The 53585-nt window shown below is 63.0% G+C and carries 62 protein-coding genes, 2 tRNA genes and 1 pseudogene (1 of these 65 running past the window's edge); 27 read left to right on the top strand and 38 right to left on the bottom strand.

Features of this window, described 5'->3' with window-relative positions; genetic code table 11:
- Window positions 1–1111, bottom strand: the 5' portion of a protein-coding gene (locus tag ACFSQT_RS00325) for an MFS transporter (RefSeq protein WP_379016459.1). The gene continues 77 nt to the left of window position 1, outside the view; 1111 of the gene's 1188 nt are visible here — the first part of the coding sequence; its start codon is at window positions 1109–1111; the stop codon falls past the left edge of the window.
- A gap of 125 nt (window positions 1112–1236) precedes the next feature.
- Here ACFSQT_RS00325 and ACFSQT_RS00320 point away from each other — a divergent pair, with 125 nt between their 5' ends.
- The 3 genes from ACFSQT_RS00320 to groL all read left to right on the top strand — a co-directional run bounded on the left by ACFSQT_RS00320 (window position 1237) and on the right by groL (window position 4163).
- Window positions 1237–1863 carry a TetR/AcrR family transcriptional regulator gene (locus ACFSQT_RS00320; protein WP_379016458.1) on the top strand — a complete coding sequence of 209 codons (627 nt, stop codon included), beginning with the start codon at window positions 1237–1239 and terminating at the stop codon, window positions 1861–1863.
- A gap of 285 nt (window positions 1864–2148) precedes the next feature.
- A complete protein-coding gene (gene groES / locus ACFSQT_RS00315) occupies window positions 2149–2445 on the top strand; it encodes a co-chaperone GroES (protein ID WP_006203049.1) in 297 nt (98 codons plus the stop codon).
- 62 nt (window positions 2446–2507) lie between these two features.
- Window positions 2508–4163, top strand: a complete 1656-nt coding sequence (gene groL / locus ACFSQT_RS00310) for a chaperonin GroEL (protein ID WP_095086076.1) — start codon at window positions 2508–2510, stop codon at window positions 4161–4163.
- A gap of 89 nt (window positions 4164–4252) precedes the next feature.
- Here groL and ACFSQT_RS00305 read toward each other — a convergent pair whose 3' ends face one another.
- Complete coding sequence (locus ACFSQT_RS00305) at window positions 4253–4861, bottom strand: TetR/AcrR family transcriptional regulator (RefSeq protein ID WP_379016457.1); 609 nt, start codon at window positions 4859–4861, stop codon at window positions 4253–4255.
- A gap of 99 nt (window positions 4862–4960) precedes the next feature.
- Between ACFSQT_RS00305 and ACFSQT_RS00300 the strand changes: the two genes are divergently transcribed.
- Genes ACFSQT_RS00300 through ACFSQT_RS00290 form a run of 3 tightly spaced genes read left to right on the top strand, consistent with a single transcriptional unit; the run spans window position 4961 to window position 6858 of the window.
- A complete protein-coding gene (locus ACFSQT_RS00300) occupies window positions 4961–5971 on the top strand; it encodes a zinc-dependent alcohol dehydrogenase family protein (protein WP_379016456.1) in 1011 nt (336 codons plus the stop codon).
- 35 nt (window positions 5972–6006) lie between these two features.
- Window positions 6007–6456 (top strand): OsmC family protein, encoded by a 450-nt coding sequence (locus ACFSQT_RS00295; protein ID WP_379016454.1) that lies wholly within the window; start codon window positions 6007–6009, stop codon window positions 6454–6456.
- Window positions 6457–6471: 15 nt separating this feature from the next.
- The gene (locus ACFSQT_RS00290; protein WP_379016453.1) at window positions 6472–6858 is read left to right on the top strand and encodes a nuclear transport factor 2 family protein; all 387 of its coding nucleotides are present in this window, start codon (window positions 6472–6474) and stop codon (window positions 6856–6858) included.
- A gap of 20 nt (window positions 6859–6878) precedes the next feature.
- On the opposite strand, the gene ACFSQT_RS00285 is transcribed toward ACFSQT_RS00290, so the two are convergent.
- The 9 genes from ACFSQT_RS00285 to ACFSQT_RS00245 all read right to left on the bottom strand — a co-directional run bounded on the left by ACFSQT_RS00285 (window position 6879) and on the right by ACFSQT_RS00245 (window position 11609).
- Entirely contained in the window at window positions 6879–7490 is a 612-nt protein-coding gene (locus ACFSQT_RS00285) for a LysE family translocator (protein ID WP_352598974.1), read from the bottom strand.
- Between the two features lie 108 nt (window positions 7491–7598).
- Window positions 7599–7979 (bottom strand): YkgJ family cysteine cluster protein, encoded by a 381-nt coding sequence (locus ACFSQT_RS00280; RefSeq protein ID WP_379016452.1) that lies wholly within the window; start codon window positions 7977–7979, stop codon window positions 7599–7601.
- Between the two features lie 4 nt (window positions 7980–7983).
- Window positions 7984–8139, bottom strand: coding sequence for a hypothetical protein (locus tag ACFSQT_RS00275; RefSeq protein WP_379016451.1), 156 nt, complete (start codon window positions 8137–8139; stop codon window positions 7984–7986).
- A 1-nt stretch (window position 8140) separates the two neighbouring features.
- Window positions 8141–8548, bottom strand: coding sequence for a hypothetical protein (locus ACFSQT_RS00270; RefSeq protein ID WP_379016450.1), 408 nt, complete (start codon window positions 8546–8548; stop codon window positions 8141–8143).
- The gene (locus ACFSQT_RS00265; RefSeq protein WP_379016449.1) at window positions 8548–8775 is read right to left on the bottom strand and encodes a hypothetical protein; all 228 of its coding nucleotides are present in this window, start codon (window positions 8773–8775) and stop codon (window positions 8548–8550) included. Before ACFSQT_RS00265 ends, ACFSQT_RS00270 begins: the two co-directional genes overlap by 1 nt.
- Before the next feature lie 354 nt (window positions 8776–9129).
- Window positions 9130–9339, bottom strand: a complete 210-nt coding sequence (locus ACFSQT_RS00260; protein ID WP_010915421.1) for a cold-shock protein — start codon at window positions 9337–9339, stop codon at window positions 9130–9132.
- Window positions 9340–9730: 391 nt separating this feature from the next.
- A complete protein-coding gene (locus ACFSQT_RS00255; RefSeq protein WP_379016448.1) occupies window positions 9731–10510 on the bottom strand; it encodes an SRPBCC domain-containing protein in 780 nt (259 codons plus the stop codon).
- Complete coding sequence (locus tag ACFSQT_RS00250) at window positions 10510–10830, bottom strand: ArsR/SmtB family transcription factor (protein WP_379016446.1); 321 nt, start codon at window positions 10828–10830, stop codon at window positions 10510–10512. Before ACFSQT_RS00250 ends, ACFSQT_RS00255 begins: the two co-directional genes overlap by 1 nt.
- 119 nt (window positions 10831–10949) lie before the next feature.
- Window positions 10950–11609, bottom strand: a complete 660-nt coding sequence (locus tag ACFSQT_RS00245; protein ID WP_379016445.1) for a glutathione S-transferase family protein — start codon at window positions 11607–11609, stop codon at window positions 10950–10952.
- 195 nt (window positions 11610–11804) lie between these two features.
- On the opposite strand from ACFSQT_RS00245, the gene ACFSQT_RS00240 reads away from it, so the two are divergent.
- Window positions 11805–11984, top strand: coding sequence for a CsbD family protein (locus ACFSQT_RS00240; RefSeq protein ID WP_379016444.1), 180 nt, complete (start codon window positions 11805–11807; stop codon window positions 11982–11984).
- 54 nt (window positions 11985–12038) lie between these two features.
- Here ACFSQT_RS00240 and ACFSQT_RS00235 read toward each other — a convergent pair whose 3' ends face one another.
- Together ACFSQT_RS00235 and ACFSQT_RS00230 are read right to left on the bottom strand one after the other, a co-directional pair.
- A complete protein-coding gene (locus ACFSQT_RS00235; RefSeq protein ID WP_379016443.1) occupies window positions 12039–13172 on the bottom strand; it encodes a metallophosphoesterase in 1134 nt (377 codons plus the stop codon).
- A gap of 102 nt (window positions 13173–13274) precedes the next feature.
- Entirely contained in the window at window positions 13275–13883 is a 609-nt protein-coding gene (locus ACFSQT_RS00230) for a TetR/AcrR family transcriptional regulator (RefSeq protein WP_379016441.1), read from the bottom strand.
- A gap of 95 nt (window positions 13884–13978) precedes the next feature.
- Between ACFSQT_RS00230 and ACFSQT_RS00225 the strand changes: the two genes are divergently transcribed.
- A complete protein-coding gene (locus tag ACFSQT_RS00225) occupies window positions 13979–14788 on the top strand; it encodes an NIPSNAP family protein (RefSeq protein ID WP_379016440.1) in 810 nt (269 codons plus the stop codon).
- On the opposite strand, the gene ACFSQT_RS00220 is transcribed toward ACFSQT_RS00225, so the two are convergent.
- Together ACFSQT_RS00220 and choX are read right to left on the bottom strand one after the other, a co-directional pair.
- Window positions 14785–15618 (bottom strand): alpha/beta fold hydrolase, encoded by an 834-nt coding sequence (locus tag ACFSQT_RS00220; RefSeq protein ID WP_379016439.1) that lies wholly within the window; start codon window positions 15616–15618, stop codon window positions 14785–14787. The two genes, ACFSQT_RS00225 and ACFSQT_RS00220, sit on opposite strands and share 4 nt — an antisense overlap.
- A pseudogene (choX, locus tag ACFSQT_RS00215) lies at window positions 15615–16552 on the bottom strand (choline ABC transporter substrate-binding protein). Before choX ends, ACFSQT_RS00220 begins: the two are co-directional and overlap by 4 nt.
- A gap of 78 nt (window positions 16553–16630) precedes the next feature.
- Between choX and betI the strand changes: the two are divergent.
- Together betI and ACFSQT_RS00205 are read left to right on the top strand one after the other, a co-directional pair.
- A complete protein-coding gene (betI, locus tag ACFSQT_RS00210; protein WP_379016437.1) occupies window positions 16631–17269 on the top strand; it encodes a choline-binding transcriptional repressor BetI in 639 nt (212 codons plus the stop codon).
- Between the two features lie 114 nt (window positions 17270–17383).
- Window positions 17384–18142, top strand: coding sequence for an SDR family NAD(P)-dependent oxidoreductase (locus ACFSQT_RS00205; protein WP_379016435.1), 759 nt, complete (start codon window positions 17384–17386; stop codon window positions 18140–18142).
- Window positions 18143–18153: 11 nt separating this feature from the next.
- Here ACFSQT_RS00205 and ACFSQT_RS00200 read toward each other — a convergent pair whose 3' ends face one another.
- Window positions 18154–19119, bottom strand: coding sequence for a LysR family transcriptional regulator (locus ACFSQT_RS00200; protein WP_379016434.1), 966 nt, complete (start codon window positions 19117–19119; stop codon window positions 18154–18156).
- Window positions 19120–19229: 110 nt separating this feature from the next.
- On the opposite strand from ACFSQT_RS00200, the gene ACFSQT_RS00195 reads away from it, so the two are divergent.
- The 4 genes from ACFSQT_RS00195 (at window position 19230) to ACFSQT_RS00180 (ending at window position 22518) form a co-directional block, all read left to right on the top strand.
- A complete protein-coding gene (locus ACFSQT_RS00195; RefSeq protein WP_379016432.1) occupies window positions 19230–19724 on the top strand; it encodes a cupin domain-containing protein in 495 nt (164 codons plus the stop codon).
- A 226-nt stretch (window positions 19725–19950) separates the two neighbouring features.
- Window positions 19951–21348: a class II fumarate hydratase gene (fumC, locus tag ACFSQT_RS00190; protein ID WP_379016431.1), complete on the top strand. Its 1398-nt coding sequence runs from the start codon at window positions 19951–19953 to the stop codon at window positions 21346–21348.
- 181 nt (window positions 21349–21529) lie between these two features.
- The gene (locus ACFSQT_RS00185) at window positions 21530–21949 is read left to right on the top strand and encodes a DoxX family protein (protein ID WP_379016429.1); all 420 of its coding nucleotides are present in this window, start codon (window positions 21530–21532) and stop codon (window positions 21947–21949) included.
- Between the two features lie 161 nt (window positions 21950–22110).
- Entirely contained in the window at window positions 22111–22518 is a 408-nt protein-coding gene (locus ACFSQT_RS00180; protein WP_379016428.1) for a DoxX family protein, read from the top strand.
- A 32-nt stretch (window positions 22519–22550) separates the two neighbouring features.
- Here ACFSQT_RS00180 and ACFSQT_RS00175 read toward each other — a convergent pair whose 3' ends face one another.
- The 4 genes from ACFSQT_RS00175 to ACFSQT_RS00160 all read right to left on the bottom strand — a co-directional run bounded on the left by ACFSQT_RS00175 (window position 22551) and on the right by ACFSQT_RS00160 (window position 27972).
- The gene (locus ACFSQT_RS00175) at window positions 22551–22988 is read right to left on the bottom strand and encodes a VOC family protein (protein ID WP_379016427.1); all 438 of its coding nucleotides are present in this window, start codon (window positions 22986–22988) and stop codon (window positions 22551–22553) included.
- Between the two features lie 93 nt (window positions 22989–23081).
- The gene (locus tag ACFSQT_RS00170) at window positions 23082–24155 is read right to left on the bottom strand and encodes a serine hydrolase domain-containing protein (RefSeq protein WP_379016426.1); all 1074 of its coding nucleotides are present in this window, start codon (window positions 24153–24155) and stop codon (window positions 23082–23084) included.
- 80 nt (window positions 24156–24235) lie between these two features.
- Window positions 24236–25771 (bottom strand): exopolyphosphatase, encoded by a 1536-nt coding sequence (gene ppx, locus ACFSQT_RS00165; protein WP_379016424.1) that lies wholly within the window; start codon window positions 25769–25771, stop codon window positions 24236–24238.
- Window positions 25771–27972, bottom strand: coding sequence for an RNA degradosome polyphosphate kinase (locus ACFSQT_RS00160; protein WP_379016422.1), 2202 nt, complete (start codon window positions 27970–27972; stop codon window positions 25771–25773). Before ACFSQT_RS00160 ends, ppx begins: the two co-directional genes overlap by 1 nt.
- A 234-nt stretch (window positions 27973–28206) precedes the next feature.
- On the opposite strand from ACFSQT_RS00160, the gene ACFSQT_RS00155 reads away from it, so the two are divergent.
- Together ACFSQT_RS00155 and ACFSQT_RS00150 are read left to right on the top strand one after the other, a co-directional pair.
- Window positions 28207–28452, top strand: coding sequence for a zinc-finger domain-containing protein (locus ACFSQT_RS00155; protein WP_378979043.1), 246 nt, complete (start codon window positions 28207–28209; stop codon window positions 28450–28452).
- 19 nt (window positions 28453–28471) lie between these two features.
- Window positions 28472–29713 (top strand): FAD-dependent monooxygenase, encoded by a 1242-nt coding sequence (locus ACFSQT_RS00150; RefSeq protein ID WP_379016421.1) that lies wholly within the window; start codon window positions 28472–28474, stop codon window positions 29711–29713.
- 54 nt (window positions 29714–29767) lie between these two features.
- On the opposite strand, the gene ACFSQT_RS00145 is transcribed toward ACFSQT_RS00150, so the two are convergent.
- The 5 genes from ACFSQT_RS00145 to ACFSQT_RS00125 all read right to left on the bottom strand — a co-directional run bounded on the left by ACFSQT_RS00145 (window position 29768) and on the right by ACFSQT_RS00125 (window position 34822).
- Window positions 29768–30436, bottom strand: a complete 669-nt coding sequence (locus ACFSQT_RS00145; protein ID WP_379016420.1) for a TIGR02117 family protein — start codon at window positions 30434–30436, stop codon at window positions 29768–29770.
- A gap of 115 nt (window positions 30437–30551) precedes the next feature.
- Window positions 30552–31301, bottom strand: a complete 750-nt coding sequence (locus ACFSQT_RS00140) for an amino acid ABC transporter ATP-binding protein (protein ID WP_031252160.1) — start codon at window positions 31299–31301, stop codon at window positions 30552–30554.
- Between the two features lie 78 nt (window positions 31302–31379).
- Window positions 31380–32537 carry an amino acid ABC transporter permease gene (locus ACFSQT_RS00135; protein WP_379016419.1) on the bottom strand — a complete coding sequence of 386 codons (1158 nt, stop codon included), beginning with the start codon at window positions 32535–32537 and terminating at the stop codon, window positions 31380–31382.
- 4 nt (window positions 32538–32541) lie between these two features.
- Window positions 32542–33729, bottom strand: coding sequence for an amino acid ABC transporter permease (locus ACFSQT_RS00130; RefSeq protein WP_379016418.1), 1188 nt, complete (start codon window positions 33727–33729; stop codon window positions 32542–32544).
- A 64-nt stretch (window positions 33730–33793) separates the two neighbouring features.
- Window positions 33794–34822: an amino acid ABC transporter substrate-binding protein gene (locus tag ACFSQT_RS00125; protein WP_379016417.1), complete on the bottom strand. Its 1029-nt coding sequence runs from the start codon at window positions 34820–34822 to the stop codon at window positions 33794–33796.
- On the opposite strand from ACFSQT_RS00125, the gene ACFSQT_RS00120 reads away from it, so the two are divergent.
- Window positions 34821–35249 carry a hypothetical protein gene (locus ACFSQT_RS00120; RefSeq protein WP_379016416.1) on the top strand — a complete coding sequence of 143 codons (429 nt, stop codon included), beginning with the start codon at window positions 34821–34823 and terminating at the stop codon, window positions 35247–35249. The two genes, ACFSQT_RS00125 and ACFSQT_RS00120, sit on opposite strands and share 2 nt — an antisense overlap.
- Here ACFSQT_RS00120 and ACFSQT_RS00115 read toward each other — a convergent pair.
- Both ACFSQT_RS00115 and ACFSQT_RS00110 read right to left on the bottom strand, forming a co-directional pair.
- The gene (locus tag ACFSQT_RS00115; RefSeq protein ID WP_379016415.1) at window positions 35237–36097 is read right to left on the bottom strand and encodes a DUF2182 domain-containing protein; all 861 of its coding nucleotides are present in this window, start codon (window positions 36095–36097) and stop codon (window positions 35237–35239) included. The two genes, ACFSQT_RS00120 and ACFSQT_RS00115, sit on opposite strands and share 13 nt — an antisense overlap.
- Window positions 36098–36106: 9 nt before the next feature.
- The gene (locus tag ACFSQT_RS00110; RefSeq protein ID WP_379016414.1) at window positions 36107–36742 is read right to left on the bottom strand and encodes a DUF1326 domain-containing protein; all 636 of its coding nucleotides are present in this window, start codon (window positions 36740–36742) and stop codon (window positions 36107–36109) included.
- A 347-nt stretch (window positions 36743–37089) separates the two neighbouring features.
- On the opposite strand from ACFSQT_RS00110, the gene ACFSQT_RS00105 reads away from it, so the two are divergent.
- The 5 genes from ACFSQT_RS00105 (at window position 37090) to ACFSQT_RS00085 (ending at window position 41340) form a co-directional block, all read left to right on the top strand.
- On the top strand, window positions 37090–38274 hold the full coding sequence (locus ACFSQT_RS00105) for a cystathionine beta-lyase (protein WP_379016413.1): 1185 nt from the start codon (window positions 37090–37092) through the stop codon (window positions 38272–38274).
- Between the two features lie 256 nt (window positions 38275–38530).
- Window positions 38531–39619 carry an HPP family protein gene (locus ACFSQT_RS00100; protein WP_379016412.1) on the top strand — a complete coding sequence of 363 codons (1089 nt, stop codon included), beginning with the start codon at window positions 38531–38533 and terminating at the stop codon, window positions 39617–39619.
- 95 nt (window positions 39620–39714) lie between these two features.
- A complete protein-coding gene (locus tag ACFSQT_RS00095) occupies window positions 39715–40389 on the top strand; it encodes an RNA polymerase sigma factor (RefSeq protein WP_379016410.1) in 675 nt (224 codons plus the stop codon).
- A 106-nt stretch (window positions 40390–40495) separates the two neighbouring features.
- Window positions 40496–41020, top strand: a complete 525-nt coding sequence (locus ACFSQT_RS00090; protein ID WP_379016409.1) for a DUF4142 domain-containing protein — start codon at window positions 40496–40498, stop codon at window positions 41018–41020.
- An 11-nt stretch (window positions 41021–41031) separates the two neighbouring features.
- On the top strand, window positions 41032–41340 hold the full coding sequence (locus tag ACFSQT_RS00085; protein WP_379016408.1) for a cupredoxin domain-containing protein: 309 nt from the start codon (window positions 41032–41034) through the stop codon (window positions 41338–41340).
- Here the strand turns inward: ACFSQT_RS00085 and ACFSQT_RS00080 are convergent.
- On the bottom strand, window positions 41286–42176 hold the full coding sequence (locus ACFSQT_RS00080; RefSeq protein ID WP_379016407.1) for a crotonase/enoyl-CoA hydratase family protein: 891 nt from the start codon (window positions 42174–42176) through the stop codon (window positions 41286–41288). The genes ACFSQT_RS00085 and ACFSQT_RS00080 overlap by 55 nt on opposite strands.
- 87 nt (window positions 42177–42263) lie before the next feature.
- Between ACFSQT_RS00080 and ACFSQT_RS00075 the strand changes: the two genes are divergently transcribed.
- Entirely contained in the window at window positions 42264–42851 is a 588-nt protein-coding gene (locus tag ACFSQT_RS00075; protein ID WP_379016406.1) for a TetR/AcrR family transcriptional regulator, read from the top strand.
- Here the strand turns inward: ACFSQT_RS00075 and ACFSQT_RS00070 are convergent.
- The 6 genes from ACFSQT_RS00070 to ACFSQT_RS00045 form a co-directional block, all read right to left on the bottom strand.
- Window positions 42848–44074 carry an anion transporter gene (locus ACFSQT_RS00070; RefSeq protein ID WP_379016404.1) on the bottom strand — a complete coding sequence of 409 codons (1227 nt, stop codon included), beginning with the start codon at window positions 44072–44074 and terminating at the stop codon, window positions 42848–42850. The genes ACFSQT_RS00075 and ACFSQT_RS00070 overlap by 4 nt on opposite strands.
- 159 nt (window positions 44075–44233) lie before the next feature.
- On the bottom strand, window positions 44234–45358 hold the full coding sequence (locus tag ACFSQT_RS00065) for a glycosyltransferase family 4 protein (protein ID WP_379016402.1): 1125 nt from the start codon (window positions 45356–45358) through the stop codon (window positions 44234–44236).
- Between the two features lie 159 nt (window positions 45359–45517).
- On the bottom strand, window positions 45518–46306 hold the full coding sequence (locus tag ACFSQT_RS00060) for a GGDEF domain-containing protein (RefSeq protein ID WP_379016400.1): 789 nt from the start codon (window positions 46304–46306) through the stop codon (window positions 45518–45520).
- Window positions 46307–46496: 190 nt separating this feature from the next.
- Window positions 46497–46721, bottom strand: a complete 225-nt coding sequence (locus tag ACFSQT_RS00055) for a hypothetical protein (RefSeq protein WP_379016399.1) — start codon at window positions 46719–46721, stop codon at window positions 46497–46499.
- Between the two features lie 275 nt (window positions 46722–46996).
- A tRNA-Arg gene (locus ACFSQT_RS00050) sits at window positions 46997–47073 on the bottom strand.
- 48 nt (window positions 47074–47121) lie between these two features.
- Window positions 47122–47427, bottom strand: a complete 306-nt coding sequence (locus ACFSQT_RS00045; protein ID WP_379016397.1) for an ETC complex I subunit — start codon at window positions 47425–47427, stop codon at window positions 47122–47124.
- Window positions 47428–47551: 124 nt separating this feature from the next.
- Here ACFSQT_RS00045 and ACFSQT_RS00040 point away from each other — a divergent pair.
- A tRNA-Pro gene (locus ACFSQT_RS00040) sits at window positions 47552–47628 on the top strand.
- 95 nt (window positions 47629–47723) lie between these two features.
- Here the strand turns inward: ACFSQT_RS00040 and hdaA are convergent.
- From hdaA to ACFSQT_RS00025, 3 genes are read right to left on the bottom strand one after another with little or no spacing between them, the layout of a single operon-like run.
- Window positions 47724–48428, bottom strand: a complete 705-nt coding sequence (hdaA, locus tag ACFSQT_RS00035) for a DnaA regulatory inactivator HdaA (protein WP_379016395.1) — start codon at window positions 48426–48428, stop codon at window positions 47724–47726.
- Between the two features lie 47 nt (window positions 48429–48475).
- On the bottom strand, window positions 48476–49663 hold the full coding sequence (locus ACFSQT_RS00030) for an AI-2E family transporter (RefSeq protein ID WP_379016394.1): 1188 nt from the start codon (window positions 49661–49663) through the stop codon (window positions 48476–48478).
- On the bottom strand, window positions 49635–50192 hold the full coding sequence (locus tag ACFSQT_RS00025; protein ID WP_379016393.1) for a CDP-alcohol phosphatidyltransferase family protein: 558 nt from the start codon (window positions 50190–50192) through the stop codon (window positions 49635–49637). Before ACFSQT_RS00025 ends, ACFSQT_RS00030 begins: the two co-directional genes overlap by 29 nt.
- A 214-nt stretch (window positions 50193–50406) precedes the next feature.
- On the opposite strand from ACFSQT_RS00025, the gene purM reads away from it, so the two are divergent.
- The 3 genes from purM (at window position 50407) to ACFSQT_RS00010 (ending at window position 53121) form a co-directional block, all read left to right on the top strand.
- Window positions 50407–51501: a phosphoribosylformylglycinamidine cyclo-ligase gene (gene purM / locus ACFSQT_RS00020; protein ID WP_379016391.1), complete on the top strand. Its 1095-nt coding sequence runs from the start codon at window positions 50407–50409 to the stop codon at window positions 51499–51501.
- Window positions 51498–52211 carry a phosphoribosylglycinamide formyltransferase gene (gene purN / locus ACFSQT_RS00015; protein WP_379016389.1) on the top strand — a complete coding sequence of 238 codons (714 nt, stop codon included), beginning with the start codon at window positions 51498–51500 and terminating at the stop codon, window positions 52209–52211. Before purM ends, purN begins: the two co-directional genes overlap by 4 nt.
- Before the next feature lie 400 nt (window positions 52212–52611).
- On the top strand, window positions 52612–53121 hold the full coding sequence (locus ACFSQT_RS00010) for a SixA phosphatase family protein (RefSeq protein WP_379016388.1): 510 nt from the start codon (window positions 52612–52614) through the stop codon (window positions 53119–53121).
- Window positions 53122–53174: 53 nt separating this feature from the next.
- Here the strand turns inward: ACFSQT_RS00010 and ACFSQT_RS00005 are convergent, their stop codons facing one another.
- Complete coding sequence (locus ACFSQT_RS00005) at window positions 53175–53414, bottom strand: DUF680 domain-containing protein (RefSeq protein WP_379016387.1); 240 nt, start codon at window positions 53412–53414, stop codon at window positions 53175–53177.
- Window positions 53415–53585 lie beyond the last annotated feature (171 nt).

Genomic DNA, 53585 nt, shown 5'->3' with positions numbered 1-53585 from the left:
CGGCAAATTCCGGCACCGGGCGAAAATCCTTGCCGTCGATGAGCAGCGACGCCGCGATCGGCCCGATCGCCAGGCCAAAAAGCTGCGCGGCCGGCACCAGCAGCACGGCGGTGCGCGTCTCGTCGGCGGTGATCGCCAACCGGATCTGGTAGGGCACGATGAACAAGAGAATGAAGCCCATGACCAAGGCGGCGACCCAGAATGTCGCAAGACTCGGTCCGCTGGCGAGAACCAGGGAGCTGACGAGCGCGACGGCGCCGATCGCCGCGATGGCAGTGCGGTAGTCGATGCGCGCCTCGAACACGGTCGCCGTCATCGCGCCCAGGACCTGCACCGCGAGGCTGGCCGAGACGATCAGGCCGACGGTGCGGCCATCGATGCCGAATTGTGCGCCAAGCGGCTCCAGAAAGGCCCAGACCGCACCGAAGAACATGAAGTAGCAGAAGACCGACAGCAGCGCGGTGGTCGAAGGAACCGTCAGCACATTGGCCAGATCCTCTTCCTTCGGCAGGTCGGCATAGTCACCGGGGACGATGAAGGCGACCGCCAGCGACGCGATGCAAACAACGGCAAGAACGATGAAGCCGCCTGCCGATCCGGCCGCCGGGATGACATAGAGCGCCAGCAGCAGCGCAAGCGCGCACTGCGCCAGGGTCTGCATGGTGACGAAATAGCCGCCGATGCGCTCGGCGCGGCGGGAGCGAGCGATGAGTTCGGTGGCGACCGCCACAAGGCCGCCCTCCGCGAGGCCGGCCAGGGCGCGCGCGGCAATCAGCGTGTTGGCACTTGCCGTGTAGGCCGTCCATACATTCGCCAGCGCCAGCAGGAGCAGGAGGACCGCACTTTTCCAGCGCATGTTGTGGGCCGAAAGCAGCATCGCCACGATTGCCGAACCGATGGCAATGGCGATCATCTCGGCGGTGGCGACCAGCGCCAGTTCATCGCCGCTGACATGACCCTCGGTGTAAAGGGCGCCGAGCAGCACCGGCTGCAGGCCAAGGATGAGCAGACCGACCGAACCGATCCATAGGGCCGACGCGAGCTGTCCGCCGGTCGGATTGCCGACCAGCCAGTCGCCATTGCCAGTGTGCCCGGCATTTGTCGAAGTCAAAGGCGCCTCCCAACGTCCTTGCCGCGCGGCAAAAAAACTGACAACCTGTCAGCATTTCAGAAACTGATACTTGATCATATTTTTTGTCAACCGGAGTTTGGGAAACTCCTGCGAAAGATCGGTGCATGACGGAAGCAAGGCGAACAGCCACCGAACCCAGGCGCAAGCCCAAGCAGGAGCGCAGCCGCGAGCGCATCGACGCCATCCTGTCGACCACCATGCGGCTGATCGGTGAGAAGGGCATCGACGCCGTCACCATGAAAGAGGTCGGCATGCTGGCGGGCGGACCAATCGCCACCGTCTATCACTACTTCCCCAACAAGTCGGCGATCCTGGCGATGCTCTATGAGCGCTTCTCCGAGGTCAGCCGGGCCCGACTGACAGCGATCATCACCGACGTCCGCGAGGCCAAGGATGTGATCGTGGCTGCCGACCGGCTGCTTGACGACTATCACAGCCGCGTCGCCGGCGATCCGGCCATCCAGGATCTGCAGAACGCCATCCAGGCCGACAAGGCGCTCAAGAATCTCGACATCGCCGAGACCCGGCATCAAGCCAAAATGTTCTGCGACCATGTCATCGCCCTGCTCGAACCCGAGAAGCGCGAGCAGTTCGAACGCATCGTTCTGCTGATCTTCCAGCTAGCCGGTGGTGTGGTGCGCCTGGCGCTTGCCGAGGGCGAAGCGGAAAGTCGGCAAACCATCGAGGATTACCGGTCGATCATCCACACCCAACTGCGGCTCTTTCTCTAAGCTCCGCTCGCTTCGCCATCGCGTCGTCTGCTTGGGTTTCATTGTTTGCCGCAGGTTCTTGCCGCAAAACCGGGGAACACTTTTTTGCGGAACCTGTTCAGCGGTCGCGGCGACACTGCCCCATGCGAATTTCACGCGTTTGCGCAGCGTGTCGCGCCTTGACTCTGGCAGACCAGCGGCCTATTTCAGCGCCACGTTAGCACTCGCCATTGGTGAGTGCTAACCATATGTCCGGCGCCGCCGGACGGAGGAACTGTTCTCACCGTTCTCATCGAGGAAGAAAAAATGGCAAAGTCGAAGTTCCGCCCGCTTCATGACCGCGTGGTCGTTCGCCGGGTCGAATCCGAATCCAAGACCGCCGGCGGGATCATCATCCCCGATACGGCAAAGGAAAAGCCGCAGGAAGGCGAGATCATCGCTGTCGGTTCCGGCGCTCGTGACGAAGCCGGCAAGCTCGTCCCGCTGGACGTCAAGGCCGGCGACCGCATCCTGTTCGGCAAGTGGTCGGGCACCGAAGTCAAGCTCAATGGCGAAGACCTTCTGATCATGAAGGAATCCGACATCATGGGCATCATCGGCTGATATCAGCACCTTCCGTCAACTGAATTCCCGGGCTCAATCCAGGCCCCTGCCAGGAGTTAAAAATGGCTGCCAAAGACGTAAAATTCTCCCGTGATGCTCGTGAGCGCATGCTGCGCGGCGTCAACATCCTCGCCGACGCGGTGAAGGTCACTCTCGGCCCCAAGGGCCGCAACGTCGTCATCGACAAGTCGTTCGGCGCCCCGCGCATCACCAAGGACGGCGTCACCGTCGCCAAGGAAATCGAGCTTGAGGACAAGTTCGAAAACATGGGCGCGCAGATGGTCCGCGAAGTTGCTTCGAAGACCAACGATATCGCCGGCGACGGCACCACGACTGCGACCGTTCTGGCGCAGTCGATCGTCCAGGAAGGCCACAAGTCGGTTGCCGCCGGCATGAACCCGATGGACCTGAAGCGCGGCATCGATCTGGCCGTGACCGAAGTCGTCGCGGCGCTCGGCAAGGCTGCCAAGAAGATCAAGACCTCCGAGGAAGTTGCCCAGGTCGGCACGATCTCGGCTAATGGCGACGAGTCGGTCGGCAAGATGATCGCGGAAGCGATGCAGAAGGTCGGCAACGAGGGCGTCATCACGGTTGAGGAAGCCAAGACCGCCGAGACCGAACTCGAAGTCGTCGAAGGCATGCAGTTCGACCGCGGCTACCTCAGCCCCTACTTCGTCACCAACGCCGACAAGATGGTTGCCGAGCTCGAGGACGTCTACATCCTTCTGCACGAGAAGAAGCTCTCCAACCTTCAGGCCATGCTGCCGGTTCTCGAAGCCGTCGTGCAGACCTCGAAGCCGCTGCTCATCATCTCGGAAGACGTCGAAGGCGAGGCTCTGGCCACGCTGGTCGTCAACAAGCTGCGTGGCGGCCTGAAGATCGCCGCCGTCAAAGCGCCGGGCTTCGGTGATCGCCGCAAGGCCATGCTGGAAGACATCGCCATCCTCACCGGTGGCCAGGTCATCTCGGAAGACCTCGGCATCAAGCTCGAGAACGTCGGCCTCAACATGCTCGGCCGCGCCAAGAAGGTGTCGATCTCCAAGGAGAACACCACCATCGTCGACGGCGCCGGCAAGAAGGCCGAGATCCAGGGCCGCGTCGCCCAGATCAAGCAGCAGATCGAAGAGACCACCTCGGACTATGACAAGGAGAAGCTGCAGGAACGTCTCGCCAAGCTCGCGGGCGGCGTTGCGGTGATCCGCGTCGGCGGTGCGACGGAAGTCGAAGTCAAGGAAAAGAAGGACCGCGTCGATGACGCCCTCAACGCGACCCGCGCGGCCGTGGAAGAAGGCATCGTTGCAGGCGGCGGCGTTGCCCTGCTGCGTGCTTCGGCCAACATCAAGGCCACCGGCGCCAATGCCGACCAGGCTGCTGGCATCAACATCGTTCGTCGTGCGCTGCAGGCTCCGGCCCGCCAGATCGCGGCCAACGCCGGTGCGGAAGCATCGATCGTTGCCGGCAAGATCCTCGAGAACAAGGGCGCGACGTTCGGCTACAACGCCCAGACCGGCGAATATGGCGACATGATCGCCATGGGTATCGTCGACCCGGTCAAGGTCGTGCGCACGGCTCTCCAGGATGCGGCCTCGGTCGCCGGCCTGCTGGTCACCACCGAAGCCATGATCGCGGAGGCTCCGAAGAAGGAGTCGGCTGGCGGCGGCATGCCTGGCGGCATGGGCGGCGGCGGCATGGGCGGAATGGGTGGAATGGATTTCTGATCCAGCCAATCTGGCTAAGCTTACGGAAAGGGCGCCGAAAGGCGCCCTTTTTGTTTGCGTGGAACGTTGCCCCCCGCGTTCGATCGGCCTCAGACGGCAGCATCCGTGCGTTGCCGTGCCTCCGCAACCAGCACCGCGCCTTCAATCAGTGCCGCGACCTCGTCGGCGACCGCCTGTAACGGAGCGCGGTCGCGAGTGGCGCGCGCGATCACCATCAGCCCTTCAAGCGACGATTCGACCAGCAGCGCCAGAGCATGTGCACGGCGCTCGGGCACCCCCGCCCTGGCGAAAGCCTGTTGCAGGAGGCCGATCCATTGCTCGAAGGCCGACCGGCACAATTCGGCCAGTTCCGGCACATCGGCCGGTGAATCCAGCACCACGGGTGCGATCGGGCAGCCGAGCGTGAACTGGTTCTCCTCGAGCATATGTCCGACCGCCTGGTAGATATGGTGGACGGCCACCGCCGGATCCCGCTCGGCGGCCAGTACCTCGCCCAGCCTTTGCGTCACCTTGTCGACGCTGTCACGCGTCACCTCGACGACCAGCTGGTCCTTGCCGCCGGGAAAATGGAAGTAGAGCGAGCCGCGCGGCGCGCCGCTGGCGTTCAATATGTCGTTGAGCGAGGTGCCATGATAGCCGCGCTGCCTGAGCAGCAGCGCCGTCGTCTCGAGTATGCGGGTGCGGGTGTCGTTGGCCATGTCAACCTCTGTCAGCAGCAATCATTATAGGCCTTGCATCAAATATGACAATCGGTCTACATAATATGTAGATCAGTCTACATACCTGAGGAAGCCGACATGCACAGCTACCGCCTTGAAGGGTCCGGCGGGACCGAATGCCTGGTGATGCGCGACGAGGCGCAACCGGAGCCGAACCCGCATGAGATCGTCGTGCGCGTTCGTGCCACCTCGCTCAACCGGCGCGACACGATGATCCTCAACGGCACCTATCCGCTGACGCCGCGCCAGGGCATCGTTCCCCTGAGCGACGGGGCTGGTGAGATTGTCGCCATCGGCGATGCCGTCACCCGCTTTGCCGTTGGCGATCGCGTGACCGGCAGCTATTTCGCCCGCTGGATCGACGGCCGCATCAACGCCGGGCTCATCGACCAGCTCGGCTGCACGCTGGACGGAATGCTGGCCGAATATGCCGTTCTCGACGAACAATGGGCGGTGCGCTTGCCAGATCATCTAGACTGGCATGAGGCGGCAACGCTGACCTGCGCCGGCCTGACTGCCTGGAATGCGGTGACGGGCGCCGGAATTCCGAAGCCTGGCCAATGGGTTCTGGTCATCGGTTCGGGTGGCGTCTCGCTGTTTGCGCTGCAGTTCGCCAAGCTGCTCGGTTGCCGCGTCGTTGCCGTCACCTCACGTGGCGAGAAGGCCGACAGGCTGCGCGCGCTGGGCGCCGACCTTGTGATCTCGACATCGGAGATGCCCGAATGGGGTGCGCCTGTCCGCGACCAGACCGGCGGCATCGACCTCGTTGTCGAAACCGGTGGCCCGGCGACTTTCGCGCAGTCGCTGATCGCCAGCACTCTGTACGGGCACATCGTGCTGCTGACGCTGCAGGACCAGCAGGGCAGGTCAATCGAGATGCCTGCTGCGCTCTACCAGCGCAGCCTCGCCACCATCAGCCGCCTTTTCGTCGGCAGCCGGACCAACCTCGAAGCCATGCTGCGCGCTGTCTCACAGCACCGGCTGCGGCCCGTTATCGACAAGGTCTTTGCCTTCACCGAAGCCGGCGCTGCGTACCGCTATTTCCAGCAGGGCGACGTCTTCGGGAAAGTGGTCGTCGACGGCGCCTGACCTGCCGATTTCTCACAATCAATGGAGAGCAGACAATGACAATTCGTCAAGCTTCGGCCGAGTGGCAAGGCACGCTAAGGGAAGGTTCAGGCCGGCTACGGCTCGGCAGCGGCGTGTTCGAAAGCGCCTATTGCTTCCCGTCGCGTTTTGAAAACGGTCCGGGCACGAACCCGGAGGAACTGATTGCGGCGGCACATGCCGGCTGCTTCTCGATGGCTTTGAGCGCCATACTGGGCAGAGCCAATCACATCCCGGCAAACATCAGCACCACCGCCAAGGTGCATCTCGGCGCAAGCGCTGCCGGGCCGACGATCACCCGCATCGAAATTGAGACGCACGCCGAGATCCCGGGCCTTGCCCCGGCTGAATTCCAGGACCTTGCAGAAACGGCGAAAGCGACATGCCCTGTCTCGCGCGCCCTGGCCGGCGTCGCAACCATCACGCTCAAAGCCGAGCTCGTCGCGACCGCCGCCGCGCAACAATGAAATCAGGAGGATGAGATGAAACAGGACAGCATCGTGACCCTTCATCCAGACGAACACTCCAGGCAGACAGCCGAAATCATGCAGCGCTTCAACGACGTGTTCCAGTTGCACGATCCGTCGGCACTCCCCGGCCTGGTCGCCGAGCACTGCGTGATCGAAAACACCGTCCCGGCACCGGACGGCGCCCGTCATGCCGGCCGGGAAGCATGCGTCCAGCTGTGGTCGGCGATCGCCACCCAGGCCGGCACGCGTTTCGACCTCGAGGAGACATTCGTCGCGGGCGAACGCGCAACCATCCGTTGGCGCTACTGGCTCGCCGACGGCAACTCCATCCGCGGCGTCAATCTCATGCGCGTCGAGGACGGGCTGATCGTCGAAGCGATGGGATACGTCAAGGGATAGTCGGCCTTGGCCGCTCGCCGCTAACGGTCTGCCAACGCCAGTTTTGCGCCGAGCATGACGAAGGCGCCGGCGAAGGTCCGGCGCATCCAGGTCAGCACCATCGGCCGCGACACGACATGGCTGCGGATCGAGGCGGCGAAGATGCCGTAGCCGACGAAAACCACGAAGGTCAAAAGCATGAAGACGGAGCTGAGCTCCAGCATCTTCGACAGCGCATTGGGTTCGGTGGTGCTGACGAATTGCGGCAGGAAGGCGAAGAAGAAGATCGACAGTTTCGGATTGAGCACGTTGACGAGGATGCCGGTGGCAATCACCTTGCGGGCAGAGCGCGGCGTCACATCCTGCTCGACGCTCAGGCCACCCTTCTCCTTCAGCGTGTTCCAGGCCATGTAGAGCAGATAGGCGACGCCGAGATATTTCAGGGTCTCGAAGGCAACCGCGCTGGTGTGCAGCAGCGCCGCAAGGCCGGTGATGGCCGCCGCCATATGCGGAATGATGCCCAGCGTACAGCCGAAGGCGGCGATAATCGAGGCGCGTGCGCCGCGCGAAAGGCCGGCGCTCAGCGTGTAAAGAACGCCGGTGCCGGGCGAAGCCACGACGATCAGCGACGTCAACAGAAATTCGATGCTCACGATGGTTTCCTCCGGCGCGCCCTACCCTGCGACGAAGGTATCGGGCTGTGGGTCGGCGCACAAGCGGCGGCGACTGGCGCAATCTCCCCTCGTGGGGGAGATCGGCGGTTACACCGGCAATCCGTGCGCCCGGCGCGCCATCAGGCAATCGTCGTCGCCAGGCATGCAGGCGCGGCAGACGTCCGGGCGGACTTCATAGATGCCGCAAGCGGTCGACTTGCCGATCTCGCCGCTGAGGGCCGAGCAGCGCACGCCTTCGCAGCGCATGCCGGACAGATTGGCCGCTACATATTTTGCCGGGATGCGATCGAGCTGCGCGTCATCCTCGGTGGAAAAGCGCGGCCACTCCGCCGAATAGGAACAGCAGGCACCGCAGCTCTGGCAGTCGAAGACAGGAGCGGTGCCGTGTTGCGACGACGAAAGGCTTGCATCGGCCACCAGCGCGAGCAGCCCCGGCGCGGCAGGGTTGTGATCGGCGTCTTGCGGCAAGGCGCTATTTCTTCTTGCCTGTCTTGCCCTTTGGCGCATCGACCGGCGACTTGAACAGATCGGTCGCAGCTTCGTCGGCTTTCGGCGCGGCCGGCTTGCCCGGTTTTGCAGCGGCAGCTGGCGTTGCAGGCTGGTCCTTGGCGGAGAATTTTATGGCCATTTCAGTCCTCGTCGGCGAAGCGCGATGATGGTGCGCGCGGATTGCGCAAGCGGCCGATCAGCGCCGAAACCGCCGTGATGTTCATTTCCTCGGGCGACCAGTTCTTCACCGCCTCGATGTGGTGGGGCGCCAGTTCGCGATGCGTGCTGCCGCTGTAGGCGGCATCCTGATGGGTCATCCGCTCATGGGTCCTGGCGTCTTCGCGCACATATTCGATCAGGTAGTTCGGGCATTCGGCGCGACCGCGCACACCGAGCCGCACCTGGGCATCGCCATGGGCGCGTTTGCAGCGCTCCAGCTTTTCCAGCACCCGGCGCACATATTCGACCGGCTTGTCGAGACCATCGACCACGTCGACGATCGTCGAGTCGGCGGCGATCAGTTTCGGAGGCACGCGCTTGGTGGCCATCAGCGTCTTCCGGCTCGTTTCGGCAAAGCGGCGAGCGCCGCAGCCGCGGCCATCTCATCGGCCTCCTTCTCCAGGCGCTGTTCGCGCAGTCGGGCGGTCTTGGCTTCCCGCGCCTCGCTGACGGCATCGCGCTCGGACATGATGCGGTTGAGCGACATCGACTGGGTCTGCGTCTTGCTGAACAGGGACACGGCCTGATCAGGAACTGTCTTCGAATTGGCGGTCAAAATCTTTCTCCTGTCAGGAGCCTGGTGCCGATAGGGCGAGACCTGGTCTTCGGTCAGGACCACGCACAAAGCAATACGGCAGCGGATTCAAATTGCTGGAGCGTCCCATAGCACGTTCGGGCCGACGCGCAGTGCACTTTCGGCGGCAAGACGCGCAAAATGAAAAAGGCCAGGCACCGCCTGACCTTCCATGAGAGCGCCGCGCATCCAGTGACATCCGGAAGTATGCGCAGGCAACGCCCTTCTCATACGCATGACATGCCGTGGAAACTCAGGTCTCCGCGGCCATGCGCCCGAATTCGCCACTCACCGGTGCCAGTACATCCGTGGTCACCGGGAGGGCTGAATTCTGTTTTAGGCCGCCTTCAACTGGTCGGCGGACATCTTGCCCGACTTGTTGTCGCGGACCATCTCGTAGCCGAGCTTCTGGCCCTCGACGATGTCGCGCATGCCGGCGCGTTCTACGGCCGAGATGTGGACAAAAACGTCGGCCGAGCCGTCGTCAGGCTGAATAAAACCAAAACCCTTGGTGGCGTTGAACCATTTAACTGTGCCGGTGCTCATGACGAACCCTTTCCATGGCAAATATTCGTTAATCGCGGTGCGAATGCACAACGATTTTTGTCTCGATTTTTGATGGGGAAGTTCGTCAAAGGCGCGCGTGCGTGCGCGGATAACAAAAGTCGGTCAAACAAATATCGACGAGAGGATTGTAGGCTTCTTGCGCCGCCTTGTCAATTCTTGGTCTAATCCGCCCTTGGCTCTCGCGCAAACCGAAGGCTCTGAACCGAACGCCCTTCAAAAAATTTGGACATGCCGGGGAACCATTTCGGAAGATGCGCATTTCATGGTTGTCGTTAGCAGTTCACGAGAGCAATCGAAGGAAAGGCTGACGGCAAAGACGCCCCCCGCACGATAAAAGGTGCGAGGGGCGTTTTCTTTTGGCACCCGAACCTCACATCACGGCGGTCATCATCGGCAGGATCTCGTATCGAAAGCCCAACCCGGATCGAACCGTCGGGTCCGCCTCGGTCAGCGCCCGGACGGCGGCCTCATCGTCGGCACGCACGATACCCAGGCCCCAGGGACCGGCAGGATCCGCGACCGGCCCAAACAGGATGACACCCCCCTCGCCCAACTTGCCACGCAGATAGTCCGAATGCTGCTTCATCAGTGTTTTTTCTGCTTCGGTCAGGGTGAAGGCAAAGTCGGGCCGCGGCGGGATCAGCCGGCAGTGGAACACGCGTTGAGGCTTGCTGCCGGCTTCATCGGTGAGGAAAGCGGCCAGCCAACCGAGCACGCGCTCCCAGCCGGAGCCGTGATCGCGGCATGCGCCTTGGCGGGCGCCAAACCCCTCATGGCGTAAGGTCAGCCGCGTTCCGGCATCGACCGCCTCGAGCATGTAGGTCACGGTGGTGACGTTGTCGCCGTCCCATAGTGCTTTCCACGTCAGCACCAGAAGGTGCGGCGGCTCGACCTTGAGATACTCGCCCTGGACATGAAACTCCCGGCCGTCGGCGCTCCTGCCCTCCGATCGCCACGCGCCACCGGGCCGCACGTCGGCAGCATGTCTCGTCGTCCGGTAAAGTTCGTCCGACCCCCACCAGAGCGGTATCTGGTCGTCCGCCGTCAACGCGCGAAACACCCGCTCGGGCGGCACCGCGATCGTCACCGCGGCGAGAACCGTACCCATCGACACATCGGCGATGGCACGCGGTCCATGGTTGTTGGCCATCATTCATTCTCCAGGTAGGATTTGAGGTTGCCGAGGCTCGCTTGCCAGAAATCGCGATAGGGCAAGATCCAGTCGGCCACGTCCTTCAACTCCGCCGGCTCCAGCCGGTAGAGCCGCTCGCGGCCATACTTTTGTTCGGAGACGACGCGCAGTTCGCGCAGGACCCTGAGATGCTTGGAGATTGCCGGCCGGCTCTGCGAAAAGGCCGAGGCAAGTTCGTTGACCCGCGCCGGTCCCTGCCGCAAGCGGTCGAGGATCGCACGCCGTGTCGGATCGGCAATTGCGCGGAAAACGGAACGGTCAGGGTCAGCCTGCGGCATAATACGTATCCACTTGGTTACGTATTATGCCGAATTGCCGCTCGGGTCAATTCCGCTCGCGGCCGATTCCAGATCGGTGCGGAGCCTGCCTCACTCCAAGCCGAAGCCGCACGCCAGGGTCAGTCCTGTTCGTCCGGACCGGGCTCCGGCCATGTCTCCTTGGCAGCTTCCGCGTACCAATGGCGCATCGCCGGTGTGGCCAGCACCGCATCGACATAAGCACGCGTATCCGGCGCCAGTTCGCCGCCATAGGTGTCGAAACGGGTGACGACCGGTGCATACATGGCGTCGGCCGCAGTGACATGGCCGAACAGGAACGGGCCGCCCTTGCCATGTTTTTCACGGCACTCCCGCCACAGCGCCTCGATGCGCTCCCGCTGCGCCTCGCCTTCGGCGTCGAGCGGCTTGTGGCCTTTCGGTCGGCGCAAATTCATCGGCCAGCCATAGCGGACCTCGCGAAAGCCGGAATGCATCTCGGTCGCCACGGAGCGCGCCAGCGCGCGGGCGCCGAGATCGGCCGGCCAGAGATTTTTCTCGGGAAACAGGTCGGCGAGATATTCAAGGATGGCAAGGGTTTCCCAGACGATCCTGCCATTGTGATTCAAGACCGGCACCAGCCCGGTCGGCGACACTTTTGCCAAATTGGCAGCGGTCTCTGGCGTGCGCAGCCGCACGAAGCCTTCCTCGAACGGGATCTCCAGATGCTTCATCGCCACCCAGGGCCGCAGTGACCACGAGGAGAAGCATTTGTTGCCAATGTAGAGCGTGAATTCAGCCATTTTTCTCCCCGCGCGCACGATTGTCCTGAAGTCCTTTGGCCTGCGCGTCGTCGCAGCCTAGCCTGCCAGCCTTGCCACCGGAAGCGGTTGCACAACTTGATCTGCTTGCGGAAGTGGCTTGGAACCTAAACGACGCCGTCTCGTTAGCCTCCCGCGGATGAATTCCCCGAATTCAAAACTCCCAGGAGATGCGAAATGGTGAACAAGGATCAGGTCGCCGGCGTGGCCAAGCAAATCAAGGGCTCGGTCAAGGAAGCCGCCGGCAAGGCGACCGGCAACAGGCAGACCCAAGCCGAAGGCACGGCCGACAAGATCGCCGGCAAGGTGCAGAAGGCCTATGGCGACGTCAAGGACAAGGTCAAGAAAGCGTTCTGATCCCGACCTTGTATCGCTTTTGTCTGGGAAAGGTGGCCACCAGGGCCTGCTTCTTCATGGGCTCCAGCCCTTGCTGAAAGCATTGGTGAAGGCGACCTCGCCATGGTCACCGGTTGCCTCGCCCAGCACCACGTCCATGCCGTCGCTGGTCACCCTGGCCAGCGCGAAGCCACCCATGTAGGCGGCCTTCGGCTTGATGAGGTCAAGCCCGTCACGGCGATAGATCAGCGGCGTCTCGTGTTGGTGGCCATGGAAGATGGCGACGACATTGTAGCCCTTCAGCGCCGCCAGCAACGCCTGCCGGTCGACGTCGCTCCACCAATGCGGCGCGCCGGCACCGTCATCGTCATAGGTCCTTTTTGCAGCATCCCACCGTTCTATCGAGAAGGTGTCCCAGCCATAGTGCTGGAACAGGATGACCGGGCGGCCATCCGCCGCGTAGGTTGCCAGATCCTGCTTCAGCCATGGCAGGCTACTGATGGCGCCGTGGCCGGTGTCGCCGGCGAAGCGGTGCGTCTGGACGAGATGCAGGCCGCCCCAGTCCCAGGAATAGCAGTCGGTGTCGATGTCGTAGTCGGTGGCCGGCACCGGCGGTTTGAAGAACACACCGGCGCGGTGATTGACCTCGACATAGTCGCGCATTTCGCGCCGGTACCAGTCGACATGGTGCGAGGGACCGTTCTGGTCGAGATCGTGGTTGCCGAGCCCGACATAGACCGGCATATGCACCCGATCGGGACCGACGCCTTGCTGGTAACGCTGGCTGAACTGGAGAAGCTGGGTGCCTTCGCTTGGCTGGGTTATCTGGCCGCCGCCATCGTCGGTGATGTCGCCGCCGACGACAAGGCCAAGCGGCGTGCCGATCCGACTGCCGGCAGAACGCAGGCCGGTGGCGACGCCGTTGATCTCGGCCGGCCAGTCCTTGTCGCCGAGACCGTTCAGCACAGCGACGTTGCGCAGCAGCGCGGCGTCGGCCTTGCCTTCCTTCTGGCAGTTGGGACTCAAGCCGTTCGCCATGCGACAAGCATGGACATCGGCGATGAACAGGAAAGTGGCGTCGATCGGCTGGACGCGCTGCCCGGTCTGGCTGCGCGCCGGGCGCGACAAGGCGCCGGCCGCGACAAGTCCCGCGGCCTGGGCCAGAAACCTGCGTCGAGAACACACACCAGGCGGGCGGCGATTCGTCATGAGCTCAATTTCAGCACGGAGAGCGACCGGCCGTCCAGTTCAGCGCGCGGCATCGCACCAGCAGCATGAACGAGCCGCTCGAACGCTTTTCGGGATCATGCCTTAGGCTTCGCCCAGCGCCGCCAGACAGTCGCGCAGAACGCTCGCATCCTGCGCCGTCTTGGCCATCGACATAGCGCCGGAATAGGCGGCGACGGCAAGTGCCGCGAAGCGCTGCGGGTCGATGCCTTGCTCCCTGCCCGTCTGCTGGTCGGCCCTGACCTTGTCGGCGATCGCCCGGCGCCACGCCGAAAAGATGCCGGCAAGGGCCGTCCGGAAATCGGGATCGGCGAGCGACAGTTCATGCGCCAGATTGTTGAGCGGACAGCCGCGTACAAAACCCTGTTGCTCCAGTTCAGCGGCCACGGCCTCGAACACCGCGCGCACGCCCTCGCGCGCCGACACCGCCGCCAGCACCGGCGCGATCCATGTCGCTTCGACCGCGGCCGCCACACGCTCGTCGATCACCGCCAGCGCCAGCGCCTTCTTGGTCGGGAAATGATGATGCAGCGCGCCGCCGCTGACGCCGGCCGCCGCCATCAGGTCGCCGAGGCTGGAGGCATGGTAGCCGCGCGCCTGGAATGATTCCTCCGCGACATCGAGCACTTTGTTGCGCATGCCTTCGGGGTCGTTGATGCGTTTTCGGGAGCCCGGTCCGGGTCGGGCGGTCATCTCTGCTGACATCGCCGGACAATAGCATGTTGACAAAACAGGACAACCAGTCTGTTTAATAACAGGATGATCACCCTGTTTTTGGAGACTGACGGATGAACCTGCCCCCGAATGCCACGCCAGAGCCTGCTGTGCTCGCCCCGCCTGCCGTCGAGTTGCGGCAATACACGCTGAAGCCTGGCAAGCGCGATACGCTCATCGACATCTTCGACGGCAGGCTGATCGAGGGCCAGGAGGAGGCCGGGATGACCATCATCGGCCAGTTCCGGGATCTCGATCGTCAGGACATGTTCGTCTGGATGCGCGGCTTCGACGGCATGGACGCGCGCAGGGATGCGCTGGCCACCTTTTATGGTGGGCCGGTCTGGGCGGCGCACAGCAATGCGGCCAATGCGACTATGATCGATTCCGACGATGTGTTGCTGCTCAAGCCGGCGTGGCCGGGCGCCGGCTTCGACCTCTCGGGCGCACCGCGGGATAGCTTGGCCGATGACAACAAATCAAACCGGAACAAAGCCCTATCGGCCATTGTTGTGATCCAGATTCATCATTTGCGGCCCGGCGCCGAGTCCATTTTCGCCGATCGCTTCGCGACCGAAATGGCGCCGCTGATGACCGCACCCGGCGCACGCCTGCTCGCCGCGTTCGTTACCGAGCATGCCGAAAACAGCTTTCCGCGCCTGCCGGTGCGGGCGAGTGAAAACGTCTTCATCAGCGTCATGCGATTTGACAGCGCGCAAACGCACCCCCGGCATGAGGCCGCGCTTGCCGGTTCGCCTGCCTGGCAGGTGTTTTGGCAAGCGGCCCGGCCAGACCTGACACAACCAACGGAGACATTGCGTCTGTCACCGACCTCGCGTTCGCGGCTTGGCAACAGTCAGCATCTACTTGATCAGCGGTGCTAGCTGAATGTCCTGCCAATTACCTCGGCGACAAAGGCCGGATCCTCCCAATGAGGATTGTGGCCGCATTCCTCGGCACGGACGAGGCTTGCCCCGGCAAGGGACTGCGACAGTGCCTGCTGATGCGCCTCGCCGAACAGCGGGTCGCAGCCGCCGGCGATGATCAGTGTCCGGGCTTGCACAGCGCGTGCCGCGGCGCTCAGGTCGGCGCTGCGGATTTCCTTAAGGATCGCCCGCCAGCGCGATGCCGGCATCGTCGAGGCGTCTTTCGCCAGGCCTGCGAGAAAAGCCTGCGGCACGCCAGGCAGGCAGGCATGCCACCGGGCATAGAAAGGGTCGGCCGGCGATATCGGGTCGCGCAGAGTCTCAACGCCCAGGACCAATGGATGGTCCTGCGCCAGATCGGGCTTCAACGTGCCGGCCAACAGCACCAGGCCGCCGACGAGTTCCCTATGCCGTGCAGCCAACGCGATTGCCACCATGGCGCCCAGCGAGTGGCCGACGACCACCGGCCGGTCAAGCTGCAAGCGGTCAATCAGCGCAGCAATGTCACTTGCGAAATCGGCGATGCCGCAGCCCTCGCCGGCTTGCGAGCCGCCGTGGCCGCGCAGATCCGGGATGACCAGCCGACGGCCGGCCAGATGCCGCGCCAGCAGCGAAAAGCTGCGGCTGGTGTCAGTGAAGCCGTGTACCAGCAGCAGCGCAGGCTCGGTGCCGGCGATCTCGACATAGGCGATGTCGCGATCGCCGCTCCTGACGATTTGCTTGCGGCCGGCCCAGGCGTCCTGTTCCGCCCAGGCATTCGGCAAGGCATCCAGCACGGCCGGTCTCACAGGCCGAGCTTTTCCTTGACCGCGGCAAGGCCGGGCTTGCCGTCGAATGTGGTGACGCCGGCAAGCCAGGCGTCGAGGCGGTCCTTGTTCAGCGTGATCGCCTTCAACCCCGCCTCTTCCGGCTTCATGCCGTCATTGATCAGGTAGCCCATCCCGACATTCTCGAAATCGATGTCGAAGGCGAGGTTCTTCAGCAGTTGCCCGGCATTCGGGCACTGTTCGAGATAGCCCTTGCGCACCTGTGTGGTCACCGTCGCAGCGCCAAGGTTGGGGCCATAAAACTTGTCGCCGCCAGTCAGATACTTGAAGTCATACATCGTGTTCATCGGGTGCGGCGCCCAGCCCTGGAAGACGATGAACTGCTTTTCCTTGATCTCGTAACCGACCTCGGACAGCATGCCGGCTTCGCTCGACTCGATGACCTGCCAGCCATTGAGGCCAAGCGACGGATCGGCGATGGCATCCATCATCAACTGGTTCGAGCCAGGCTCGATGCCGTACATCTTCTTGCCGAATTTGTCGGCGAATTTGTGCAGGTCCGCAAAGTCCTTGACGCCGGCGTCCCAGACATAGGTCGGAACGGCGAAGGTGTATTTGGCGCCTGTCAGATTCACGCGCACGTTCTCGACCGAACCGTCCTTCTTGTAGGGTTCGTAATAGGTGACCATGGCCGGGTCCCAGTAGCCAGGAACATGTCGACATCGTTGTTCTTCATGCCCTCGTAAATGACATTGATGCCGAGCACCGAACTCTGCGGCTGATAGCCAAGGGCTTCGAACAGGACGTTGGCAACCCCCGTGGTGAAGGCCAGATCGTTCCAGCCAGGTTCCGCCATGCGGACGGCCTTGCACTGCTCGGCTTCAGTTGCCTGAGCCGCATGAGAGGCCATAGCCAAGGCGGCGAGGCAGACGCCATTTGCAAGCATGCGCGACATTTCGGTTCTCCTCTTATAAATTGACCCATTGGTCTTTTTATTGTCCCACTGGTCAATAGTTGATCTGAACGGGCGAAAATGTCAACGTGGATTCGCAATGCGTGGATCGATCCCTTGAAACTCAAGCGTCTCAGCGAGATACGCCGCAAGGAGCTGCGGCAAGCGGCCTTCGAGGTGCTGGAGCGCGAAGGCATCGCCGGCGCGACGCTGGAAAAGGTGGCGGCCCAGGCAGGCGCCTCCAAGGGCATCGTGCTGCACTATTTCCGCAACAAGCAGGAATTGTTCGAGCATGCGATGCGGGAGGCCAACGCCGTCCTGCGCGATGCAGTCGTCGCCCGGCTTCGCCAGGCACGGACGCCGGCGGAGCGCCTCGATGCGGTGATCGAGGGCAATTTCGAGGAGCATCTGTTCCTGCCGCCCTTGTGCCATGCCTGGCTTTCGCTCTGTGCCGAGGTGCCGCGCGACGAGAAGCTGGCGCGTATCCAGAAGGTGCTCCACGCGCGCATGCGCTCCAACCTGTTGTCCGGCCTGCACGGCCTCGCGTCATCGGCGGATGCCGACGACATCGCGCTTGGCGTCACCGCGCTGATCGATGGGCTTTGGCTGCGGCTCGGCCTGCAGCCGGGCAGCGTCTCGCGCGAACAGGCGATCCGCCAGGTCAAGACCTATGTCGCCGCGCGGCTGGCCACCCGGACGCTCGTGATCGGCGGCGCGTAAACCGGCCTCGGCGGCCTGCCGGCCGAGTTTCATACCATGGGATAGACCGACGGCTTGACCGCGGCCGCTTATATGCGGTGCTCTCGAGATGGCAAATGTCCTTCGGAGCGTGGAATGAGACTTCACAACAAGCGCGCGCTGGTTACGGGTGGGTCGGATGGTATCGGCCTTGCGATCGCCGAGGCCTTTTCGCGCGAGGGTGCGAACGTCCTGATCGTCGGCCGCGACACCAAAAAACTCGATGCCGCCGCCAAGCAACTCGGCGGCAGTGTCGAGACGCTGTCGGCCGACCTTGCCACATCAGCCGGCATCGCGGCCGTCGTCGAGCAGGTGAAAAAATCCGGCCAGCCGCTCGATGTCCTCGTCAACAATGCAGGCGTCGCTTTCCTGGTGCCGTTCGAGACCGTCAGCGAGGAACAGTTCCAGCAATCATTCGCGATCAATGTGACGGCGGTGTTCTTCCTCAGCCAGGGGCTGCTGCCGCATCTGCCGGCCGGCGCGTCGGTGATCAACATCTCGTCCTATTTCGCCAACAAGATGATCCCGAAGCGGCCGTCCAGCCTCTATTCCCTGTCGAAGGGCGCGTTGAACTCGCTGACCAAATCGCTGGCTTTCGAACTCGGCCCGCGCGGCATCCGCGTCAATGCCATCGCGCCCGGCACTGTCGACACCGCCATGCGACGCGGGACAGTCGACAATTTGCCGGCCGAGGCAAAAGCGGAGCTGAAGGCCTATGTCGAGCGCAGCTATCCGCTGGGCCGCATCGGTCGTCCCGACGATCTGGCCGGTATCGCGGTCTATCTGGCCAGCGACGAGGCCGCCTGGACCAGCGGCGGCATTTTTTCGATCGACGGTGGATATACGGCGGGGTGAGCGCCCGGCCGCTAGGCGCCGACAATTTCGGTGGCGACGCTTTCCAGAAATCCAAGAGCACCGATCGCCTCCAGGATCTGGTTGCGAACCCAGCGATGAGGCTGCTCGTCGTCGTGGCGCGCGTGCCAGTACATCCTGACTTCAGGAACAGCAATGGGAAGTGGCGGTTCAAAGATGACGAGGGGCAAAGTCTTCGCGGCCCAAACCGCGAACTGCCTGGGAACCGCCGCGAGGTAGTTTCCGTTTGCCACTGCCAATGCGACAGCCTGAAAGTGCGGCAGTGCCAGGCTTACACGACGCGTTCGCCCGATCTTGCGGAGCGCCTCGTCGGTGGACCCCGACATCGAGCCATCGATAGAGCGAAGGACGTGGGGCAGTTCGCAGAAAAGCTCGATCGGCAGAGGCTCGCTTTCCGTGATCCCCGCCTGCCTGATCGCAGCGTTGTCGTCCGCGGCGATGATGGCGAATGGTGAATGGAACAGGGGCGTGCTTGAGACCCAGTCGGAGACCTCCAGCGGACGCTCGAGCGCTGCGTCTATTTCATCGTCCTGAAGCAGCCGCGAAACGTCGCCGCGAGCGCTGTCCAGAAAGCGGAACGACACGCGAGGCGCTATCGCGGCGATGCGTGCCGCCAGAAACGGCATCAGCAGCATGGAGAAGAAGTCCGCCCCCATAAGTGTGAAGGTTCGGTCGAGCTCCGCCGGTTCGAAGTTTTTTGAGGACTGGAAGACACGTTCGATTTCGCGAAGCGCCGCGCGCAACGGCTCCGCCAAGCTCTCGGCGCGCGGCGTCGGCACCATTTCATTGCCGCGCCGCACGAACAACTGGTCGTTGAGGATATACCGCAAGCGATTGAGCGCAGCGCTGACAGCTGGCTGGCTGAGGCCGATCTGCTCGCCGGCACGCGTGACGCTTCTTTCCCGCAGGAGTGCGTCGAACACCTTGACGAGATTGAGGTCGAGCGCGTTCAAATTCATCAGATCTATTCGCCCCATACGATCATTCGATTTCCGTTGCCGGTATGTCTTTGGTTAGGTCGTCATCGGCACAGCCCAGTCGGCACAGGCAACAGAAGGATCAGACGGCCATGACAATGACCCCCGGGACGATCACAGGCAAGGAACTCCTCTGGTTCAACAACACGCTCGTGGCGATCCACGTCTCATCGGCCGCAGGAGAGGACGGCATCTTTGTCGTCGAGCATCGCATGCCTTACGGCGACTCTCCGCCGCTGCATGTGCATCGCCGGGAAGATGAAGTGTTTCACATCCTGGACGGGAGATTGCGCTTTCAGATCGACGGCCACGAACGCATCGCAGAAGCCGGCGAAACCGTCATTGCACCGAAAGGCCTGCCGCACACCTACCGGGTTGAGTCGCGCGAAGGGGCGAACACCTTGACCATCACACGCGGTTCGGATTTCGAAACGCTTCTGCGTCAGGCGGGCCGCCCCGCCGAACAGCCGGAGCTGCCGCCGCAAATGGAACCGACGCCGGAACTCATAGCGGCACTGGTGCAGCTCTGCGCAAAGAATGGCATCGACGTTGTTGGTCCGCCGCTTACTCAAAGAGATAGAGCATGACGTCATCCGAAAACCGCTTCACACTTTTCGGCATCATGCTCCAGCTTGATTGGACGTTCAGGACATTTACCTCGGCAAGCCGGCGCGCGCCTCCGCCCTCTTCCCTCACGGGAGAAGGCGGAGGTGCGTTCCTTCAACCGATTTGCATTCGTCGCGCCCGCAATCTCCGCTTGAAGCCATTTGTGCAACGCGATACGCCGTTGCCGACTTCGACAAGGAGAGACCCGTGACCGCTGCAGAGACCAGAACCGAAACCGACACGTTCGGCCCCATCGAAGTCGCCGCCGACCGTTACTGGGGCGCGCAGGCGCAGCGTTCGCTCGGCAATTTCAAGATCGGTTGGGAAAAGCAGCCGGCATCGATCGTGCGCGCGCTCGGCGTCGTCAAGCGGGCGGCGGCCGAAGCCAACATGGAGCTGAAACGGCTCGACCCGGCGATCGGCAAAGCCATCGTCGAGGCGGCGCAAGAGGTCATCGACGGCAAGCTCGACGATCATTTCCCGCTGGTCGTCTGGCAGACCGGCTCGGGCACGCAGTCCAACATGAACGCCAATGAGGTGATATCAAACCGCGCGATCGAGATGCTGGGCGGCGTCATGGGCTCGAAGAAGCCGGTGCACCCCAACGACCACGTCAACATGAGCCAGTCGTCGAACGACACCTATCCGACGGCCATGCACATCGCCTGCGCCGAGCGCGTCGTGCACGACTTGCTGCCGGCCCTGAAGCATCTGCACAAGACGCTGGACGCCAAGAGCCGGGCTTTCGCCCACATCATCAAGATCGGCCGTACGCACACGCAGGATGCCACGCCGCTGACACTTGGCCAGGAATTTTCGGGCTATGCCGCGCAGGTCGCCTCGTCGATCAAGCGCATCGAGCTGACGCTGCCCGGCCTGCAGGAACTGGCGCAGGGTGGCACCGCCGTCGGCACCGGCCTCAATGCGCCGGTCGGCTTCGCCGAAAGGGTGGCGGACCGCATCGCTGCGATCACCCGCATCGCCTTCGTCACCGCGCCGAACAAGTTCGAGGCGCTCGCCGCCCACGATTCCATGGTGTTCTCGCACGGCGCCATCAACGCGGCGGCCGCGGCGCTCTTCAAGATCGCCAACGACATCCGCTTCCTCGGCTCGGGCCCGCGTTCGGGCCTCGGCGAACTGTCATTGCCGGAAAACGAGCCGGGCTCGTCGATCATGCCCGGCAAGGTCAATCCGACCCAGTGCGAGGCGATGACCCAGGTCTGCGTGCAGGTGTTCGGCAACAATGCGTCCCTCACCTTCGCCGGCAGCCAGGGCCATTTCGAGCTTAACGTCTACAACCCTTTGATGGCCTACAATTTCCTGCAGTCGGTGCAGCTGCTCTCCGACGCCTCGGTCTCCTTCACCGACAATTGCGTCGTCGGCATCGAGGCTCGCGAAGACAACATCAAGGCCGCACTCGACCGCTCGCTGATGCTGGTGACGGCGCTGGCGCCGACCATCGGCTACGACAACGCCGCCAAGATAGCCAAGACCGCGCACAAGAGGGGCACCACGCTGCGCGAGGAAGCGCTGGCCACCGGACTGGTCAGCGAAGCCGACTACGACCGGCTGGTGCGGCCGGAGGACATGACGCATCCGGGGTAAGATATTTCGCGACGGGAGAATTTACTCGCGTCGCAGCCTGATCCGACGCGAATTTTGCGTCAGTCGCCCGATCGCGGAAATGTAAGTACTGTGAACAATGTGTCGCCAGTCTGGCGGCTTTGGTGAACAGTCCGCTTGCTCTATCTGGGGCTGTATCAACCCCTTCCTGGAGAGAGCCACCATGTCCATCAACACTTCAATCGCCGGTTCCGGCACTTCCAATGCTTCAGCCACCATCCTCCTCGGTCGCATCCTGCTCGCCGCCATCTTCCTGCTTTCAGGTTTCGGCAAGCTGACCGCGATCGCCGGGACAGCCGGCTATTTCGGCAGCCTCGGTCTGCCCCTGCCGACCGCGACGGCCATCATCGTCGGCCTGATCGAGCTTGTCGGCGGCATCGCCATCCTCGTCGGCTACCAGACCCGAATTGCCGCCTGGGTGCTCGCGATCTTCACCGTTGCCACCGCGCTGGTCGCCCATACTGGCTGGGCCGATCAGATGCAGATGATCAACTTCCTCAAGAATCTGGGGATTGCCGGCGGCTTCATCGTGCTGGCCACCTCGGGCGCCGGCGCCTATTCGGTCGACGCCAAGCGCGGCTGATCCGCAGCCAGAATACAAAAACAAAGCGGCGCGGAATTTTCCGCGCCGCTTTTTCGTTGTCTATCCATGCGTCCAGCTGACCAATTCCTGCTAGGATCGTGGCGTCGGGATGGGGGAACGGTCTTAGCCACCCTGCCCGACCGACAACGGAGGTGACAGGCATGCCCTGCAACGCATTGCTTCTGCTTTCCCGGCTGCTACTCGCCGCCCTCTTCGTGCCCTCCGGTTTCCAGGCGCTGAGCGACATTGCCGGCACGACAAGCTATTTCGCCGGCCTCGGCCTGCCGCTGCCGACGCTTGCCGCCTGGGGCACCGGCTTGTTCGAACTGATCGCCGGGCTGCTCATCCTGGTCGGTTTCCAGACCAGGATCATCGCGCTGCTGCTCGCTGCCTTCTGCATTGTGGCCGGTTTCACCGGCCATTACGGCCAGGGCGGCGACGACGCCATGCTCGCCTTCCTGCATCAGCAGATGCTGATGAAGGACATCGCGATTGCGGGCGGTTTCGTGGCGCTGGCGATGGCCGGTGCCGGCGCCTGGTCGGCCGACGGTCGCGTCGCTGCGACCTGAACCTGCTTAGGCTGCTGACGGCGGCTTTGCGCTCAGCTGAGTTCTTGGGCGAGTCCGATGAGAAGCCCTTCAGGCCCACGGATGTAGCAGAGCCGATACACGTCTTTGTACTGGACTACTTCGCCCACGAGCTGCGCGCCGCGCGTTCGGAGCCTTTCAAGCGTCTCGTCGATGTCGTCCACGGTGAACATGACGCGGAGGTAGCCCAGGGCGTTGACCGGGGCGTTGCGGTGATCCGCGACGACAGGCGGCGTGAGGAAGCGGGAGAGCTCAAGGCGGCTGTGGCCGTCCGGTGTGCGCATCATGGCAATCTCGACATGCTGATCGCCCAGTCCAGTGACACGTCCGGCCCATTCTCCTTCGATCGTGCCCCGCCCTTCGAGCTCGAGGCCGAGTTCGCGAAAGAAATCAATCGTCCCTCCGAGGTCTTCGACGACGATTCCTACGTTGTCCATCCGCTTGAGCGCCATGTTTCCAATCTCCAAGGTGTCGTTCCAATCTACAAGGTGTCGCCTGGTCCAACGACGGACGCTTGAGGTGCCAGCCCGTTTTCAAACGGTCTCTCAGAGCCTCTGAAAGTTGGCGAGAATGATCTCGCGCCAGACGCGGGTCGGCGTCACCCAGGCGTCCCAGGCATTGTATTTGCCGGCATAGATCACGGCGGCAATATCCGCCTCGGGCATCAGCCAGAGTCGCTGTCCGCCGTTGCCGAAACCGGCATGCCATGATCGCGGCGCGTCGAATGCCGGCGCCGGTGCGTCGCCGACAAACCACAGCCGGCCATAGCCCAAGCCATCCGGGGTCGAGATCGCAGGCGTGAACGAAGCCTGGACCCAGTCCGCCGACACGATTGTCTGCCCCTTCCACGACCCCTTGCGGAGCAGCAGCATGCCGATCTTCAGAAGATCGGCAGCGGTCAGCCGCAATCCGGACGCGGCGGAAGCAATGCCGTCACGGCCGGCCGACCAGTGGAACCGGTCGATCCCGAGTGGCGCGAAGAGCACGTCATGCGCGAAGTCCGGCAGCGATTTGCCGCCGCCTCTTTCGATGATCGCAGCCACGAGCGCTACGCTGCCGCCGGAATAGATCCAGCGTGTTCCCGGCTCCGCGACGATCGGGCGCTCAAGGATGAAGCGATAGCGATCGGGCGCATTTTCCATGGCGATCTCGCTGTTTAGCGGATCGCTGTAGGGGCGGTTTTCGTCCCATTCCATGCCGAGCGTCATCGTCAGCGCATGGCCGATGGTGATCTTCGAGCGGGCGGCATCGGCGGCGAGATCGGCATAGTCCGGAAATTGGTCGAAAAGCGATGCATCGGGCGGCGGCACCAGCCCCTTGTCCAGAGCGATGCCATAAAGCAGGCTGACGATGCTCTTCGTCACCGAGCGCAGATCATGCAGCGTGCCGGCTTCGAACGCGACGTGCCCCAGCGGACGCCCCCATTCCTGGTCCACGCCTTCAGTATAGTGCTCGAGGAACACCTCTTCGGATCGCGCCGCGAGAACGATATGCAGGTCGCGCAGCAGGCCGGATTCGATGCCGGCCAGCAGTTTGCGGTGGATCTGCGGATCGAAGCCGAGCGTCTTTGCAGTATTCCCGTCTGGGGATGACGATGCGGACTCCGGTGCAATAGTCATGAACTCCCGCTCCATGGTTTGCTTAACGTCGCGCAATTCCCAGTTCGAGCGGCAATCCTGCCTCCAGGGATACCCTGCTACTACTTCACCGAAACGCTCGGACCGCCCTCGACCGCCAGTACCAGCCGGCGGTTGGTGATCCTTGCCAGCTGCGCCAGGCGGCCGGCCGGCCGTTCGCCATAGAGATCGGCCAGCGATGCAGGCAGAACCAGCGCCAGCACGCCGTTGCCGCGCTGTTCCCATTTCAGCCTGGGCATGATGCCGGGCATCGATGCCGTCAGCAGGTAGACGACGCGCATCATCGCCGCCAGCACCCGTGCCCTCTCAAGATAACGCGGCGTCGCCAGAGCCTTGATCTCGGGCGCGATGGCTTCGTTGAAGATGCCGTCGTGACGATAGGCGTTGGCCAGAGCCAGAAAGGCGCGGCCGGGATGGTCGACGCCGAAGAAGGACGCATGCGCGATGATGTTGAGCGACTGCTTGCCGCGATATTCGGGATGCGCGCGCCAGCCGATATCGGCCAGCAATGCGGCCGCGTGGCGATAACGCGCCTCGTCCTCGGTCTCGTCGATGCCGAAGGCGGCAAAGGTCCTGGCGGTCCAGTCGACAAGTTCATGCGCATGCGTGACCGAGCGTGAACGCAGCCGGGCGAGTTCCTCCGAGGCCGAAATCAGCGGATCGGCCTTCTGCTCGGCCTCGTCGAGCAGCGAATAGAGAAAGCCTTCGCGAACGCCGAGCGCCGAGACGATGATCTTCGACGGCTGCATCGCCGCCATGATCTCCTGCAGCACGATAGCGCCATAAGGCAGCAGCGAACGGCGGTTCTTCGAAACGCCTTCGATACCCTTGACCTTCTCGATCTCGGCCTTGGCGACCTGCTTGAGGAAGTTCGTCGCACTGTCGGCGCTGATCTCGTAATGGTGCATGACGCCGAGCGGATAATTGGTCATTTCCATGTGCAGCCGGGCGAGATTTCGCCAGGTGCCGCCGACGGCGTAGAAGGGCCTGCCCTGGCCGCCTTTCAACAACTTTGCCCTGGCGAGCTCGTCGCGCGCGATCTTCGCCGCCTGGGTCAGCGAGTTCTTCGCCATGTCCTGCAGGCGCAGGCCGCCCAGTGGCAGCGTGATGCCGTCGCCGATCGCTTCACCGTTGACGTCGACCAGCTCGAGGCTGCCGCCGCCCAGATCGCCGGCGATGCCATTGGCCGGGTGGAAGCCCGAAATGACGCCGAGCGCCGAATAATGGGCTTCCTGACGACCACTGATCACACGGATCTCGGTCTTGAGCACATCCTCGGCGCGGTGGATGAAATCGGGACCATTGACCGCCTCGCGGGCCGCGGCGGTGGCCAGCACATACATATGCTCGGCGCCGGCTTGGTCGGAGAGCGCGCGAAAGCGGCGGAACTCTTCCATCGAGCGTGTCACCGCCTCGGGGTCGAGTTTGCCGGTCGACACGATGCCGCGGCCGAGACCGGCCAGCATCTTTTCGTTGAACAGCATGGTCGGCGAGCGCGCCAGCCCCTCATAGACGACGAGGCGGATCGAATTCGACCCGATGTCGATGATGGACAGCGGTCGGCGGTCCTGCAACCGGCCCTGGGAATCAGACAGCATCAGGTGGACGCTGCGGCGTTCTTCTTGCGGCGCTTGAATTGCGCGATGCGCTTGGGCGCATGCGACTTCAGCGCGTCACCCCGTCCCGACAGGCTCGGATTGGTCATGAAATATTCCTGCGCGTTGAACGGTTCCTCGCCCTCCTCCAGCACGACGCGCCGGGAGGTCCCATCAGCCAATACGTCGAAACTTTGCTGATTGTCCATGATGTTGCCCAGCATGATCTGACCCAGGATCTGTTCATGCACAGTTGGATTGGTGATCGGCACCATGGTCTCGACGCGGCGGTCGAGATTGCGCGGCATGAGGTCGGCCGAAGAGATGTAGACGATCGCCTCGTCCGAGGGCAGCCCATGGCCATTGCCGAAACAATAGATGCGGCTGTGCTCGAGAAAACGGCCGACGATCGATTTCACACGGATGTTTTCCGACAGGCCCGGCACCTGCGGCCGCAGGCAGCAGATGCCGCGCACGACGAGGTCGATCTCGACGCCGGCACGGCCGGCGTCATAGAGCGCATCGATGATGATCGGATCGACAAGCGCGTTCATCTTCATCCATATGCGCGCCGGCCTCCCCTCCACCGCATGAGCGATCTCGTCGGCAATATGCTTCAAGATGCGGCTTCGCAGCGTGAACGGCGAGATCGCCAACCGCATTTCATCCGTCGGCTCGGCATAGCCGGTGATGAAATTGAAGAGCTGGGCGACATCGCGTGCGATCGTCGGATCGGTGGTGAAGAAGGACAGATCGGTGTAGATGCGCGCGGTGACCGGATGGTAGTTGCCGGTGCCGAGATGCACGTAGTTGCGCAGCTTGCCGTCCTCGCGCCGCACCACCAGCGACATCTTCGCATGGGTCTTCAGCTCAAGGAATCCGAACACGACCTGCACGCCGGCACGCTCCAGGTCGCGCGCCCAGCGGATGTTGGCTTCCTCGTCGAAACGCGCCTTGAGCTCGACCAGAGCGGTGACCGACTTGCCGGCCTCGGCCGCGTCGACCAGCGCACGCACGATCGGACTGTCGTTGGAGGTGCGGTAAAGCGTCTGCTTGATCGCCACCACTTCGGGGTCGGCCATCGCCTGGCGCAGGAACTGCACCACCACATCGAAGGATTCGTAGGGATGATGGACGACGATGTCCTTCTCGCGGATGGCGGCGAAGCAGTCGCCGCCATGCTCGCGGATGCGTTCGGGAAAGCGCGGATTGTAAGGCGTGAACTTGAGGTCGTCGCGGGGGACGGCGACGATCTCGGAAATCTGGCTGAGCGCCAGCGGACCGGTCAGAACGCTGATGCGGCTCGACGACACGCCAAGCTCGCCGGCGACGAAGTCGCGCAATTCCGCCGGCATCAGCATGTCGAATTCTATGCGGATCACCGAGCCGCGGCGGCGGCGCTTCAGCGCCGTCTCGAACAGGCGCACGAGATCCTCGGATTCCTCCTCGACCTCGATATCGCTGTCGCGGATGATGCGGAACGTGCCGGAGCCCTTGACCTCATAGCCGGGGAACAGCTTGCCGATGTAAAGGCCGACCGCCTCTTCCAGCGGGATGAAGCGGACATGGTGCTTGCGGTCGGGCAAACGGATGAAGCGCTTCAACGCCACCGGCAGGCGCAAAAGCGCGCTCATCTCTTCGCCGTTCTTGCGATGGCGCAATTGCAGCGCCATCGAGAAACCGAGATTGGGAATGAACGGGAACGGATGCGCCGGGTCGATCGACAACGGGGTGAGCACCGGAAACACCTGCTCCTGGAAATGCTCCTCCAGCCAGACCTTCTCGTCCTTGGTCAGCGCGTCGCGGGTGATGCTCTCTATGCCTTCCCTGTTGAGCAGCACGGTGAGCGCCGAAAGGCTCTTCTGCTGGTCTTCCTGCAGCCGCTCGACCTCGCGCAGCAACTGTTCGAGTTGCTGTTCGGGGGTGCGCCCGTCAGGGCTCTTCAGCGTGATGCCCTCGCGCACCTGGCCGGCAAGACCGGCGACGCGAACCATGAAGAACTCGTCGAGATTGGCGGCCGAGATCGACAGGAAGCGGACGCGCTCCAGCAGCGGATGATTGAGGTTCAGCGATTCCTCGAGAACGCGCCGGTTGAACTGCAGCCAGGAAAACTCCCGGTTGACAAAGCGATCCGGGTTGCCGCCCTCCGGGCGAACCACCTCGACATTCACGAATTCGCTCTGTATCGGCTTCAGTTCGCTCATTGTTCCTGCTCTTTCCGAACGCTTTGCCACCGAGCGACGCGATCCTCCCGGATGCGACCAGGTGTCCTGAAGCGAAGCATGATCCTCCCCGTAAACCGATTCCGTTTTCGGGGTCATGCCTTAACCGGCTTAACTTATCCTCTGACAGGCTTTTGCGACAGTTTGATTTCATCGAACTTGCAAAGAGACCTGATATGATCCAGATGCAGAAGAGACTGCGTTAAGGAGACGACGATGGCAGGCGGTTCCATTCCCCATTTCCAGAACGATGCGGGCCACCCGGCGATCGACATCGGCGTCAAGGAATTCATGTGCACGGGCGCCAACCCGCCTTTCGACCATCCGCATGTGTTTCTCGACATGGGCGACGACAACGAAAAAGTGTGCCCCTATTGCTCGACGCTCTACCGCTATTCGCCAAAGCTGAAGGCGACGGAAACGCTGCCGGCCGGCTGTATCTACATCGACCAGGCTGCCTGATTCGGTCGCAACAAGCCCGATGGACGACACGCGGTCCCGGCAAGTCATCGTCGCCGGGGCGGGCGTCGCCGGACTGACCGTAGCGTTGGCCTTCGCCGAGCGCGGTTACCCTGTGCAGATATTTGAACAGGCGCAGCGCCTGGAAGCGGCAGGCGCCGGCCTCCAGCTTTCTCCCAACGCAACACGCATTCTTCGCCAGCTCGGCGTGCTCGACCGGCTGCTGCCGGCGGCGGTGCGGCCCGAGGCCGTGGTGCTGAAGGACGCCGCGACATTGCGTGAACTGGCACGCGTGCCGCTCGGACAAGCCGCCGAAGCCCGCTGGCAGGCACCCTATCTCGTCGCTCACAGGGCCGACCTGCAGAGCGCGCTGACTGCGCGCGTTGCCGAGATGCCGAACATTCTTCTGACCACCGGCGCGCGCATCGACAGCGTTGCCAAAGGCAGCCATGGCGTCACCATGGCTGCCGAGATGGCCGGTGAGACAGTCGGGGCCGAGGGCTTCCTGCTGGTCGGCGCCGATGGCGTCTGGTCATCGGTGCGCGCGCTTGTCGATTCGATCAAGGGGACGGCATCGCCTAGAAGCCGTTTTTCCGGTGAACTGGCTTGGCGCACCACCGTCGCGGTTGACAGCGCCGCCGGGCAAGCCTTTGCCGCAGTCGGAGCGGCCGACTGTGTGACGACCTTTCTGCATCCTGGCTTCCATATGGTCGCCTATCCCGTCTGCAAGGGCGACGCCTTTAACCTCGTCGCCTTCACCAGGGGCGAGCGTATCGCCGAAGGCTGGTCCGGCCATGCCGATCCCGGCATCCTCGCCGCCGCAATACGCGGCACCGCGCCGGGCCTTGCAAGGCTGCTGGAAATGGCCGGCCCGTGGCTAACCTGGCCGCTCCACACGGTTGAGCAGAGGCAGCCTTGGACAACGCCGGACGGCATCGCGCTGATCGGCGATGCCGCGCATGCGATGACGCCCTTTGCGGCACAAGGCGCGGCTATGGCGATCGAGGATGCGGCGACGCTTGCGAGTGTCGTTGCCGACTTTCCCGCCGATCCGGCAAGAGGTCTTCAAATCTGGGAGACCCTGCGACGGCCGCGCGTCGCCAAGGCGGCCCGGCGCGGCGCCCTCAACCGCCTTGCCTGGCATGCAGCGGGTCCAGTGGCTATCGCACGCAACCTGTTCCTGAAAATGCGCTCGTCGGAAAAGCTCGCCGCTGATCTGGACTGGCTTTATGGCTGGCGGCCGCCGGAGCGTGGCGAAACCTGAAACGCGCGACAGGCGGTTAGAACAGTTTTGCTGACTGCAGAGCCCGATGCAGTTCTAATTATACAGCCGCATCGACAGGCCGAGCGAAACCGGCAACGGGTTCCACCAGCCGGTGCGCAGGCCGGCGGTGCGCAATCCAGCCGCCGTCCAGGTGTTGCAGCCGACCAGTGCGTTGAAATGGCCGTTGGCTTCATAGAAACCGTCGAACCTGGAATAGGCCGCGTCCGGAACAAGCAACGGGCCTTTCGGTCCCCGCTGGAAACTCGCATCGATGAAATCGAGCAGCGCCGCAAAACGCTCCTCGCCGATATCGAAGCCGGCAGCATCCGGATGCGGTTCGACGATGTCTCCAGCGACATCGACATGCATGACCGACGCGTCGAGGGTCAACGCCTTCATCACCGGAATGGCTTTGAGCTCGGACCAGGTCGGCGTCTCCAGGTAGAAGGCGCGACCGCCCCAGCCGAAGACGATGTAGCGAACCTCGGGGCTATCGGCCGGTATGCCGGCGTTGACCAGAAAATGGAAACGCTGGCGCACCCTGTCGTCGACCGGGATAGCGATGTCGGTGTGGATCGGGTTGTCCAGCACGAGGATGTGGTGCATGGCGGCGGGCGCGGCGGCGGCCGCCCGCCACAGCGGCCGTGGCACGAGCGTGCCCAGCGTCACAGCGAGCGCAACGACGATCAACAGCAGGCCTAGAAACCGTCCCAGCTTTTTCATGAATGGCGGCCTTGCAAACGCACCCCGGCACGACACAAACCGCCCGCCTCCTGCTCGTCCATACGCAAAAGAGCCCGGCACTATTTCAGCCGGGCTCTTCCTGGCTATCGAAGGCCTAGTGCAAGATCTGCGACAGGAACAGTTTCGTGCGCTCGTGGCGCGGATGGTCGAAGAACTCGGCCGGCGTGTTCTGCTCGACGATCTGGCCCTGGTCCATGAAGATCACGCGGTTGGCGACCTTGCGGGCAAAGCCCATCTCGTGGGTGACGCACAGCATGGTCATGCCTTCTTCGGCCAGACCGACCATCGTCTCCAACACTTCCTTGATCATTTCCGGATCGAGCGCCGAGGTCGGCTCGTCGAACAGCATGATGCGCGGGTTCATGCACAGCGAGCGGGCAATCGCCACGCGCTGCTGCTGGCCGCCGGACAGTTGGCCCGGATATTTGTTGGCCTGTTCGGGGATCTTGACGCGCTTGAGGAAGTGCATGGCGATTTCCTCGGCCTGCTTCTTCGGCGTCTTGCGCACCCAGATCGGCGCCAGCGTGCAGTTTTCCAGGATGGTCAGATGCGGGAACAGGTTGAAGTGCTGGAACACCATGCCAACCTCGCGGCGCACCTCGTCGATCTTCTTGAGATCGTTGGTCAGTTCCTTGCCGTCGACGATAATCTTGCCCTTCTGGTGCTCTTCGAGCCGGTTGATGCAGCGGATCATCGTCGATTTGCCGGAACCCGACGGGCCGCAGATGACGATGCGCTCGCCACGCATCACTTTCAGGTTGATGTCCTTCAGCACATGGAACTCGCCGTACCATTTGTGCATGGCGATGATGTCGATGGCGACATCGGTGTCGGAGATGTGCATCTTGGCGGCGTTGACCTTGATCTCTTCGGCGCTGACGGCATTTTCGGTGGCCATGACAGGATCCCCTTGTTCTTTTGTTTAGCGTTTGTGGCCGGTGTCGAGCCGGCGTTCGGTGTACATTGAATAGCGCGACATGCCGAAGCAGAACAGCCAGAAGACGAAGGCCGCGAAGATCAGACCCGATCTGGCGGTCTGCGCCGTCGCCCAGTTGGCGTCGGAGAAGTTCTGCTTGACGATGCCGAGCAGGTCGAACATCGAAATGATCGTGACCAGGCTGGTGTCCTTGAACATGCCGATGAAGGTGTTGACGATGCCCGGGATCACCAGCTTCAGCGCCTGCGGCATGACGATCAAATACATCTTCTGCCAATAGCCGAGGCCGAGGGAATCGGCACCTTCATATTGACCTTTGGGAATCGCCTGCAGGCCGCCGCGCACCACTTCAGCCATATAGGCGGCGGCAAACAGGGACACGCCGATCAGCGCCCGCAGGTACTTGTCGAAGGTGACGCCCGGCGGCAGGAACAGCGGCAGCATGACGCTGGCCATGAAGAGAACGGTGATCAGCGGAATGCCCCGCACGGCTTCGATGAAGATGACGCACAGCATCTTGACGACCGGCATCTTGGAGCGCCGGCCAAGCGCCAGCACGATGCCAAGCGGCAACGACACGACGATGGCCACGAAAGACAGCGACAGCGTCACCAGCAAGCCGCCCCAGCGCGCGGTTTCGACATGTTCCAGACCGAACGCGCCACCGACCAGCAGGAAGAACGACACGATAGGGAAAACGACGATCAGCAGAAGGACGTTGAGACCCTTGCGCGGTACGCTCGGTATCAGCATCGGCACCAGAAGCACCACAAGCAGAATGCCTACCAGGATCGGCCGCCAGCGCTCCTCGATCGGATAGGTGCCGAACATGAGCTGGCCGAATTTGGCGTTGACAAAGGCCCAGCAGGCGCCGGACCAGCCATCCGGCTGGATACCACCCTGCGCCACCGTGGCGCACACGGTCCGGTTAGGTCCCGTCCACACAGCGTTGATGAACGCCCAGTTGATGATTTGCGGCAGGATCATCACCACCAGCGCGATACCGATAATGGTGAGAATGGTGTCGCCCACCGAGGCGATCAGGTTCTTCCGCACCCAGGCACTGAAGCCCACGACGCCGGCCGGCGCCGGTTGCGCCAGCGCCATTTCGGTGCGCACCCAGGACATATCATGTTCTTGCATGTCCCTACCTCTCCACCAGCGCCATTTTGGCGTTGAACCAGTTCATCAACAGCGAGGTCAGAAGGCTGATGGCCAGATAGATCACCATCATGATGACCACGCATTCCACCGCCTGGCCTGTCTGGTTGAGCACCGTACCGGTCGTCGCCGTCAAGTCGGGATAGCCGATCGCGATGGCGAGCGACGAATTCTTGGTCAGGTTGAGATACTGGCTGGCCAGCGGCGGAATGACGATGCGCATGGCCTGCGGCACAACCACCAGCCGCAGCGTCTGGCCAGACCGCAGGCCGAGAGCAGCCGTGGCCTCGCTCTGACCCTTGGCGACGCCGCGAATGCCGGCGCGCACGATCTCGGCGATGAAGGCGGCGGTATAGAAGGACAGCGCCAGATAGAGCGACAGGAATTCCGGCTTGACGACGAAGCCGCCAGTCAGGTTGAAAGTCGATTGCTTCGGAAAATCGAAGGTTAGCGGAAAGCCGCTCAGCGCATAGGCGAGTAGCGGAAGCCCGATAATCAGCGCCAGCGATGTCCAGAACACCGGGAATTGCTGGCCGGTCGCCATCTGCCGCTGATGCGCCTTTCGGGCGACGAACCACGCCATGGCGATGCCGGCAAGCAGTCCCACCAGGATCAGCCAGGAGCCGTCGCCCCACACGGCACGTGGAAAATAGAAGCCGCGCTGGTTGAGGAACGAGCCGAACGGCAGGTTGATGCTGTCGCGTGGCGCCGGCAGCACGGCCAGCACGCCGGAATACCAGAAGAAGATGACCAGCAGCGGCGGAATGTTGCGGAACACCTCGACATAGACGGTACAGATCTTCTGGATCAGCCAGTTTTTCGACAGCCGGCCGATGCCGACGATGAAACCAATGATGGTGGCGGTGATGATACCGACAAACGCGACGATCAACGTGTTGATCAAGCCGACGATGATGGCCCGGCCATAGGTGGAGTCCGACGTATAGGCGATCGCCGTATCGGAAATATCGAAGCCGGCGCGGCCTCTCAGAAAGGCGAAGCCGGAGGCAATGTGCAGGTTCGTCAGGTTCACGATGGTGTTGTGGACGATCCACCAGACACCGGCCACCAGCAAAGCGATGACCAGGCATTGATAGAAAATGCTGCGGACTTTCGGATCGTTTATGAGAGAAGCGCGACTTGGCTCCTCGCGAAGAACTTCCTGCGATGCCATTCGACCATCCCCCTGGAAAGAGAAACCGGAAGGCAGACGATCTGCCTTCCGGATCACATTTCGATCAGCGGATCGGCGGGGCGTATTGCAGGCCGCCCTTGGTCCACAGCGCGTTGATGCCGCGGGCGATCTTGAGCGGGCTGCCGGAGCCGACATTGCGGTCGAACATTTCGCCGTAGTTGCCGACGGCCTTGACGATGTTGACGACCCAGTCATTGGAAACGCCCAGATCGGTGCCGATCTTGGTATCGGCTTCCTGGCCGAGCACGCGCTTGATCTCCGGGCTGGCGGAGCCCTTCATTTCGTCGACATTGGCCTTGGTGATGCCGAGTTCCTCGGCGTCGAGCAGCGCGAAATAGGTCCACTTGACGATGTGGTACCACTGGTCGTCGCCCTGGCGCACGGCCGGTCCGAGCGGCTCTTTCGAGATGATCTCGGGCAGCACGACGTGGTCGGCCGGCGCGCCCAGCGTCAGGCGAATGCCATAAAGACCCGACTGATCGGTGGTGTAGACGTCGCAACGGCCGGCGTCATAGGCGGCGTTGACCTCTTCCAGCTTCTCGAAGACGACCGGGTTGTACTCCATCTTGTTGGCTTTGAAATAGTCGGCGAGGTTGAGTTCGGTGGTCGTACCGCTCTGCACGCAGACGGCGGCGCCGGAAAGCTGCAGCGCGGAATTGACGCCCGGCAGCTTCTTGGCATTGATCATGAAGCCTTGACCGTCATAGTAGGTGGTGCCGACGAAGTTCAGGCCAAGTGCGGTGTCGCGGTTGATGGTCCAGGTGGTGTTGCGCGACAGGATGTCGACCTCGCCGGACTGCAGCGCGGTGAACCGCTCCTTGGCGCTGAGCGGGGTGAACTTGACCTTGGTGCCGTCACCAAAGACGGCGGCCGCGACAGCGCGGCAGAAATCCGCGTCAATGCCTTGCCAGTCACCCTTGTCGTCCGGCGCCGAGAAGCCAGCCAGGCCGGTCGAGACACCGCACTGGATGAAGCCTTTCGCCTTAACGGTGTCGAGCGTCGATGCCGAGGCGGCAGACGCCATCAACCCAAGCGTGGCGGCGCCAAGAATGCCGATAGCAATATGTTTCATGACCCACAGACCCTTTTCTCTGTTTTTTCAGGCAAACCCTGATCCTTTCCCGTGTGAACGCAGCTCCCATTCCGGCCCATACCGGAACCCCGCATCGCAACCGACGCGCCGCCTCCCATTCACGAACGGCATCGAAGGCGATAATTCCCGTGAGGTCAAGGAAAATGACCGAATTCGAAAGAGTTTGAAAACCAACAGCCGCAAGTGCCTGAATTGCAGCCAAGGGCACCAGGAAATTAGCAAGCCGCGCAAACAAAATCGGCAAAATCCGGTCGGCGCGGATCCGGAATCCATCCGGCGGATTTACTGCGCGTTGCTGAATTCATCCCGGGATGAATTGGCATATCCAAAGACTGTCACATGGCGAGCGACAGGGCAGCATGGCCGTGCAGCCGCGGATCGGGAGGAGCAAGCTCAGAGTGCTTGAACGACCAGCCATACACCGATCGCCGCCATCAGCGCGCCAGAGATGCGCGGGATCAGCTGCCCGGTCGGGACGGTCTTCTCCAGGAGAATGAGGATCGCGATGCCGGCGATCCACAGCACGTTCATGACGCCGCCGACGAACAGGAGCGTCATCAACGCCCAGCAGCAGCCGAGGCAATAGGCGCCATGATCGATCCCGAATCGAAGCGCACCAAGCGGATCGGAGCGGAACCCGCCATGACTGGCCAGAAATGCGATCGGTGCCTGGCATTGCCGCAGGCAGACACCCTTCATCGGCGTCCATTGATAGAGGCCGGCGGCGATCAGAACGAGGCCGCCGAGAACCGTACTGTTGGTTGCCATCGTCGGGTTCAGCAAGGTGAGACTGGCCAGCAGCCATTGCGCGCCGGTCGCCGCCACGCTGAAGGCAACCCAGACGAGCAGATAGCCGGTAAAAAACCATGCCGTCGATGCGATGGGCCGGCCACCCGCCCGCGCCTTGCGACCGACCCCGGCATAGAGCAGCACCATCGGCGCGACCGACGGCGTCATCATGCCAACCATCATGACGGCCCACATGGCGAAGATGAACGCGAAATCGGCTGGCGCCCAAGCCCGGAAGCCGGGCGCCACCGCAGCGCCCATGTCCATGCCGCCCATGTCCATACCCGACATGTCCATGCCAGCCGTGCCGCCGCTCGCGGCGCTCGGTGTGGCGGCATCCGGCATGGCCATGTCGGCGGCGAGCCACAGGACATAGGCCCACGCGAGCACGGCAATGAGGACGAGCGCGGCCGCCACGACCGTGCGGTCGCGCCGCAGCACCGCCTCGAGGGCCGTGTCGCTCATTGGATCAGGTCAATGCACGATGCCGCTTTGCGAGAGGTGCAAATTGGCGAAATGGCTGTGCGAGTCCGCCACTTCAAACTTGATCGGGCCGGTTGCCTTGGTCCAGCCGCGCCCGACTTCGGCAAGCGAATATTCGAAACCATGTGTCAGGTCGATGCGCGCCCGATGCTCTGCGCCGGTGACAGGATTCTTGATCGGCTCGCCGTGGCCCGAGGCTACGCCCGGCACGTCCAGGCGAGCCGCTCGGGCATCGACGTCGACTTCGAAGTCTATTGCCGCGAAGATCGGATCGTGAACCGTTTCGAGCGTTGTCGAAAAGACCTGGAATATGGTCGCACCGGGTTCGGTGTCCTCACCGCTGAGAATGCGAAGCAGCGCTCCGCGCTGCGCCTCGGTCGCCCGCTCGTCAATGACCACTGCCGCCTCGCCCTTGCCTTGGTGGATTGCACCGGGCCAGCGAAAGACACCGGCAAAGCGCAAGCCATCCAGCTTGGTGTCGCCGTGATAGCCGCTTTCGATTTCCACGCCGATCACCGCCCGGCAGGATCCATGCGTCGGCAAGGCGTTGAACTGGCACGGGCAGCCATAGGCGCAGTTGCAGTTGACGAACTCGCGCGCCTTGATCATCCACTTGACGTCGGTCATCGTATTACTCCCCTTGGCTGCATGCATTTCTCTGCAAACGAAATGTCTCTGCAAGCGAGATGCCCGGATCGCAGGGATTCAGGAGGTCAGCCGGGAATGATCATCCGGCGGCGTCTTGATCGAGGCAGTCCGGCGATAAATATTAGGACTTGATTATATATCTTTCCCGACCGTCTTCAATGGTCGATCGACCCAAGGGCGCAGTGCGTTCGGACCGGGGCAGGACTGCGCGCCTTCAACCAGACGACTTGGTACATCCGAAGTCGGTTCCCTGGCGGGTGCAGGCCGGTTGCACGGCGATTGCCGCCGCACTATGGCTAGCGCCTTGTCGAACAAGGCGAAGAAGAATGGCGAAAGACGGCGACGGCCACGTTAGCGGCAGGATGGGCATCAACACGCGGCTTGCCCATTCGGGCAACAATCCGCATGACTATTTCGGCTTCGTCAACCCGCCGGTGGTGCATGCCTCGACCGTGCTTTATCGTGACGCGGCGTCGATGGCGGCGCGCAGCCAGAAATATACTTACGGCACGCGCGGCACGCCGACGACCGACGCCCTTGCCCACGCCATAGACGCACTGGAAGGTTCGGCCGGCACGGTCGTGGTGCCTTCGGGCCTTGCGGCGGTGACCGTGCCGCTGCTCGCCTTCGTGTCGGCGGGCGACCATCTGCTGATCGTCGATTCCGTCTATCATCCGACGCGCAACTTCGCCGACACGATGCTGAAGCGGCTGGGCGTCGAGGTCGAGTACTACGCCCCCGATGTCGGCGCCGGCATAGCGGCGTTGATCAAGCCCAACACCAAGGTGGTGTTCACCGAATCGCCGGCCTCCAACACGTTCGAGCTGCAGGACATCCCGGCCATCGTCAAGGCGACGCACGCCGCGGGCGCCATCGTCATGATGGACAATACCTGGGCGACGCCGCTGTACTTCCGTCCGCTCGATCACGGCGTCGACATCTCGATCCATGCGGCGACGAAATATCCAGCCGGCCATTCCGACGTGCTGCTTGGCACGGTCTCGGCCAACGAAGGCTGCTGGAACCAACTCTACGAAAGCTTCTGTACGCTTGGCTGCTGCGCCGGACCCGACGATGTCTATCAGGTGCTGCGCGGCCTGCGCACCATGGGTGTGCGCCTGGAGCACCATCAGCGCAGCGCGCTCGCCATCGCCTCCTGGCTTGAGGGTCAGAAGGGCGTGGCGCGCGTGCTCCACCCTGCCCTTCCCAGCCATCCGGACCACGACCTGTGGAAGCGCGACTTCTCCGGCTCGAGCGGCATCTTTTCCATCGTGCTTGCTGGCGGTGGCCAAAAGCAGCAGCACGCCTTCCTCGACGCGTTGCAGATCTTCGGCCTCGGCTATTCCTGGGGCGGCTATGAGAGTCTTGCCGTGCCGGTTTGGCTCGGCGACCGCGTTGTCGCGAAAGCTCCCTATGAGGGGCCTTTGATCCGCTTGCAAATCGGTCTCGAGGATGTCGAAGACCTGAAGGACGACATTCTGCGCGGCCTGACCGCCGCGGCGGCGGCCTGAACGATCAGGGGCACCTGCCAAACCGATTCGAGGACCAGCGCCTGCATCTCGAAAAACGAGTGAGAGGCTCGCATCGAGATATGGAGCCCCCAGACGGCACCGTGACGGATGTAGCGGTCCTATCGAGGAATTCTGTTCCTATAGACCGCCGCTTCGCGGATCAGTTTGGCTTTCAAATTCGGCGACGCCACGTCATTGCGGTGCGATCATCACGGTTTTCGACTTCCTCTGGAATGCCTAGAGAGTTTCCAACGTCATGGCCTTTCGCCTCTTTGTTCCCATTCTTGCCGGTGCGACGCTGCGCGAGCGCATCATCGCCTGCATCGGCGCGACGATCGGCATCGCGCTGACCGGCGCGATCGGCGGTCTGGCGCTCGGCAACGGCCCGCATGTGCCGCTGCTGGTGGCGCCGATGGGAGCGTCGGCCGTGCTCCTGTTCGCGGTGCCGGCCAGTCCGCTGGCACAGCCATGGTCGATCATCGGCGGCAACACGATATCGGCACTGGTCGGCGTGATCGTGGCGCATTTCATCCACGAAACCGCCCTTGCCACCGGCATCGCGGTGGCGCTGGCCATCGCCGCCATGTCGTTCTCGCGCTGCCTGCATCCGCCGGGCGGGGCGGCCGCCCTGACCGCCGTGTTGGGAGGGCCTGCCGTCATCAGCGCCGGCTTCCTGTTTCCATTCGTGCCGGTGGCACTGAACTCGCTTCTGCTGGTGGCGCTCGGCTACGGCTTCCACAAGCTGGCCGGGCGCAATTACCCGCACATGCCGGCTCCAGCACCGGCGAACAGCCACGGCACCGTCGATCCGCCGGCGCAGTTGCGCGTCGGCTTCCAGCCCGAAGACATCGATGCCGCGCTTGGCGCGCTTGAAGAGACGTTCGACATCGATCGCAACGATCTCGACCGGCTGCTGCGGCAAGTCGAATTGCAGGCGATGGTGCGCGCGCACAAGAACCTTGTGTGCGCTGACATCATGTCGCGCGATGTGATCTCGGTCGACGAACACACGCCTGCCGAGGCGGCGCGCCAATTGCTGCTTGACCACAACATCCGCACCTTGCCGGTCGTCAACGCAGAGGCAAGGCTGGCAGGCACCGTGGGACTGCGGGAACTGGCGCTGGCCTCCGGCACGGTTGGATCCGTCATCTCGCCCGCCGCGACAGCCGCCGCCGATTTCGCCGCCATGGGTCTGCTGCCCGTGCTCACCGACGGCCGCAGCCATGCGGTCATCATCGTCGACGACGACAGGCGGATTCTCGGGCTGATCACCCAGACCGATCTGCTGGCGGCCACGGCGCGCCTGCAAGGTGCTGACAAGCCTTCGCCGGAAGCGGTACGGTAGCCACCGCCGACCCTGGCGAAAACCGCCGGGAACTTTTTGCCGGCAATGCCATCCAATCTCTCAATCGGGTCCGAGATTGGGTTGAGGAACTGGCCATGCCTGCTGTCTCGACGGCCATGCCTTCTGCTGCTTCAGGCGACATGCAGCTCGTACGCCGCGCCCTGGCGCGCGAGGGCGACGCTTTCCGCACCATCATCAAGACGCACAACCAGAGGCTCTACCGTATCGCCCGCGGCGTGGTGCGCAATGACAGCGAGGCCGAGGACATCGTGCAGGAGGCCTATGTCAGGGCCTTCGCCCATCTCGATGCGTTTCGCGGCGATTCCTCGCTCGCCACATGGCTGTCGCGCATCGTCATCAACGAGGCGCTCGGCCGTCTGCGCAAAAGGCATAGAACGGTGGCAATGCCGGAAAATCCGCAAGCCGAGATCATCCGATTTCCCCTCAACCCGAGCGACGATCCGGAGCGGACGATGGCGCAACGGCAGATCCTCCAGCTGGTCGAACAGGCCACCGACAGCCTTCCCGATGTCTACCGGACGGTATTCGTGGCGCGGGTGATCGAAGGGCTGAGCATCGAAGAGACCGCCGATGTTCTCGGCGTGCGGCCACAAACCGTCAAGACGAGGCTGCACCGCGCCCGCGCCCTGGTGCGCAAGGCGCTGGACGACCAGATCGGGCCGGTGCTGCTCGATGCGTTCCCCTTCGCCGGCCGGCGTTGCGAAAGGCTGACCAGCGCGGTGATGCGGCGGCTCGGCCTGGAAAGCTGACTTTTCGCCGGTTCCTTGGGAACGTTTGCCGCTGCCCGGCATCCAATGAGCGTCAACCAAGAAACACTGTCCGGCGCGATTCCAGCGCCCGGGCGAAGGAGATGCCATGCTTATCCGACACACCGCTGCCCTGGCCGCCATGCTGCTGCTTGGCACTGCCCCGTTCGCACAAGCGGCCGACAAGCCGACCGATCCACAGATCGCCCACATCGCCTACACGGCCGGGGTGATCGACGTCGAAGCCGCCAAGCTGGCGATCGAGAAATCGAAGAACAAGGACGTCGTGGATTTCGCCAACGACATGGTGCGCGACCACGAGGCCGTGAACGTGCAGGCGCTCGACCTGGTCAAGAAACTGAAGGTGACGCCGGAAGACAACGCCACCAGCCAGGCGCTGAGCAAGGCGGCCGCCGAAGAAAGGGCCAAGCTCGCCACGCTTGAGGGTGCTGCCTTCGACAAGGCCTATGTCGACAACGAGGTCGCTTACCACAAGCAGGTCAACGGCGCGCTTGAAACGTTGCTCATCCCTTCGGCCAGCAATGCCGAACTGAAGAGCCTGCTGGAAACCGGCCTGAAGATATTCCAGGGCCATGAACAGCATGCCGAACACGTCGCCGGCATGCTGAAGTAAGGACCGTGAGCATGCCGAAACACCATCCGTGGATTGCGTTGACACTGGCCATCGGCATCGTTCCGGCACAGGCTGAAACCATCCAGGTCACCATCGACAAACTGGTGTTCTCGCCAGCCGCCGTCGAGGCCAAGGTCGGCGACACGATCGAGTGGGTGAACAAGGACGTGTTCGCCCACACGGCCACCGTCAAGGGCGGCTGGGAGGTGATGATCCCGCCGAAAAAGTCCGGGAGCCTCACCCAGCGGAGGGCCGAGACGGTCGACTATTTCTGCCGTTTCCACCCCAACATGAAAGGCCGTTTGGTGGTGGCGCCCTGATCCTGCGCCAACGAGGCCCGCCTGGCCTCGTCAGGCCGCGCGACATGCGAGCCGTCATAGCGTGGCTCGCGGCGCGTTAGCCAGGCATCGAGCCCTTCGCGCAGGTCGGCGGTCGGAACCATGCGGGCGAACTGCTCGGCCTCGACCAGCAGGCCTTCGGCAATGCCCTGGTTGAGGCCGCGCGCCACCGCCGTGAGGATGCTCGCGACCGCCAGATCGGAGTGCCGCAGGATACGCTTGGCCAGGCCGATCGCGGCCGGCATCAAATCGCCATGCGGCACCACCTGGTTGACGAGGCCAAGCTCAAGGGCGCGCTGCGGCGGGAACCAGTCGCCGGTCAAAAGCAGTTCGAGCGCTCGCTTGCGCCCGGCGAGCCTGGGCAAGCGCTGCGTTCCGCCAAAGGTCGGCGGCATCGCAAGGTTGATTTCCGGCTTGGCGAACAGGGCGCGTTCGCTGGCAATGGCAAGCGGTACGGCCTCGGTGATTTCGCAACCGCCACCAAAGGCAATGCCGTTGACGGCGGCAATGACGGGTTTGCGGAGTGCTTCCAGCCTTGCCGTCAGCCGCTGCCCGCGCGCAACGAAGTCACGCATCACGACATCGGCGCCAAGCGCCACACTGGTCGAGAATTCATGGATGTCGCCGCCCGCCGAAAACGCCCGCTCCCCTGCTCCGGTGAGAATGACCGCCCGGACGCCGTCATCGACTTCAATGTCGTCCAGGACCGCAAGCAGGCGATCGATCAGGGCATAGTTCAACGCGTTGAGTTTCTCGGGCCGGTTGAGGGTGAGGATGGCAATACCATCCCTGGTCTCCTTAAGGACAAGATCGGTCATTTTGGCTTCCTTCTCAGCATGCTGATGGGTCGGAAGGTTACGCCCTTTGCCGCTTGTGTATATTCACTAGTCGGTATACGTAGGCTGATGCCTGAAGCGCAAAGCCCTACCCGCAAACGCATCGTCGATGCCGCGACAAGACTGTTTTACGCGGAAGGAATCGGCCGCGTCAGCGTCGATGCCGTCGCCGAGGCAGCGGGGCTCACCAAGCGAACGCTTTATTACCACTTCAAAAGCAAGGACGACCTGATCGCCGCCTATCTCGATGGCCGCGACCAACCCAATCTGAAGCGGATGGCCGGCTGGTTCGATGCCGCCGAGGGCGGACCGGATCGCAAGGTCGAGGCCATCTTCACCAATCTGGCGAGGGCCGCTCACCATCCGAAATGGAAAGGATGCGGCTTCCTGCGCACGGCCGCGGAACTCGCCTCGATGCCCGGACATCCGGCGATCAAGGTCGGGTCGCGGCACAAGTCAAATTTTGAAACATGGCTGGCCGGCGCATTGTGCGACCGGGGCGTCGAGGAGCCGCAAGCCTTGGCGCGCGAGATCGTGCTCCTGATAGACGGCTCCTTTTCGATCATGCTGATCCACCGCAACCCCGATTATATCGAGGCAGCCGGACGCGCCGCGGCGACGCTTGTCCGGGCGCGAATTGCAAGCAACCAGGTCTAGAATCCAAACGCCAACCATGCCGTGCCGGCCACCAGCGTTATCAGCGTCAGCGGCAAGCCGACCTTGAAGAAAGCACCGAACGACAGCTGCGTGCCGGCGGTCCTTGCCTGCTCGGCGACGATCAGGTTGGCGACCGAACCGAGCAGCGTGAAATTGCCGGCCAGGGTCGAACTCATGGCGACGACCAGCCAGGCACGCTCGGGGTTTTCAAGGCCGGGTATGAAGGGCCTGAGCGCCAGCACGGCCGGGACATTGCTCATGACGTTGGAGAGCACCGCGGTGAAGCCGGACAGCCGCCAGACATCGTCCAGCCCGAGATTCCTTGCCGAGGCGATGATGTCTGATGTCAGCAGCGTCTTTTCGGCGCCGGCGACGACCACGAACAGACCGGCGAACATGAACAGCAGCGGACCGTCGATCTCGCGGTAGATGCGTTCCGGTTTGATGGCACGGGTGAGCAAGAGGATGGCGCCGCCGAGGAGTGCCGCCTTGGCGACGGGCACACCGGCGAAGAAGGCGACGGCCAGTCCGATGCAGACCACCACCGCCTTCAGCACCTGTCCCTTATGCATGCGGCCACGCGAGACCTCTGGGGTCAATTGGACCGTGCGGGCGAATTCGGCCCGGTAGACGATGCGGATGATAACAATGACCGCGACGAGGCCAAACAGGGCGACCGGAGCGAGTGCCGCCGAAAAGGCCGGATAGGAAATACCCGACAGTGCGCCGATGACCATGTTTTGCGGATTGCCGGTGATGGTGGCGACGCTGCCGCAATTCGACGCGGTGGCGGTGGCGATCAGATAGGGGATGGGGTTGCGCTTGATGACGCGGGTGACGTGGACGACGATCGGCGCCATCACCAGGCAGATGGCGTCGTTGACCAGGAAGGCCGACAGCACGCCGGTCAGAAGCGTCACCATGACCAGGAGCATAAACGGCGCATGCGCGTGCTCGATGGCGATGGCGCCGAGGCCGCGAAAGGCGCCGGAGACCTTCAGATGCGCGACCACGATCATCATGCCGAGCAGAAGCGTGATGGTGTCGAAATTGATGGCGCGGTAGGCATCCTCCATGCTGACCGCGCCTATGGCGATCATCGCGGCCCCGCCGAGCAGCGCGATCCCCGCCCGATCGAGGCGCAGGCCCGGGATGCGGCCAATGGCGACACCGGCGTAAGTCAGGACCAGGATCAGCAGTGCCGCCGCGCCCATCAGTGTCATCGGTAAGAAGTCCTGCTCTGCCAGTGGCGCGCCGCTGCCCGTCCGCCGCGATGGTTCGTTTGCATGCCGGCTTTAGCGCGATGTCGAGATCGATGACAAACAGTCAGGGCATTTTTGTTGCGCCGGGGATGTCCGCAAAGCCCAGGGGATAACGTGCCGCTAACGCAGATAGAAATCCAGCCGCTGTCGAAGCGCCTGCGGGGAAAACAGCTGCTCAACGGTCCGCCGCGCCTCGCGACCCACTGTCGTCCGCAGCCCCGGATCGGCCTTGAGGTCGGCCAGGATGCGCGCCGCCTGTTGCGTCGTCTCGAACAGAAAACCGTTTTCGCCATGCCTGATATAGTCAGCGTAGCCGCCATGCGAATGGCAGACCACAGGCAAACCACAGGCCATCGCTTCGAACACAACCCGGCCGAACGTCTCCACATGCGAGCCGGTGCGATAGTAGAACGCGTCGAGCGTCGGCAGGAACTCTTCAGCGGCAAATTGGCCCTGTGGCAGGAGTTCGAGTTGTGGATGCGGTTCGAGCCTGTCCTTGAGCACCATCCCGCCCTGAATCCGCAGCGCGACGCCACTCGCCAGCAGTGCTTCGTAGAGTGGCACATCGTCCGTATGATGTTTGTCCGTGGTGTCGCGGCTCAATCGTCCCAGCGTGAACGGACGACCCGGCTTGGCCGGTTGCGGTAAAAAACGTTCGATATCGATAGGCGACGGATGCACGGCGCCATCGACCCGCAGCGTGCGTTTTTGAAAATCGGAAATCAGCACCAGTTCGGCGTCGGACCAGTTCAGCATGCGGGGCATGCGCGTCGTCAGCGCGATGACTTTCGGGTGAAAGGTATTGAAGACATAGATCAGCCGCCGTGGCCGCGGGATCAGGTAGGGCCATATCTTGTTGCGCCAATGCGCGCCGAGGAAGATGTAAGTGCCGCCGTCCGGCACATTCCACCTTGGCAGCGAGATGCGGCGAACCGGAAACTGCCGCATCAACTCGCCGGACACCCTGGAGGAGGTTGCCCACAAACGCACCTCGGAGTCGGCGCTCAGCAGCCGGTACAGTTCCAGGGCTTCGAGGTCACTGCCGCCAAAGGGATCCTGAAAGCCATTGAACAGATGAATCATAGTTGCATAGTCGCCGCGCTGATCTTGCCTGAAGTGTGCCGCCATTCGTTCGCCGGCATCGAGGACGACCGTAACTGGACGTTTGGGGAATTCGAGAAAGCCGCAACGTTTTCCAGCGGAGACACCCAGCGCGGAGGAAGCACGGCGATAAGGGAACGTCAAGGAAGCGGTCCACGCCAGCTTTCCTTCACCGCACGGTGGCGATCCTCGGTTGCGGGCAAGAAAAAGGGCCGCCGAAGCGATGCCGTCCGAGTGCCCAAGGTTCTCGTCTCCAACCGCGAGAGGGCGCGATGGTTCAAGGTTGCGATGACGCCCTTGTTGTCAATGCATCGTGGTGATGGTGGGCAAAGGCGCCACAGAGGCACCTGCCGGATCGAAGCTGACTTGATCGCGCCCGTTCGACTTGGCCGTGTAAAGCCGTCTGTCGGCCGCCACGAAAATCTCTTCGTAGGTGGTCGGCCCCGAAAAGCTTGTGCCGCCGATGCTGACGGACAATTGATATGGCCGCCCGCCTGGAGAAAAGTCCATCTCGCGGATGCGCCGGCGAATGCTTTCGGCGACCACCCAGGATTGCGAGGGATCGACGCCAGGCAGAAACACGCCGAATTCCTCGCCACCGATGCGGCCGACGACGTCACCGCCGCGCAGTTGCCCTTTGATCGCCTGCGCTATCAGCTTGAGCGCCTGGTCGCCGCAGTCATGCCCGAGCCGGTCGTTGATCAACTTGAAATGGTCGGCGTCGATGATCAGCAGCGCCCCCGAATTGGTCTGCTCCTGCTTGCGGGTCTGCTCGAGATAGGCTTCGACCAGCATCGAGAAGGCGCCGCGGTTCAGCACCGCCGTCAGGCTGTCGGTCGCGGCGACGATGCTGAGCTCGCGCTGGGCGATGGCCAGCTGGCGGATCTTCCACATGAGAAAAAGCAGAAACGAGCCGCCCAGCACCAAAGGCAGCATCAGATCGGTCAGCTGCGCGCGCCACACCGCCTCGGCCGAAAGATAGGGGAAATTGAAGGAATCGACGAAGAACGCCACGGCAATGAAGAATGCCGTACCGGCTGCCGTGACAGCGATCACCCTGCCCCAGCTCGTCGGCGACAGATCGAGCTTCATCGCATTCACTCCGTTAGGCGCCGCTACTATGACGCACCAACGCAAACAAATTGATAAGACTTTCCTTCCAATTCGATATCGGCGGGCGCGGCAGCCGCAGATCAACGGCCGCCCGCGGCAGCCGTGCTCGCTCCCGCGGTGAGAACAGCCGCTTTGCTGGACTTCGAACTGATGCAGGAAATCCTGAATGTCAGCGGTTGGGCGCCGGTCGACCCAGCGCCTCGACAACGAAGGATGCCGCGATCAAGTCGTCGGCATCCAGTCGTAGGGAGCCGTCGCCTGCCCCCATGATGGCGGCGACCTTGTGAAACGTTTTCATCTCATGGTCGGAAATTTCGGCATCCTGCATTCTGGCCTTGAGGTCAGCGATACGCCGCCCCAACGCAGGGGACGTTCCAATTTCACGTTTCGACATAGCCTGGCTTCTCCTCCCCCAACCCGCACTTGTTTTACCCCACCCCATTCGTCGGCCCACACGTTGCCCTTTATGAGGCGCCGCGAATACAAGGCCCCGAACGCATGGTCGGAGCTAAGGTTCCACGCTCGCCGGATCACGAAATAATTCCGGATCGCTGCGCCGAATGGATGGCAAGCCCAGGCTCGATGCATTGGGATCGTGGCGCCGGCAGTCGCGATATGACAGATCTAGCGGCTCTGATGAGGTCAATTGGCGCAAGCCATTGAAATAATTGGCGATCCCGACAGGATTCGAACCTGTGACCATCGGCTTAGAAGGCCGGTGCTCTATCCAGCTGAGCTACGGGACCGCTGGCCGGCTGCTGGGCCGGCTGGATACTTTGCGCACGAGCCGCCGGTCAATGCGTCCAGGGCGTCCTGCGGTCATAGCGGAAATTCTCCGCATAGGAAATCTGGCGGCGCTTGGCCTCTTTCGGCTCCTCGACGCGGTAGGCGAGCCCTTCCTTTTCGGCATAGGCCACCGCCTCTTCCCTGGTATCAAAGGTGAGCCTGACCTGGCTTCTCATGTCTCCGGACGTCGTGTAGCCCATCAGCGGATCGATCTTCTTGCGCATCTCGGGATCGAATTCGAGCACCCAATGGCCGGTCTTGGCCTTGCCGGACTGCATCGCGGTTTTGGCTGGGCTGAAAATGCGCGCGGACATGGCCACCTCGTTGTTGTGCAAGGCAGCATCGCCGCCCTTCGCCCGTCATTACTGCGCAATGCGCACGGCGGCAAGGTTTTTGCACTTGCCATGCAACACTGAAATGAATAGGCAACAGACCGTTCGGAGTGTAGCGCAGCCTGGTAGCGCATCTGGTTTGGGACCAGAGGGTCGGGAGTTCGAATCTCTCCACTCCGACCATCCTCTCAAAAAAATGCAATGTCGGCGCCACTGGCGCGATTGTATGGGCACGTTGCGCCGATTCCGGTTGCAGGCCTTGGCCCCGACCGGAAATCCTAGATCTCGAACTCGCCCTGCCCCTCGTCCATGGCGCTGACGGTCTCCGCCGCGAGTGCGCGCGTGATCGGCGTCTTGCGCTCGAGCGCGGTGCGGTCCAGCCGTTCCACCACGCGCATCGCGGTCGCCAGCGAGCGCTCGATGCGGCGGACCAGATACTGCACCACATGCGGCTCGACCTCGACCTGGCGGTCGGCGAACAGTTTGGTGATGACGCCAGCAAGCAGCAGGTCGTCAGGCTCATGGATCTCGACCGTCGCCGCCGCTTTCAGCCGCGAGGCGAGATCGGGCAGCGCAACACCCCAGGCCGCGGGAAAGCGCCGCGCTGTCAGGAGCAGCGCCGAGCCGGCACCACGCACCGCATTGATCAGATGGAACAGGCCTTGCTCGTCGACCGCCCCGGTATCGACATCGTCGATCAGCGCCGGCCTGGCACCGAGGTTGGCGATGCTGTCACCGATACGCCTGGCGTCGACCGCCATTGCATTGGCGCGCGCCCGCCATATGGAGGCGAGATGCGTCTTGCCGGAGCCGGCGGGACCGGCCAGCACCACCACCGGCGAAGGCCAGTCCGGCCAGCGGTCGACGAGCGCCACCGCCTGGGCATTGGTGCCGGAGACGACGAGCTCGTCGCGCGAATAGCCGGTGCCATGGCCGAGATCGAGCGGCAACTGGCGCGGCGGGTCGGTTTTCTGGTCGCTCATGCAGGCTCAGCCATGCGCGCCGGCAAGACACCTGGTCACCGGCCGTATCATGGCTTGATGGCCTTGCGACGATCGGCCGGGAACTCCGGCGCAGTGCTGCCGTGCCCCTTGTAGAGCGGCGATTCGAGATAACGGGCTATGGCAAACCGCACCAGCACTGCAACTGCGGCGGAAGCCGGTACGGCAATCAGCAGGCCGACGAAGCCGAACAGCGCGCCGAAGGCAAACAGCGAGAACATCAGCCACACCGGATGCAGGCCGACGCTCTTGCCGACCAGCCGCGGCTGCAGGATGTTGCCTTCGATGAACTGGCCGATGAAGAACACCACCGCAACGGCGACGATCATCGTCCAGTCCGGCCAGAACTGGACGAAGGCAACGCCGACGGCCAGCACCAGCCCGGTCAGCGAGCCGACATAGGGGATGAAGGAGATCAGCCCGGCGAACAGGCCGATGAGGATGCCGAAATTCAGCCCGGTCAGCGTCAGCCCGGTGGCATACATGGCGCCCAGCACCAGGCACAGCGTGCCCTGGCCGCGCACGAAGCCGGCGGTGGCGGTGTTGATGTCCTTGGCGATGGCGCGCACCGTCGCGACATTGTCGCGCGGCACCCAGCTGTCGATGACCGCCACCATGCGGTCCCAGTCGAGCAGCATGTAGAAGGCAACCACCGGCGTCACCACGAACAGGCTGACAACCGAGACCAGCGCCACGCCGGAACTCCAGATCGAGGTGAAGACCGTGGTGAGCAGGCCGAAGCCGGAGGTCAGCAGTGAATTCAGCCCGTCGCGCAAGCCATTGGCGTTGACGCCGAATTTCTGTTCCAGCCATTTCGGATCAAACGACGTGATCAGGCTCTGCAGCCGGGTCAGATATTCCGGCAGTTTGCCAGCAAAATCGGCCATCTGCGTCGCCAGTACCGGAATGAGGATGACGAAGGCCAGCACCAGCACGATGAGGAAGGTGATGAGGATGACCACCGTGGCCATGAAGCGGGACAGGCCGAGCCGCTGCAGCCGGTCGGCGACGGGATCGAGGAAATAGGCAAGCACCATGCCTGCAACGAAGGGCAACAGGATGTTGCTGAAGACATAGAGAAAAAGCGCGAGCACCGCGGCGCCGGCGAGCCAGAAGAAGATCTGCCGGCGGAAGGCGGAGGACGCGGCAAGATCGGCAGCCGCAGCCTCTATCACTGCCGCTTCTCTCTCAGATGTCCTGATTGGAGCCTTCGCCATAGCCGCTCATATGCCTCAGCCAAGCCACGAGATAGGCCGCGGCCGAAGCCACGGTCAAGACCCCGGACAGCAATATGAGGGCCGGCCTCAGCGGGTCGAGGTGAACGACAAGGGCAAGTTCGCCCAGCACAACCGCTGCCAGCACGATCTGGATGGCGGTGTTGGCCTTCGACACGAAAAGCGGCTTCATCTCGACCGGGTGGGCCATGACGGAGGACAACAGAACCGCGCAGACGATCAGCGCATCGCGCGACACCATGGTGACGACAAGCCACAGCGGCAATTGCCCGATGAAGCCCATGACGACGAACACGGAAACCAGCAGCAGCTTGTCGGCCATCGGGTCGAGATAGGCGCCGAGCCTGGACTGCTGGTCGAAACGGCGGGCGATGAAGCCGTCGACGCCGTCGGAAATGCCGGCAACGAGGAACCCGGCAAAGGCCCAGTCCCAGCGCGCCTGCAGCATCGCCAGCACCACTGCTGGCACCAGAACAAGGCGCAGGATGGTGATCAGGTTGGGGATGGTCAAATGCGTGCCTGCCGGGTTGCTTGCTGATACATGATGGAGACGTAGGACCGGCGCAAGGGAGAGGCTGCCATTCTCTCGACGTGGGCGAGATTGGCGGTTTCAGCACCTGCTCCCCACGCTTTTATCAGGGGGCAAAACTCCTGCATCCCTTCCGTTATCCTTGCGGACCGAAACCGTTCATGCGAAGAGCCCGCAAACGAGCAGGAAAATTGCGATGAGCAAGCGCGAAACAGGCCAGCCCAAAACGGGCAAGCGCAAGAACGGGCTCACCTATGCCGAGGCCGGCGTCGACATCGATGCCGGCAATCTGATGGTCGAGAAGATCAAGCCGCTGGTGCGCGCCACGCGCAGGCCGGGGGCCGATGGCGAGATCGGCGGCTTTGGTGGCCTGTTCGACCTCAAGGCGGCCGGCTTCACCGATCCGGTGCTGGTGGCCGCCAATGACGGCGTCGGCACCAAGCTCAAGATCGCCATCGATGCCGGCAAGCACGACACGATCGGCATCGATCTCGTCGCCATGTGCGTCAACGACATCGTCGTGCAAGGTGCTGAACCGCTGTTCTTCCTCGACTATTTCGCCACCGGCAAGCTCGATCCGGACCAGGGCGCCGCGATCGTCGGCGGCATTGCCGAGGGCTGCCGGCAGGCCGGCTGCGCGCTGATCGGCGGCGAGACGGCGGAAATGCCCGGCATGTATCACGACAACGACTACGACCTGGCCGGCTTCGCGGTGGGCGCGGCCGAACGCGGGCAACTGCTGCCCACCGACGATATCGTCGAGGGCGACGTGCTGCTTGGGCTCGCCTCCTCGGGCCTGCATTCGAATGGTTTCTCGCTGGTGCGCCGCATCGTCGCCGTCAGCGGCCTGGCGTGGGGCGATCCGGCGCCGTTCAACGACGAGGCGACTCTGGCCGAGGCACTGCTCGAGCCGACCCGCATCTACGTCAAATCGATCCTCAAGGCCATTCGCAACACGCATGGCATCAAGGCGCTTGCCCACATCACCGGCGGCGGCTTCCCGGAAAACATTCCGCGCGTGCTACCCAAGGATTTTTCGGCCGAACTCGACCTCGAGGCGATCGACGTCCCCGCGGTGTTCTCGTGGCTGGCCAAGACCGGCGGCGTGGCGCCGGAAGAGATGATGCGCACCTTCAATTGCGGCATCGGCATGATTTTGGCGGTCGCTTCCGGCCAGGCGGCGCAGGTCGCCGCCGTCTTGCAGGAAGCCGGCGAAACGGTGACGCCGATCGGCCGCATCGTGCCGCGCCGCAATGCCGGCGTCATCTATCGGGGCTCGATCGGCCTATGAGCGCGCAGAGAAAACGCACCGTCGTCCTGATCTCGGGACGCGGCTCCAACATGACCGCGCTGATCGCGGCGGCCAGCGACCCGGCCTTCCCGGCCGAGATCGTCGGCGTCATTTCCGACAGGGCGGACGCCGCGGGCCTCGGCATCGCCAAGGCGCGCGGCATCGCCACCCAGGTCATTCCCCGTGGCGACCACGGCAGCAAGCAGGCGCACGACGCCGCGATCGACACGGCGCTTGCGGCATTCAATGCCGAGATCGTCGCGCTGGCCGGCTATATGCGCATCCTCACCCCCGGCTTTGTCCAGAAGTGGCAGGGCCGCATGATCAACATCCACCCTGCCCTGCTGCCGGCGTTCAAGGGGCTCGACACCCATGTGCGCGCGCTGGCCGCCGGCATGCGCATCCATGGCTGCACGGTGCATTTCGTCACGTCCGAGATGGATGACGGCCCGATCATCGCGCAGGCGGCCGTGCCGGTGATGGTCGGCGACAATGCGGATGCGCTGGCTGCCCGTGTGCTGAAGGCCGAGCACCGGCTCTATCCGCTGGCGCTGGGGCTGGTCGCCGAAGGCAAGGCGCGCATGGAGGCCGGCCGCACGGTGCTTGCCCACTTCGCCGACGATGCCGACAACGCCACCTCGGTGGTGATGGCGCCCGACCCGCTGCGCGAGGAAGCCGACCTCGAGCAGTTGGCGCGCATCACGCCTTAGGTCCGGCTCGGTCAGCACTTGAACGATTGGCGCTATCGGGCAATCTGGTGGCGAGGATCGGACGGAGTAAACGAGTCTGCGGTTGCCGCGTACTTTCCCGACTTATGAATGACGCTTCCAAACCCATCGGCGATTGGCAGCAGCCGAATTATTGAGTTCTGACCCTAACAGCGGTAGCATCTATTGCCACCCTTCGTTCAAGGAGACGGTTCGATTGAGACGGTCGAGGAAGTCAGCTTTGCAGGATTGCCTCAGCCGCCTAGCGATGGGGAGGTGGAGAGGCTTCGATTGGCATGGTTGGAAGGGCTGGCCAGCGGCCCGTCCGCTACTTTAGATATCGACAACATTAAGCGCAAAGCACGCGCCGACTGGGCAGCAACCGTGGTCCCGAACAAAGCCAATGAGGCAACTGCTTCTCCTGCGCCACGCAAAATCGAGCTGGGGCGATCCTGGTCTCGCTGATTTCGACCGGCCGCTCGCCGGACGCGGATTGAAGGCGGCCCGATTGATGGGGCGCGAGCTTGCGGCGCGCGACTGGCTGCCGGACCTGGCACTGGTGTCGGCGGCGCTGCGATCCCGCGACACCTGGCGGCTGGTGGCGGCGGAACTGCCTGCGCATCCCCGGGTCGCGTTCGCCAATGCGCTCTATGACGCTTCGGCAGCGGATATTCTGAGCCAGATACGTCAGGCCAGTGCTTCGGGCGGCAGCTTGCTGGTGGTCGGTCACAATCCGGGCCTGGAAGATCTGGCGAACCAGCTTGCCGCGCCGGAGTCGGAGGCCAAGGCGCGCAAGAGGCTCGAGGAAAAGTTCCCAACTGCCGCCCTTGCGCGCTTCGTTTTCGAGGGAGATTGGTCCGGCCTGTCCTCGGCCCGGCTGACTCATTGTCTGTGGCCGAGGGATTTAGCCTAGAATCCAATGCCGGACAGGTGCGGCTGTTCAGACCCGCCGCACAGCCGCGGACATTAATTGCCCCAGATGCCCTGGCCGGGTTCGGGCCAGTCGGTGGTGGCTTTCGTCTTGGGATCGGCAGCCTTGTACCCAGCCATGTCCGTGTTGTAGACCGCGCCAGTGACGGCATGATCGACGTTGGCAACGGGGGCAACCGTCTGGCTGGCGTTGTTGGAGCCATAGTGGTCGCTGCCGGCAAAAGCGCTGCCCGTGGCAACGACGATGGCGGCGGCGGCGAGAGCAATCCTGTTCATGTTCAAGTCTCCTGGTTCTTCCGTTAGGCGGCGTCTTGGGAGGACGGTTCCGCTAACGACAAGACCCCAGTCAGTTCGGCTTTATTCCTGGACACTGAACTTTTTTGCCGACTGCGAAGATCGGCTCGCCCGGCGCACGCGGTAGCTGGTGGCTATCCTTGTGCGCAAAAA

The sequence above is a fragment of the Mesorhizobium calcicola genome (assembly GCF_042682105.1).
GTDB classification, from domain to species: domain Bacteria; phylum Pseudomonadota; class Alphaproteobacteria; order Rhizobiales; family Rhizobiaceae; genus Mesorhizobium; species Mesorhizobium calcicola.
This window is presented reverse-complemented; position numbering and strand designations above follow the sequence as displayed.

Excerpts from the sequence above, each read along its gene's own strand:
- ACFSQT_RS00320 (WP_379016458.1), top strand. The coding sequence starts at position 1,237 with ATGACGGAAGCAAGGCGAACAGCCACCGAACCCAGGCGCAAGCCCAAG.
- groES (WP_006203049.1), top strand. The coding sequence starts at position 2,149 with ATGGCAAAGTCGAAGTTCCGCCCGCTTCATGACCGCGTGGTCGTTCGC.
- groL (WP_095086076.1), top strand. The coding sequence starts at position 2,508 with ATGGCTGCCAAAGACGTAAAATTCTCCCGTGATGCTCGTGAGCGCATG.
- ACFSQT_RS00305 (WP_379016457.1), bottom strand. The coding sequence starts at position 4,861 with ATGGCCAACGACACCCGCACCCGCATACTCGAGACGACGGCGCTGCTG.
- ACFSQT_RS00300 (WP_379016456.1), top strand. The coding sequence starts at position 4,961 with ATGCACAGCTACCGCCTTGAAGGGTCCGGCGGGACCGAATGCCTGGTG.
- ACFSQT_RS00295 (WP_379016454.1), top strand. The coding sequence starts at position 6,007 with ATGACAATTCGTCAAGCTTCGGCCGAGTGGCAAGGCACGCTAAGGGAA.
- ACFSQT_RS00290 (WP_379016453.1), top strand. The coding sequence starts at position 6,472 with ATGAAACAGGACAGCATCGTGACCCTTCATCCAGACGAACACTCCAGG.
- ACFSQT_RS00275 (WP_379016451.1), bottom strand. The coding sequence starts at position 8,139 with ATGGCCATAAAATTCTCCGCCAAGGACCAGCCTGCAACGCCAGCTGCC.
- ACFSQT_RS00270 (WP_379016450.1), bottom strand. The coding sequence starts at position 8,548 with ATGGCCACCAAGCGCGTGCCTCCGAAACTGATCGCCGCCGACTCGACG.
- ACFSQT_RS00260 (WP_010915421.1), bottom strand. The coding sequence starts at position 9,339 with ATGAGCACCGGCACAGTTAAATGGTTCAACGCCACCAAGGGTTTTGGT.
- ACFSQT_RS00255 (WP_379016448.1), bottom strand. The coding sequence starts at position 10,510 with ATGGCCAACAACCATGGACCGCGTGCCATCGCCGATGTGTCGATGGGT.
- ACFSQT_RS00250 (WP_379016446.1), bottom strand. The coding sequence starts at position 10,830 with ATGCCGCAGGCTGACCCTGACCGTTCCGTTTTCCGCGCAATTGCCGAT.
- ACFSQT_RS00245 (WP_379016445.1), bottom strand. The coding sequence starts at position 11,609 with ATGGCTGAATTCACGCTCTACATTGGCAACAAATGCTTCTCCTCGTGG.
- ACFSQT_RS00240 (WP_379016444.1), top strand. The coding sequence starts at position 11,805 with ATGGTGAACAAGGATCAGGTCGCCGGCGTGGCCAAGCAAATCAAGGGC.
- ACFSQT_RS00235 (WP_379016443.1), bottom strand. The coding sequence starts at position 13,172 with ATGACGAATCGCCGCCCGCCTGGTGTGTGTTCTCGACGCAGGTTTCTG.
- ACFSQT_RS00230 (WP_379016441.1), bottom strand. The coding sequence starts at position 13,883 with ATGACCGCCCGACCCGGACCGGGCTCCCGAAAACGCATCAACGACCCC.
- ACFSQT_RS00225 (WP_379016440.1), top strand. The coding sequence starts at position 13,979 with ATGAACCTGCCCCCGAATGCCACGCCAGAGCCTGCTGTGCTCGCCCCG.
- betI (WP_379016437.1), top strand. The coding sequence starts at position 16,631 with ATGTCAACGTGGATTCGCAATGCGTGGATCGATCCCTTGAAACTCAAG.
- ACFSQT_RS00205 (WP_379016435.1), top strand. The coding sequence starts at position 17,384 with ATGAGACTTCACAACAAGCGCGCGCTGGTTACGGGTGGGTCGGATGGT.
- ACFSQT_RS00200 (WP_379016434.1), bottom strand. The coding sequence starts at position 19,119 with ATGAATTTGAACGCGCTCGACCTCAATCTCGTCAAGGTGTTCGACGCA.
- ACFSQT_RS00195 (WP_379016432.1), top strand. The coding sequence starts at position 19,230 with ATGACAATGACCCCCGGGACGATCACAGGCAAGGAACTCCTCTGGTTC.
- ACFSQT_RS00185 (WP_379016429.1), top strand. The coding sequence starts at position 21,530 with ATGTCCATCAACACTTCAATCGCCGGTTCCGGCACTTCCAATGCTTCA.
- ACFSQT_RS00180 (WP_379016428.1), top strand. The coding sequence starts at position 22,111 with ATGCCCTGCAACGCATTGCTTCTGCTTTCCCGGCTGCTACTCGCCGCC.
- ACFSQT_RS00175 (WP_379016427.1), bottom strand. The coding sequence starts at position 22,988 with ATGGCGCTCAAGCGGATGGACAACGTAGGAATCGTCGTCGAAGACCTC.
- ACFSQT_RS00170 (WP_379016426.1), bottom strand. The coding sequence starts at position 24,155 with ATGACTATTGCACCGGAGTCCGCATCGTCATCCCCAGACGGGAATACT.
- ppx (WP_379016424.1), bottom strand. The coding sequence starts at position 25,771 with ATGCTGTCTGATTCCCAGGGCCGGTTGCAGGACCGCCGACCGCTGTCC.
- ACFSQT_RS00160 (WP_379016422.1), bottom strand. The coding sequence starts at position 27,972 with ATGAGCGAACTGAAGCCGATACAGAGCGAATTCGTGAATGTCGAGGTG.
- ACFSQT_RS00155 (WP_378979043.1), top strand. The coding sequence starts at position 28,207 with ATGGCAGGCGGTTCCATTCCCCATTTCCAGAACGATGCGGGCCACCCG.
- ACFSQT_RS00150 (WP_379016421.1), top strand. The coding sequence starts at position 28,472 with ATGGACGACACGCGGTCCCGGCAAGTCATCGTCGCCGGGGCGGGCGTC.
- ACFSQT_RS00145 (WP_379016420.1), bottom strand. The coding sequence starts at position 30,436 with ATGAAAAAGCTGGGACGGTTTCTAGGCCTGCTGTTGATCGTCGTTGCG.
- ACFSQT_RS00140 (WP_031252160.1), bottom strand. The coding sequence starts at position 31,301 with ATGCACATCTCCGACACCGATGTCGCCATCGACATCATCGCCATGCAC.
- ACFSQT_RS00135 (WP_379016419.1), bottom strand. The coding sequence starts at position 32,537 with ATGCAAGAACATGATATGTCCTGGGTGCGCACCGAAATGGCGCTGGCG.
- ACFSQT_RS00130 (WP_379016418.1), bottom strand. The coding sequence starts at position 33,729 with ATGGCATCGCAGGAAGTTCTTCGCGAGGAGCCAAGTCGCGCTTCTCTC.
- ACFSQT_RS00120 (WP_379016416.1), top strand. The coding sequence starts at position 34,821 with ATGACCCACAGACCCTTTTCTCTGTTTTTTCAGGCAAACCCTGATCCT.
- ACFSQT_RS00125 (WP_379016417.1), bottom strand. The coding sequence starts at position 34,822 with ATGAAACATATTGCTATCGGCATTCTTGGCGCCGCCACGCTTGGGTTG.
- ACFSQT_RS00115 (WP_379016415.1), bottom strand. The coding sequence starts at position 36,097 with ATGAGCGACACGGCCCTCGAGGCGGTGCTGCGGCGCGACCGCACGGTC.
- ACFSQT_RS00110 (WP_379016414.1), bottom strand. The coding sequence starts at position 36,742 with ATGACCGACGTCAAGTGGATGATCAAGGCGCGCGAGTTCGTCAACTGC.
- ACFSQT_RS00105 (WP_379016413.1), top strand. The coding sequence starts at position 37,090 with ATGGCGAAAGACGGCGACGGCCACGTTAGCGGCAGGATGGGCATCAAC.
- ACFSQT_RS00100 (WP_379016412.1), top strand. The coding sequence starts at position 38,531 with ATGGCCTTTCGCCTCTTTGTTCCCATTCTTGCCGGTGCGACGCTGCGC.
- ACFSQT_RS00095 (WP_379016410.1), top strand. The coding sequence starts at position 39,715 with ATGCCTGCTGTCTCGACGGCCATGCCTTCTGCTGCTTCAGGCGACATG.
- ACFSQT_RS00090 (WP_379016409.1), top strand. The coding sequence starts at position 40,496 with ATGCTTATCCGACACACCGCTGCCCTGGCCGCCATGCTGCTGCTTGGC.
- ACFSQT_RS00085 (WP_379016408.1), top strand. The coding sequence starts at position 41,032 with ATGCCGAAACACCATCCGTGGATTGCGTTGACACTGGCCATCGGCATC.
- ACFSQT_RS00080 (WP_379016407.1), bottom strand. The coding sequence starts at position 42,176 with ATGACCGATCTTGTCCTTAAGGAGACCAGGGATGGTATTGCCATCCTC.
- ACFSQT_RS00075 (WP_379016406.1), top strand. The coding sequence starts at position 42,264 with ATGCCTGAAGCGCAAAGCCCTACCCGCAAACGCATCGTCGATGCCGCG.
- ACFSQT_RS00070 (WP_379016404.1), bottom strand. The coding sequence starts at position 44,074 with ATGACACTGATGGGCGCGGCGGCACTGCTGATCCTGGTCCTGACTTAC.
- ACFSQT_RS00060 (WP_379016400.1), bottom strand. The coding sequence starts at position 46,306 with ATGAAGCTCGATCTGTCGCCGACGAGCTGGGGCAGGGTGATCGCTGTC.
- ACFSQT_RS00055 (WP_379016399.1), bottom strand. The coding sequence starts at position 46,721 with ATGTCGAAACGTGAAATTGGAACGTCCCCTGCGTTGGGGCGGCGTATC.
- ACFSQT_RS00045 (WP_379016397.1), bottom strand. The coding sequence starts at position 47,427 with ATGTCCGCGCGCATTTTCAGCCCAGCCAAAACCGCGATGCAGTCCGGC.
- hdaA (WP_379016395.1), bottom strand. The coding sequence starts at position 48,428 with ATGAGCGACCAGAAAACCGACCCGCCGCGCCAGTTGCCGCTCGATCTC.
- ACFSQT_RS00030 (WP_379016394.1), bottom strand. The coding sequence starts at position 49,663 with ATGGCGAAGGCTCCAATCAGGACATCTGAGAGAGAAGCGGCAGTGATA.
- purM (WP_379016391.1), top strand. The coding sequence starts at position 50,407 with ATGAGCAAGCGCGAAACAGGCCAGCCCAAAACGGGCAAGCGCAAGAAC.
- purN (WP_379016389.1), top strand. The coding sequence starts at position 51,498 with ATGAGCGCGCAGAGAAAACGCACCGTCGTCCTGATCTCGGGACGCGGC.
- ACFSQT_RS00010 (WP_379016388.1), top strand. The coding sequence starts at position 52,612 with ATGAGGCAACTGCTTCTCCTGCGCCACGCAAAATCGAGCTGGGGCGAT.
- ACFSQT_RS00005 (WP_379016387.1), bottom strand. The coding sequence starts at position 53,414 with ATGAACAGGATTGCTCTCGCCGCCGCCGCCATCGTCGTTGCCACGGGC.